This is a genomic window from Streptomyces sp. NPDC001714 (assembly GCF_042892755.1).
Taxonomy (GTDB): domain Bacteria; phylum Actinomycetota; class Actinomycetes; order Streptomycetales; family Streptomycetaceae; genus Streptomyces.
Genome location: NZ_JBIAUL010000001.1, coordinates 741,282 through 798,643 on the forward strand (window position 1 = coordinate 741,282; position 57,362 = coordinate 798,643).

49 protein-coding genes and 1 pseudogene (2 of these 50 cut by a window edge) are annotated in these 57,362 nt (G+C 71.6%); 28 read left to right on the forward strand and 22 right to left on the reverse strand.

Going from position 1 to position 57,362, the window contains the following annotated elements:
• The 3 genes from ACFY0P_RS03480 to ACFY0P_RS03490 all read left to right on the forward strand — a co-directional run.
• Window positions 1–456, forward strand: the end of a protein-coding gene (locus ACFY0P_RS03480; protein WP_388906806.1) for a PhoH family protein. The gene continues 870 nt to the left of window position 1, outside the view; only the last 456 of its 1,326 coding nucleotides appear in the window; the start codon falls outside the window, past its left edge; it ends in the stop codon at window positions 454–456.
• A gap of 425 nt (window positions 457–881) precedes the next feature.
• Window positions 882–1,571, forward strand: coding sequence for a transglycosylase SLT domain-containing protein (locus ACFY0P_RS03485; protein ID WP_388906809.1), 690 nt, complete (start codon window positions 882–884; stop codon window positions 1,569–1,571).
• A 170-nt stretch (window positions 1,572–1,741) separates the two neighbouring features.
• Window positions 1,742–3,235, forward strand: a complete 1,494-nt coding sequence (locus ACFY0P_RS03490) for an AI-2E family transporter (protein WP_388906812.1) — start codon at window positions 1,742–1,744, stop codon at window positions 3,233–3,235.
• 10 nt (window positions 3,236–3,245) lie between these two features.
• On the opposite strand, the pseudogene ACFY0P_RS03495 reads toward ACFY0P_RS03490, so the two are convergent.
• The 4 genes and pseudogenes from ACFY0P_RS03495 to ACFY0P_RS03510 all read right to left on the reverse strand — a co-directional run.
• Window positions 3,246–3,389: pseudogene (locus ACFY0P_RS03495) on the reverse strand (alkyl hydroperoxide reductase); the annotation flags it as partial.
• A gap of 107 nt (window positions 3,390–3,496) precedes the next feature.
• Window positions 3,497–5,845, reverse strand: coding sequence for an ABC transporter permease (locus ACFY0P_RS03500; RefSeq protein WP_388906815.1), 2,349 nt, complete (start codon window positions 5,843–5,845; stop codon window positions 3,497–3,499).
• Window positions 5,842–6,531, reverse strand: a complete 690-nt coding sequence (locus tag ACFY0P_RS03505; protein WP_388906817.1) for an ABC transporter ATP-binding protein — start codon at window positions 6,529–6,531, stop codon at window positions 5,842–5,844. The genes ACFY0P_RS03500 and ACFY0P_RS03505 overlap by 4 nt, the downstream gene beginning before the upstream one ends.
• The gene (locus ACFY0P_RS03510; protein ID WP_388906819.1) at window positions 6,528–7,052 is read right to left on the reverse strand and encodes a PadR family transcriptional regulator; all 525 of its coding nucleotides are present in this window, start codon (window positions 7,050–7,052) and stop codon (window positions 6,528–6,530) included. Before ACFY0P_RS03510 ends, ACFY0P_RS03505 begins: the two co-directional genes overlap by 4 nt.
• A 199-nt stretch (window positions 7,053–7,251) precedes the next feature.
• On the opposite strand from ACFY0P_RS03510, the gene ACFY0P_RS03515 reads away from it, so the two are divergent.
• Window positions 7,252–8,193 (forward strand): NAD-dependent epimerase/dehydratase family protein, encoded by a 942-nt coding sequence (locus ACFY0P_RS03515; RefSeq protein ID WP_388906821.1) that lies wholly within the window; start codon window positions 7,252–7,254, stop codon window positions 8,191–8,193.
• A gap of 27 nt (window positions 8,194–8,220) precedes the next feature.
• Here the strand turns inward: ACFY0P_RS03515 and ACFY0P_RS03520 are convergent, their stop codons facing one another.
• A complete protein-coding gene (locus ACFY0P_RS03520) occupies window positions 8,221–8,469 on the reverse strand; it encodes a hypothetical protein (protein ID WP_388906824.1) in 249 nt (82 codons plus the stop codon).
• A gap of 260 nt (window positions 8,470–8,729) precedes the next feature.
• Here ACFY0P_RS03520 and ACFY0P_RS03525 point away from each other — a divergent pair, with 260 nt between their 5' ends.
• On the forward strand, window positions 8,730–11,174 hold the full coding sequence (locus ACFY0P_RS03525; protein WP_388906826.1) for a transglycosylase domain-containing protein: 2,445 nt from the start codon (window positions 8,730–8,732) through the stop codon (window positions 11,172–11,174).
• A gap of 223 nt (window positions 11,175–11,397) precedes the next feature.
• Here the strand turns inward: ACFY0P_RS03525 and ACFY0P_RS03530 are convergent, their stop codons facing one another.
• The 3 genes from ACFY0P_RS03530 to ACFY0P_RS03540 all read right to left on the reverse strand — a co-directional run bounded on the left by ACFY0P_RS03530 (window position 11,398) and on the right by ACFY0P_RS03540 (window position 15,976).
• Entirely contained in the window at window positions 11,398–13,488 is a 2,091-nt protein-coding gene (locus ACFY0P_RS03530) for a SpoIIE family protein phosphatase (RefSeq protein ID WP_388906829.1), read from the reverse strand.
• A gap of 304 nt (window positions 13,489–13,792) precedes the next feature.
• A complete protein-coding gene (locus tag ACFY0P_RS03535; RefSeq protein WP_388906831.1) occupies window positions 13,793–14,506 on the reverse strand; it encodes a DUF402 domain-containing protein in 714 nt (237 codons plus the stop codon).
• A gap of 84 nt (window positions 14,507–14,590) precedes the next feature.
• Complete coding sequence (locus ACFY0P_RS03540) at window positions 14,591–15,976, reverse strand: class II fumarate hydratase (RefSeq protein ID WP_388906834.1); 1,386 nt, start codon at window positions 15,974–15,976, stop codon at window positions 14,591–14,593.
• Between the two features lie 186 nt (window positions 15,977–16,162).
• Here ACFY0P_RS03540 and ACFY0P_RS03545 point away from each other — a divergent pair, with 186 nt between their 5' ends.
• Window positions 16,163–16,537, forward strand: a complete 375-nt coding sequence (locus ACFY0P_RS03545; protein ID WP_388906836.1) for a hypothetical protein — start codon at window positions 16,163–16,165, stop codon at window positions 16,535–16,537.
• 284 nt (window positions 16,538–16,821) lie between these two features.
• Here ACFY0P_RS03545 and ACFY0P_RS03550 read toward each other — a convergent pair whose 3' ends face one another.
• A complete protein-coding gene (locus ACFY0P_RS03550) occupies window positions 16,822–18,495 on the reverse strand; it encodes a fumarate hydratase (RefSeq protein ID WP_388906839.1) in 1,674 nt (557 codons plus the stop codon).
• A gap of 181 nt (window positions 18,496–18,676) precedes the next feature.
• Between ACFY0P_RS03550 and ACFY0P_RS03555 the strand changes: the two genes are divergently transcribed.
• Window positions 18,677–19,378, forward strand: a complete 702-nt coding sequence (locus ACFY0P_RS03555) for a DUF1707 domain-containing protein (protein ID WP_366355386.1) — start codon at window positions 18,677–18,679, stop codon at window positions 19,376–19,378.
• Between the two features lie 153 nt (window positions 19,379–19,531).
• The gene (locus tag ACFY0P_RS03560; protein ID WP_388906842.1) at window positions 19,532–19,915 is read left to right on the forward strand and encodes a WhiB family transcriptional regulator; all 384 of its coding nucleotides are present in this window, start codon (window positions 19,532–19,534) and stop codon (window positions 19,913–19,915) included.
• A 151-nt stretch (window positions 19,916–20,066) separates the two neighbouring features.
• Here the strand turns inward: ACFY0P_RS03560 and glpX are convergent, their stop codons facing one another.
• Entirely contained in the window at window positions 20,067–21,104 is a 1,038-nt protein-coding gene (gene glpX, locus ACFY0P_RS03565) for a class II fructose-bisphosphatase (protein WP_294011968.1), read from the reverse strand.
• Window positions 21,105–21,230: 126 nt separating this feature from the next.
• Between glpX and ACFY0P_RS03570 the strand changes: the two genes are divergently transcribed.
• Window positions 21,231–21,755, forward strand: coding sequence for a DUF4245 domain-containing protein (locus ACFY0P_RS03570; protein ID WP_388906845.1), 525 nt, complete (start codon window positions 21,231–21,233; stop codon window positions 21,753–21,755).
• Between the two features lie 76 nt (window positions 21,756–21,831).
• On the opposite strand, the gene ACFY0P_RS03575 is transcribed toward ACFY0P_RS03570, so the two are convergent.
• From ACFY0P_RS03575 to xseA, 3 genes are all read right to left on the reverse strand, one after another.
• Complete coding sequence (locus ACFY0P_RS03575; protein WP_388906846.1) at window positions 21,832–22,422, reverse strand: malonic semialdehyde reductase; 591 nt, start codon at window positions 22,420–22,422, stop codon at window positions 21,832–21,834.
• A 147-nt stretch (window positions 22,423–22,569) separates the two neighbouring features.
• Window positions 22,570–22,809 carry an exodeoxyribonuclease VII small subunit gene (locus tag ACFY0P_RS03580; RefSeq protein WP_388906849.1) on the reverse strand — a complete coding sequence of 80 codons (240 nt, stop codon included), beginning with the start codon at window positions 22,807–22,809 and terminating at the stop codon, window positions 22,570–22,572.
• Window positions 22,810–22,845: 36 nt separating this feature from the next.
• Entirely contained in the window at window positions 22,846–24,054 is a 1,209-nt protein-coding gene (xseA, locus tag ACFY0P_RS03585; protein WP_388906851.1) for an exodeoxyribonuclease VII large subunit, read from the reverse strand.
• 482 nt (window positions 24,055–24,536) lie between these two features.
• Between xseA and ACFY0P_RS03590 the strand changes: the two genes are divergently transcribed.
• Complete coding sequence (locus ACFY0P_RS03590) at window positions 24,537–25,550, forward strand: 4-hydroxy-3-methylbut-2-enyl diphosphate reductase (protein ID WP_388906853.1); 1,014 nt, start codon at window positions 24,537–24,539, stop codon at window positions 25,548–25,550.
• Window positions 25,551–25,626: 76 nt separating this feature from the next.
• Window positions 25,627–26,376, forward strand: coding sequence for a polyphosphate--glucose phosphotransferase (ppgK, locus tag ACFY0P_RS03595; protein ID WP_388906855.1), 750 nt, complete (start codon window positions 25,627–25,629; stop codon window positions 26,374–26,376).
• Window positions 26,377–26,458: 82 nt separating this feature from the next.
• Here the strand turns inward: ppgK and ACFY0P_RS03600 are convergent, their stop codons facing one another.
• Window positions 26,459–27,004, reverse strand: a complete 546-nt coding sequence (locus tag ACFY0P_RS03600; RefSeq protein ID WP_388906857.1) for a DUF6542 domain-containing protein — start codon at window positions 27,002–27,004, stop codon at window positions 26,459–26,461.
• A 198-nt stretch (window positions 27,005–27,202) separates the two neighbouring features.
• On the opposite strand from ACFY0P_RS03600, the gene ychF reads away from it, so the two are divergent.
• Window positions 27,203–28,291, forward strand: coding sequence for a redox-regulated ATPase YchF (gene ychF / locus ACFY0P_RS03605; RefSeq protein WP_388906859.1), 1,089 nt, complete (start codon window positions 27,203–27,205; stop codon window positions 28,289–28,291).
• A 42-nt stretch (window positions 28,292–28,333) separates the two neighbouring features.
• On the opposite strand, the gene ACFY0P_RS03610 is transcribed toward ychF, so the two are convergent.
• The 3 genes from ACFY0P_RS03610 to ACFY0P_RS03620 form a co-directional block, all read right to left on the reverse strand.
• On the reverse strand, window positions 28,334–28,879 hold the full coding sequence (locus tag ACFY0P_RS03610) for a hypothetical protein (RefSeq protein ID WP_388906861.1): 546 nt from the start codon (window positions 28,877–28,879) through the stop codon (window positions 28,334–28,336).
• A 65-nt stretch (window positions 28,880–28,944) separates the two neighbouring features.
• Entirely contained in the window at window positions 28,945–29,691 is a 747-nt protein-coding gene (locus ACFY0P_RS03615) for a phosphotransferase family protein (RefSeq protein ID WP_388906864.1), read from the reverse strand.
• 309 nt (window positions 29,692–30,000) lie between these two features.
• Window positions 30,001–30,474, reverse strand: a complete 474-nt coding sequence (locus ACFY0P_RS03620; RefSeq protein WP_388906867.1) for a hypothetical protein — start codon at window positions 30,472–30,474, stop codon at window positions 30,001–30,003.
• A gap of 217 nt (window positions 30,475–30,691) precedes the next feature.
• Between ACFY0P_RS03620 and ACFY0P_RS03625 the strand changes: the two genes are divergently transcribed.
• On the forward strand, window positions 30,692–32,905 hold the full coding sequence (locus ACFY0P_RS03625) for a DEAD/DEAH box helicase (protein WP_388906869.1): 2,214 nt from the start codon (window positions 30,692–30,694) through the stop codon (window positions 32,903–32,905).
• 303 nt (window positions 32,906–33,208) lie between these two features.
• Here ACFY0P_RS03625 and ACFY0P_RS03630 read toward each other — a convergent pair whose 3' ends face one another.
• Window positions 33,209–34,210: a LacI family DNA-binding transcriptional regulator gene (locus ACFY0P_RS03630; RefSeq protein WP_388906871.1), complete on the reverse strand. Its 1,002-nt coding sequence runs from the start codon at window positions 34,208–34,210 to the stop codon at window positions 33,209–33,211.
• A gap of 243 nt (window positions 34,211–34,453) precedes the next feature.
• On the opposite strand from ACFY0P_RS03630, the gene ACFY0P_RS03635 reads away from it, so the two are divergent.
• The 7 genes from ACFY0P_RS03635 to ACFY0P_RS03665 all read left to right on the forward strand — a co-directional run bounded on the left by ACFY0P_RS03635 (window position 34,454) and on the right by ACFY0P_RS03665 (window position 44,881).
• Window positions 34,454–35,788 carry an ABC transporter substrate-binding protein gene (locus tag ACFY0P_RS03635; protein ID WP_388906873.1) on the forward strand — a complete coding sequence of 445 codons (1,335 nt, stop codon included), beginning with the start codon at window positions 34,454–34,456 and terminating at the stop codon, window positions 35,786–35,788.
• A gap of 7 nt (window positions 35,789–35,795) precedes the next feature.
• Window positions 35,796–36,743, forward strand: coding sequence for a carbohydrate ABC transporter permease (locus ACFY0P_RS03640; RefSeq protein ID WP_388906875.1), 948 nt, complete (start codon window positions 35,796–35,798; stop codon window positions 36,741–36,743).
• A 47-nt stretch (window positions 36,744–36,790) separates the two neighbouring features.
• Window positions 36,791–37,597 carry a carbohydrate ABC transporter permease gene (locus tag ACFY0P_RS03645; protein ID WP_388907305.1) on the forward strand — a complete coding sequence of 269 codons (807 nt, stop codon included), beginning with the start codon at window positions 36,791–36,793 and terminating at the stop codon, window positions 37,595–37,597.
• Window positions 37,598–37,626: 29 nt separating this feature from the next.
• The gene (locus tag ACFY0P_RS03650) at window positions 37,627–40,350 is read left to right on the forward strand and encodes an alpha-mannosidase (RefSeq protein ID WP_388906878.1); all 2,724 of its coding nucleotides are present in this window, start codon (window positions 37,627–37,629) and stop codon (window positions 40,348–40,350) included.
• A 38-nt stretch (window positions 40,351–40,388) separates the two neighbouring features.
• Complete coding sequence (locus ACFY0P_RS03655; protein WP_388906880.1) at window positions 40,389–43,367, forward strand: glycoside hydrolase family 2 TIM barrel-domain containing protein; 2,979 nt, start codon at window positions 40,389–40,391, stop codon at window positions 43,365–43,367.
• Window positions 43,368–43,441: 74 nt separating this feature from the next.
• On the forward strand, window positions 43,442–43,963 hold the full coding sequence (locus tag ACFY0P_RS03660) for a response regulator (RefSeq protein ID WP_388906882.1): 522 nt from the start codon (window positions 43,442–43,444) through the stop codon (window positions 43,961–43,963).
• Window positions 43,964–44,053: 90 nt separating this feature from the next.
• Window positions 44,054–44,881: an oxidoreductase gene (locus tag ACFY0P_RS03665; protein ID WP_388906885.1), complete on the forward strand. Its 828-nt coding sequence runs from the start codon at window positions 44,054–44,056 to the stop codon at window positions 44,879–44,881.
• 193 nt (window positions 44,882–45,074) lie between these two features.
• On the opposite strand, the gene ACFY0P_RS03670 is transcribed toward ACFY0P_RS03665, so the two are convergent.
• Complete coding sequence (locus ACFY0P_RS03670) at window positions 45,075–46,247, reverse strand: serpin family protein (protein WP_388906887.1); 1,173 nt, start codon at window positions 46,245–46,247, stop codon at window positions 45,075–45,077.
• Window positions 46,244–46,417, reverse strand: a complete 174-nt coding sequence (locus ACFY0P_RS03675; RefSeq protein WP_388906890.1) for a hypothetical protein — start codon at window positions 46,415–46,417, stop codon at window positions 46,244–46,246. The genes ACFY0P_RS03670 and ACFY0P_RS03675 overlap by 4 nt, the downstream gene beginning before the upstream one ends.
• 100 nt (window positions 46,418–46,517) lie before the next feature.
• On the opposite strand from ACFY0P_RS03675, the gene ACFY0P_RS03680 reads away from it, so the two are divergent.
• The 6 genes from ACFY0P_RS03680 (at window position 46,518) to ACFY0P_RS03705 (ending at window position 53,105) form a co-directional block, all read left to right on the forward strand.
• The gene (locus ACFY0P_RS03680; RefSeq protein WP_388906892.1) at window positions 46,518–47,735 is read left to right on the forward strand and encodes a DUF4190 domain-containing protein; all 1,218 of its coding nucleotides are present in this window, start codon (window positions 46,518–46,520) and stop codon (window positions 47,733–47,735) included.
• Between the two features lie 147 nt (window positions 47,736–47,882).
• Entirely contained in the window at window positions 47,883–48,635 is a 753-nt protein-coding gene (locus ACFY0P_RS03685) for a GntR family transcriptional regulator (protein WP_388906894.1), read from the forward strand.
• A gap of 327 nt (window positions 48,636–48,962) precedes the next feature.
• Window positions 48,963–49,166 carry an SPOR domain-containing protein gene (locus tag ACFY0P_RS03690; RefSeq protein WP_388906896.1) on the forward strand — a complete coding sequence of 68 codons (204 nt, stop codon included), beginning with the start codon at window positions 48,963–48,965 and terminating at the stop codon, window positions 49,164–49,166.
• A gap of 21 nt (window positions 49,167–49,187) precedes the next feature.
• Window positions 49,188–49,607 (forward strand): (deoxy)nucleoside triphosphate pyrophosphohydrolase, encoded by a 420-nt coding sequence (locus tag ACFY0P_RS03695; RefSeq protein ID WP_388906898.1) that lies wholly within the window; start codon window positions 49,188–49,190, stop codon window positions 49,605–49,607.
• 179 nt (window positions 49,608–49,786) lie between these two features.
• Window positions 49,787–50,257 (forward strand): ATP-binding protein, encoded by a 471-nt coding sequence (locus ACFY0P_RS03700; protein ID WP_388906900.1) that lies wholly within the window; start codon window positions 49,787–49,789, stop codon window positions 50,255–50,257.
• A gap of 259 nt (window positions 50,258–50,516) precedes the next feature.
• Window positions 50,517–53,105, forward strand: coding sequence for a SpoIIE family protein phosphatase (locus ACFY0P_RS03705; RefSeq protein ID WP_388906902.1), 2,589 nt, complete (start codon window positions 50,517–50,519; stop codon window positions 53,103–53,105).
• 175 nt (window positions 53,106–53,280) lie between these two features.
• On the opposite strand, the gene ACFY0P_RS03710 is transcribed toward ACFY0P_RS03705, so the two are convergent.
• Window positions 53,281–54,762: a hypothetical protein gene (locus tag ACFY0P_RS03710; RefSeq protein ID WP_388906904.1), complete on the reverse strand. Its 1,482-nt coding sequence runs from the start codon at window positions 54,760–54,762 to the stop codon at window positions 53,281–53,283.
• Window positions 54,763–54,844: 82 nt separating this feature from the next.
• Here ACFY0P_RS03710 and ACFY0P_RS03715 point away from each other — a divergent pair, with 82 nt between their 5' ends.
• Window positions 54,845–56,182 (forward strand): glycosyl hydrolase family 18 protein, encoded by a 1,338-nt coding sequence (locus tag ACFY0P_RS03715; protein ID WP_388906906.1) that lies wholly within the window; start codon window positions 54,845–54,847, stop codon window positions 56,180–56,182.
• On the forward strand, window positions 56,179–57,168 hold the full coding sequence (locus ACFY0P_RS03720) for a phosphotransferase family protein (protein ID WP_388906909.1): 990 nt from the start codon (window positions 56,179–56,181) through the stop codon (window positions 57,166–57,168). Before ACFY0P_RS03715 ends, ACFY0P_RS03720 begins: the two co-directional genes overlap by 4 nt.
• On the opposite strand, the gene ACFY0P_RS03725 is transcribed toward ACFY0P_RS03720, so the two are convergent.
• A protein-coding gene (locus ACFY0P_RS03725; RefSeq protein WP_388906911.1) for a succinate dehydrogenase/fumarate reductase iron-sulfur subunit crosses the window boundary here: on the reverse strand, window positions 57,143–57,362 show its 3' portion. 557 nt of this gene lie beyond the right edge of the window; only the last 220 of its 777 coding nucleotides appear in the window; its start codon lies beyond the right edge, outside the window; it ends in the stop codon at window positions 57,143–57,145. The two genes, ACFY0P_RS03720 and ACFY0P_RS03725, sit on opposite strands and share 26 nt — an antisense overlap.

Genomic DNA, 57,362 nt, shown 5'->3' on the forward strand with positions numbered 1-57,362 from the left:
TACGCGGTCGGCGGGCAGGAGCTGGGCTATCTGCCGGGCTCCGAGGCGGAGAAGATGAGCCCCTGGGCGCAGGCGGTCTTCGACACCCTCTCGGCGGTCACCAGCCGCGAGGTCATCGAGGAGGTCACGGCCCGCGGGATGCTGGAGGTGCTGCCGCTCACCCACATCCGCGGCCGCTCCCTGCACGACGCGTTCGTGATCGTGGACGAGGCCCAGTCGCTGGAACGGAACGTGCTGCTGACCGTTCTGTCCCGGATCGGCGCGAATTCACGGGTCGTTCTGACCCACGATGTGGCGCAAAGGGACAATCTGCGAGTCGGGCGATACGACGGTGTGGTCGCCGTCGTGGAGAAGCTGAAGGGGCATCCGCTGTTCGCGCATGTCACCCTCACCCGGTCCGAGAGGTCCCAGATCGCCGCCCTTGTGACCGAAATGCTGGAGGACGGACACATCTGAACCATCTGATCCCTGTGTCCAACTTGGGCTGATGACCCACCCGTTGGCGCCGTCCGGCAAAGGCCCCGAGCCTAGCCGGGCGGCGCCTTCGCGCGTGACGGTTTCCTGAAATCCCCTGGGAGAAACCGGATGTGAGCTTTCACACGCAACTCTGAATTGCCACCCGGCGTCGGGTTACGGCAGAGTCTCACTCCTGTCAGGCCCCGCATACGACACACCCGTACCCCCAGCGGTACGGAACAACAGAAGCACCATTGCTAATTCCATAGCGACGTCGTATGCCGCCCGAGCACCACGTGGCGCTCCCTTCCGGAGCTGCCCACCGGGCCCGTGTCTCCCGTGACCCAGTAGTGAGGAGACCAGTGTCAGGGGCAAGATTGCGTCCGCCAGGGTCACCGAAGCGGGCGATGCTGGAAGGAAACCGTGTGAGCCGGATCTCGGTCCGGGGATTCGCAGTGGCCTCGGCCACCGCGGTCACCGCCGTCGGAAGCGTCGTAGGTGTTGCCTCGGGCAGCGTCGCCCAGCCCAACAGCGACGCCGAGGCTACGGCAGCCGACACCACGCTCCTCGCCGACCTGCCCGCGGGTCAGCAAGCCCAGGTGCAGACCGCGTCCCTGACGCAGCAGGCCGACGCCGTGGCGATCCAGGCGGACGCGTCCGCCAAGAAGGACGCCGAGCAGGCCGCCAGGGTGGCCGCGGCCAAGTCCGCCGAGGCCAAGAAGGCCGAGGCCGAGAAGGCGGCGAAGGAAGCCAAGGAGCGCGCTCAGGCGAAGGAAGCGGCCAGCCGTTCCTCCGTGTCCAGCTTCCCGGTCCAGAGCTCGTACACCGTGGCGCAGATCCAGGCGATGGCGCAGCAGATGGTGGCCAGCGGCCAGTTCCAGTGCTTCAGCAACATCGTGGACCACGAGTCCAGCTGGAACTACCGGGCGGTCAACGCCTCCTCCGGCGCCTACGGTCTCTTCCAGGCCCTGCCCGGCTCCAAGATGGCCTCCGTCGGCGCCGACTGGCAGACCAACCCGGCCACGCAGATCAAGTGGGGCCTCAACTACATGAACTCCCGGTACGGCAGCCCGTGTGAGGCCTGGTCGTTCTGGCAGGCGAACCACTGGTATTAGGCGTTCCGCCGGGGGTTGCTCGCGCAGTTCCCCCCCAGCGCCCCTAAAAGCTTGCAGCCAGCCTCTCTCTCAACCTTCCGCAGCCCCTCCCCGTCCTAGGGGGAGGGGCTGTTGCCCTGTACGGTCGTTGCGGACGACTCCAGGGGGGAGTGGTGGGGAGAGGGCGGATCATGTCGCGCGTGCCTGAGTGGCTCGGCCGTATCGGGGCTGGACTCACCGAGATGGGCGAGCGGTTGGACGAGCGCCGGGCCGAGGTGGAGCGGGAGCACGCCGAGCCGGAGCCGCCCGCTCCGGCCGTGCCCGTTCCGGCGCCCGCCCCGGCCCCGGACCCACCGGCCCCCGCGCCCGTCCGGAAGCCGGTGCCGCGTCCCGACCCGGTGACGGCCATCCCCTGGGGCGTGCGGGTCGCCGCCGAGGCCGGCTGGCGGCTGCTGGTGCTGGCCGGCGCGGTCTGGATCCTGATGCGGGTCATCAGCTCCGTGCAACTGGTCGTGTTCGCCTTCGTCGTCGCCCTGCTCATCACGGCCCTGCTCCAGCCGACCGTCGCCCGGCTGCGCCGCTACGGCGTACCGCGCGGCCCCGCCACCGCGCTCACCGCCATCTCCGGGTTCGTGGTGATCGGCCTGATGGGCTGGTTCGTGACCTGGCAGGTCATGGAGAACATCGACACGCTCTCCGACCAGATCCAGAACGGCATCGACGATCTGCGCAACTGGCTGCTGAAGAGCCCCTTCCACGTCACCGACAAGCAGATCAACCAGATCGCCAAGAACCTCCGCGAGGCGATCGGCGCCAACACCGACCAGATCACGTCGTTCGGCCTGGAGGGCGTCCAGGTCGTCGTGGAGGCCCTGACCGGCCTGCTGCTGGTCTTCTTCTCCACGCTCTTCCTGCTCTACGACGGCGACCGCATCTGGCAGTGGTTCCTCAAGCTGGTTCCCGCGGCCGCCCGCGAGGGCGTGGCCGGCGCCGGCCCGCGCGCCTGGCGCACGCTCACCGCCTACGTCCGGGGCACGGTCCTGGTCGCCCTCATCGACGCCATCTTCATCGGCATCGGCATCTACTTCCTGGATGTCCCGATGGCCGTGCCGCTGGCCGTCTTCATCTTCCTGTTCTCGTTCATCCCGCTCGTGGGCGCCGTCGCCTCCGGCGCGCTGGCGGTGATCGTGGCGCTGGTCACCCAGGGCGTCTTCACCGCGGTCATGACCCTGGCCGTCGTCCTCGCGGTCCAGCAGATCGAGGGCCACATCCTGCAGCCGTTCATCCTGGGCCGGGCGGTCCGCGTCCACCCCCTGGCCGTGGTCCTCACGGTCACGGCCGGCAGCCTGGTGGCGGGCCTGGGCGGCGCGGTGGTGGCCGTACCGCTGGTGGCGGTGACGAACACGGTGGTCAGCTACCTGCACCAGTACTCGCGCGAGCGATACGCGGCCACCGAGCCCGAAGACGCCGACGGGTCATCCCGGTCAGCCCACCCCGCGCCTGCCGACGCTGATCAGCCACATCCTCCGTCCCACCCCGCGCCTGCCGACGCTGATCAGCCACATCCTTCGTCCCACCCCGCGCCTGACGACGGTGATCAGCCACCCACTTCAGCCTGTCCGGCGTTTGAGGACGAGGCCGTTCAGGCCGAAGGGGGGTCTGGGGGCGCAGCCCCCAGGGGATGAGCGACGGTGCCTACTCCACCTCGGCCGGCACGGCTTCCGCTTCCAGCGCGGAGCCGACCGCCTGGACCACCGAGGCGATCTTGAACGCCTCCTGGAGCACCTCACGGCCGACCCCGGCCTTGCGCAGCACCTGCTCGTGGGAGTCCAGGCACACGCGCCGGGGCAGCGCGCGGCGCCGAGTACCGGGAGCTGGCGGCCGCGTTGCACGAGGCGCTGCGGCCGCTGCCCGTCCGGGTCCTCGGCGCCGATTCCTGACGCCGGCTACTCGGTGCGCAGGCCGTCCGGGCGCATCAGCCGCAGCAGGGGCGGCAGGCTGAGCAGGGTCACCGCCAGGACGACCACCGCGCCGAAGCCGGTCATCGCCAGCACGCCGGGCCAGTCCACGCGCACCGTGGAGCCGACCATCTTCAGCAGCACCGTGCCCAGCGTCAGTCCCACCACGCCGGCCAGCACCAGGCCGAGCCCGACCGGGATCGCCGTCTGCCACAGCACCGACAGGCTCAGTGTGCGGCGCCGGGTGCCGAAGGCGACCAGCGCCGACAGCAGCTTCTTGCGCTCGCGCAGCTGCTCCAGCTGGCCGACCAGCAGGCTCGCGCCGATCAGCGCCAGTACGGCGGCCGCGCCGACGAACAGCCCGGTGCGGATGGACTCGAACTGGCCGTTCCGCTCGATCGAGGTCAGCGTCTCCGCGTGCATCAGCGGGTCGATCCGGACCGCCGTGTTGATCACGTACTCGTGGGCGTCGCGGACCCCGGAGTCGACGGACAGGTAGACCACGCCCTGCACCGCCGTACTGGCGCTCTCCGGCAGTGCGCCCGGGGTGAGCAGGAAACCGCCGCGCTTGTAGCCGGTGGGGTCCTCGCGGGTCTGTGCCTGCTTCAGCCCCGCCGGCACCGTCCAGCGGCTCGGGGAGCCTTCGTCGTCGCCGGAGTAGGAGGGGTCGAGGTACAGCGTCCGGCCGTGCTTCTCACCGGCGGCCAGCAGCTTCGCCGTCTCGGAGTCGCTGTCGGACCCCTTCACCACGAAGGCGTCGCCGTCGTGGCAGGACGGCAGGGCCGCGATCTCCCGCAGCGAGGCGCAACTGCCCACACTCACCTGGCCCGTCCGGTTCGGGTCCTTCTTCCGGTCGCCGACCTCGCCGTCGGCGATCGAGACCACCTTCCGTACGCCCTTGGTCCCGGTCATGGCCTGGGCGACCTCGGGGACCGGGACACCGGTCGGCACCTGGACCGACATCTGCGCGCGGTTCAGGTCGTTGGTGGTCGACTTGGTGTAGTCGGCCTCGACACCGGCGAAGACCATCTGGAGCGCGATCGCACCGGCCACCGCCACCGCGATGCCGTTGACCATGCGGGCCGCCGTACCGCTGCTCAGCTGCAGCCGCCGGACGGCCAGTTGCCAGGCCACCGCGCCCCGGCCGAGCCGGCCGACGACCGTCTCCACGACCCACGGCAGCAGCGCCGTGATGCCGACCAGGAGGAGCAGGACGCCGCCGGTCACCAGGTACTGGTTGAAGTCGCCGTCGCCGCGGCCCTGCCCGATCATCGGGTAGAGCGCCGCCAGACCGGCCACCGGGAGCAGCAGCCGCCACCACAGCCGGCGACGGGTGGGCTTCGCCGTACGCACCACGCCCAGCGGCTCGATGACCACCCCGCGCAGCGTGAACAGGGTCACCAGCACGGCGGCCGCCGGGACGGTGACCGCCACCAGCAGGGCCAGGGCGGGGGAGGGGTTGAGATAGCTCGGGAACACGCTGGTGCCGAACACGTCGACGTTCCCCGCGAGCTGGCGGCCGACGAGGAAGAAGCCGGCGCCGAGGACGAGCCCGAGCAGCGCGCCCGCCATCGCCTCGCCGGCCGCGATCCGCCGTACCATCCGGCCGTCGGAGCCGACCAGCCGCAGCGCGGCCAGCCGTCGGTCGCGGCGCTCGCCGCCGAAGCGGACGGCGGCCGCGACGAACACGGCGACCGGCATCAGCAGGATCACGAAGACCACGAGGACGAGCAGCGTGAGGACCGGGTCGCTCTCCGCGTTCGGCGACCGGGGGCTGCCGAAGTGGTCGATCCGGGCCACGTCCGGCGGGTGGATGTGGGCGGCGAGGTCGGCGGAACCCGCGTAGTACGCGAGGTCCTGCGAGCCGGTCAGCCCGCTCTCCGCGATGGTGGCGGTGATCCGGTACGGCAGCCGGGCCCGCAGCAGCGCCCCGTCGGGGGAGTCGAGCAGCCGCTTCAGCGCGGGCGAGACGGCCATCTCGCCGGGCGCCGGGTAATGGGTGAGACCGGGCGGCACCGGCGCCTTCGCGCCCTCCCGCTGGATCAGCCGGCCGCGTATGTCGTCGCCGCGGTAGGGGGTGTCGATGTCGGCGATGACGAACGTCTTCGCGCCGGGCTTCAGGGGGTGGCCGAAGACGTAGGTGTAGTCCGCCCGTGCCACGTCGCGCTGGTGGCGCACGGCCAGCGCGTTCGGGATGGCCGTGGTGAGCAGCAGCAGCGCCACCCCCAGGCCCACGCCGACCGCCGTCATCGCGGCCCGGAACCAGCCCTCACGGCCGCCCGCGAAGGCGAACCGGACCCCCATGGCCAGATCCCTGCACCACTGCCGGACGTTCATACCGCCCGCTCCATGTCCCGGGACTTCCCGTCCCGTACGACGATCTCGCGGTCGGAGTAGGCGGCCACCCGTGCCTCGTGCGTGACGAGGACGACGGCCGCGTTGGTGGACCGGGCGGCGTCCGTCAGCAGCTCCATCACCCGCTCGCCGTTGAGCGAGTCGAGCGCGCCGGTCGGCTCGTCCGCGAACAGCACCCGGGGACCGGTCACCAGCGAGCGTGCCACCGCGACCCGCTGCCCCTGACCGCCGGAGACCTCACCGGGCCGCTTCTTCGCGAGGTCGTCGACCTCCAGCTTCTCCATCCAGCCCAGCGCGGCCCGTTCGGCCTCCTTGCGGGAGGTGCCGTTCAGCCGCAGCGGCAGCGCGACGTTCTCCACGCAGGTCAGTTCGGGCACCAGCTGCCCGAACTGGAAGACGAACCCGAACTCGCTGCGTCGCAGCGCGCTGCGTTCGGCGTCGTTCATGGTGGCCATCTCCCGGCCGGCGTACATGATCGACCCGGAGTCGGGCGGCACGATCCCGGCGAGGCAGTGCAGCAGGGTCGACTTGCCGGAGCCGGAGGGCCCCATCACGGCGACGACCTCGCCCGGGTGTATGGAGAACTCGGCCCCGTCGAGGGCGACGGTCGGGCCGTACGCCTTGCGGAGCTTCTCGGCCGTGAGCAGCGAACCGGCGGGAGCGTTCACTTGGCCACCTCCGCACGGAGCTTGTCGAGCCGGGCCGCGGTCAGCTCCAGCCAGCGCAGGTCCGCCTCCAGGTGGAACAGGGCGTGGTCGCAGACGAGCTGGTCCGCGAGGTCGCCGTGGCGCTTGCGGTCGGTGAGGATGCGCATGCTGCGCAGGTGCTCGGAGCGCTGGCTGTCGAGGATGTCGCCGGCGTCGCGGTGCGTCAGCAGCGCGAGCACGACCTTGGTGTACAGGGTCGACTGGAGGTACTCCGTCGGCTTCTCGGGCGTCGCCAGCCACTGCTCGACGTCGGTGACCCCGGCGTCGGTGATGGCGTACCGCTTCCGCTCGGGGCCGCCGCCGGCCTCGATGCCGTCGACTTCCACGAGCCCGTTCTTCAGCAGCCGGGACATCGTCGAGTAGACCTGACCGTAGTGCAGCGGCCGGTCGTGACCGAACTTCTCGTCGAAGGCCCGCTTCAGGTCGTAACCGTGGCGCGGGCCGGACTCCAGGAGCCCCAGGAGGGTGTGACCGATGGACATGCAGGGGACTCTACACACGGTGTATACGTCGCGTGTATACGCGTCGTGTGTAGATCATGGCCCGCTGTGCGGACGCGCAGGTGGGGGCCGATTGTCACGGTTCTGCGACAGCGCGGTGTCACTGCGGCGGGGCCTGTCTCGTCTCCGGTCCGAGAGCGGCTTCGCGCATCGGGCCGGAGCGGGTCGGATCAGGAGGGTGATGACCGTGCGGGTGTTCGTGGCAGGGGGCAGCGGGGTCCTGGGACGGCGGCTGGTGCCGCAGCTGGTGGCGCGGGGGCATCAGGTGACGGCCACCACGACCGACGCGGCCCGGCTCGGGCTGCTGACGGAACTGGGCGCGGACGGCGTCGTGATGGACGGCCTGGACGCGCTGTCGGTCGGCCGGGCGGTGGCCGCGGCCCGCCCGGACGTGATCGTCCATCAGCTGACCGCGATCTCCGTGGCGCACGCCGGCAAGCCCGACATCAGGCATCCCGACCGCTGGTTCGCCCTCACCAACCGGCTGCGCATCGAGGGCACCGACCACCTGCTCGCCGCCGCCGAGGCGACCGGCGTGCGGCACGTCGTCGCGCAGAGTCACGCCAGCTGGAACGGCATCCGCGAGGGCGGCTGGGTGAAGACGGAGGAGGACCCGCTGGACCTGATGGAGGGGACTCCCGCGCACGGCGGGATGCTCGCCCTGCGCCACCTGGAGGACGCGGTCCTGCGGGCCGGCGGCGCGGCCCTGCGCTACGGCGCCTTCTACGGCCCCGGTGCCATCGACGACCAGGTGGAGCTGGTCCGCAAACGCCAGTACCCCCTGGTCGGCCGCGCCACCGGGTACAGCAGCTGGATCCACCTCGACGACGCGGCGAGCGCCACCGTGCTGGCCGTCGAGCAGAAGGCGCGGGGCGTGTTCAACATCGTCGACGACGAACCGGCGCCGGCCGCCGCATGGCTGCCGTACCTGGCCGAGTGCGCCGGGGCGAAGCGGCCGCTGCGGGTGCCGGTGTGGCTGGCCCGCCTCGTGGCCGGCGAACAGGCGGTCGTCATCATGACCCAGGGCCGCGGCTTCTCCAACGCCAAGGCCAGGCGGGAGCTGGGCTGGGAGCCGCGCCACCCCTCCTGGCGGCAGGGGTTCAAGGAGGAGCTGGCGCACTGAGGCCCCGTGGGGCGAACGGCCGGTCCTTCACTCCGGGGAGGGCCTGCGGGCGGCGCCCCCGGAAGCCCGGCCGCGGCGCGGCGGAGGACCGGGAGCCGCCGGGGCCTCCGGCAGGCGCCCCGCCTCGGCCAGCGCCCGCCGCAGCAGGAACTCGATCTGCGCGTTGGCCGACCGGAGTTCGTCCCCGGCCCACCGCGCCACCGCCTCGTACACCGCCGGGTCCAGCCGCAGCGGCACCTGCTTGCGCTGCCGCGGCGAGGCATCGGGTGCGGACATGGGTCCCTCCGGGCCGCACAGTCCTGGCTGTCTTCGTCCTATCAGAGTGATATCACTCAACAGTGCCGGGCAACCCTCCGTCTGCTCCGCTCGTCGGTTCCGTTGGGCAGGGGTGCTGATTCTCACGTCCGAAAAAGGGCAGATCGTGCGTCCTCTGTCATAGAGAGCGGTGTTAGTTTTCTGGACTGACCTGAGCCACGTACCTGTGTGACACCCGTACACACGTGTGACAGCCGAGACGAAGCGGAGCAGACGGACTCATGGGACGAGCGGACGAGAGAAGAGCGCGACAGCGTGGCGGCCGCCGCGCCGCGCCCCGGAACCGCACGTCCCCGCAGGCCGAGCCCGAGACGCCGACGACGGCGGAGGGCGGGACCAGGACGGCGGTCCGGTCACCGGCCGCCCCGGCGGCCGCCGAGGGCGCCACCCGCGCGGAACGCCGCCGGGCCGCCGCCAGGAAGCCGGGCAAGTCAGGTCCCCCCGGCAAGCCGGGTGCGGCGGGCAAGCCCGCCAAGGGCCGGATACGCAGGCTGTTCACCTGGAAGAAGATGCTCGGCGCGTTCTTCACCGTCTGCCTGCTGGGCATCGGCGGCTTCATCGCGCTGTACATGATGGTGGGCGTCCCCGGGGGCAACGCGCTCGCCCAGACACAGAGCAACATCTACAAGTACAGCGACGGCTCGGTCCTGGCCCGCAAGGGCACCGTCAACCGCGAGATCGTGGACCTCTCCAAGGTCCCGAAGGACGTCCAGCACACCTTCGTCGCGGCGGAGAACAAGACCTTCTACACCGACAACGGCATCGACCTCAAGGGCATGGCCCGCGGCCTCTACAACACCGCGAGGGGCCGCGGCACCCAGGGCGGGTCGACGATCACCCAGCAGTACGTCAAGAACTACTACCTCGACCAGGACCAGACCGTCACCCGCAAGCTGAAGGAACTGGTCATCTCGCTGAAGGTGGACCGCGAGAAGTCCAAGGACGACATCCTCGCCGGTTACATCAACACCAGCTACTACGGCCGCGGCGCCTACGGCATCCAGGCCGCCGCCCAGGCCTACTACCGCGTCGACGCCGACAAGCTCTCGGTCGAGCAGGGCGCCTACCTGGCCGCGCTGCTGCAGGCGCCGAGCCAGTACGACTGGGCGGTGGCGGGCCCCATCGGCAGGAAGCTGGTGCAGGAACGCTGGAACTACGTCCTGGACAACATGGTCGGCCAGAAGTGGCTCGACAAGACCAAGCGTGACGCCATGAAGTTCCCGATCCCCAAGGAACCGAAGGCCGCCTCCGGCCTGGAGGGCCAGAAGGGCTATCTGGTCGAACTGGCCAACACCCAGCTGGAGAACCAGCTGATGAAGACGCAGGGCCTCACCCGGTCCGAGGCCGAGGCCCAGGTCGTCGACCAGGGCTGGACGATCACCCTGAACATCGACCCGAAGAAGCAGGCGAAGCTGGAGGCGGCCGTCAAGAGCCAGCTCACCAGCAAGCTCGACGGCAAGAAGCGCAAGGTCGACAAGAACGTCCAGGCGGGCGCCGTCTCCGTCGATCCCAAGACCGGCAAGATCCTCGCCCTGTACGGCGGCGTGGACTACTACAAGCACTACACGAGCAACGCCACCCGCGCCGACTACCAGCCGGCGTCCACCTTCAAGCCGATCATCCTCGCCGCCGCACTGGACCAGGACGCCAAGACGCAGAGCGGCAAGGACATCAACGCCAACACGATCTACGACGGCACCAGCGGCCGCGCGGTCAAGGGCAGCGACATCGCCTTCTCGCCGCCGAACGAGGACGACACGGACTACGGCAACATCACCGTGCAGACGGCGATGAACAAGTCCGTCAACTCGGTGTTCGCGCAGATGGGCGTGGACGTCGGCATGAAGAACGTGCTGAAGACCGCCGACGACCTCGGCCTGGACACCACGGATCTGCAGGCGGTGCCCGCGATGACCCTGGGCAGCATGGGCGCGAGCCCGCTGGAGATGGCCTCGGTGTACGCCACCTTCGACAACCACGGCCAGAAGGTCACCCCGACGATCCTCGCGTCGGCGGAGAAGACCGGCCGCAAGGTCGACCTGCCGGACCCGATCGGCGAACAGGTGATCAGCCGTGAGGCGGCCGACCAGGTGACGTCGGTGCTGACCGGTGTGGTCGACGACGGTACGGCCAAGGTGTCGGTGGCCCAGAACCCGCTGCGCAAGGGCCAGCAGGTGGCCGGCAAGACGGGTACCTCCGACAACAACAAGTCGGCCTGGTTCACGGGGTACACGCCCGACCTGGTGACCTCGGTCGGCCTGTTCGGCGAGGACGCCAAGACCCACAACCAGGTCACCCTCACCGGCGCCACCGGCCTGATCCCCGGCACGGGCCGCATCAACGGTGGCGGTTACCCGGCGCAGATCTGGGCGGCGTACACCTTCGGCGTCACGAAGAAGGCCAAGTTCGACCTGAACACCGAGCTGGGCGCGGCCGTCCACCCGACCAAGACGCCTACCCCCAGCTCGCCCCCGTCCGAGACCCCGTCCGAGACCCCGAGCTCGACCCCGACGAAGTCCCCGACCCCGTCGGAGACCCCGTCCGAGACTCCGAGCTCGACCCCGACGAAGTCTCCGTCGCCGACGACCAGCGCACCGTCGACCCCGGTGGACACACCGACAGTGGGCGACACGAACAACCCGCTGGATCCGGGGAACGACCAGTAGCAGAGCCGCTGCCGCACCCCGGTGCTCCGTCGGGTGCGGCAGCGTCGTGGTTGCTCGCGCAGTTCCCCGCGCCCCTGAAGGGGCGCTACGGCCCGGCGCCCCTGAAAGACGCGCGGCGGAGCTTGTGAGGAGCGCTCACGGCAGGGCCCCGTAGGGGCGCGGGGAACTGCGCGACCGGCCCCCACCGGCCCGCAGTTCCCCGACGACCTCAAGCCCTACGGCGCTACCTGTTCAGCTCGAACCAGACGACCTTCCCGGTGCTCAACCGGGTCGCACCCCACCGCCGGGCCAGCCGGTTCACCAGGTACAGCCCCCGGCCGCCCTCGTCCGTCGCCCGGGCCTGCCGCAACCGCGGCAGCTGGGGGACGTCGTCCCCGACCTCGCACCGCAGCACGTCCGTCCGCAGCAACCGCAACGTCACCGGCCGCGACGCGTACCGCACCGCGTTCGTCACGACCTCGCTGACCAGCAGCTCGACGGAGTCGGTCAGTTCCTCGAGCCCCCAGCGGGCCAGCGCCCGCCGGGCGAGCCGCCGAGCCCGCCCCGGCGCCGCGTCCTCCGGCTCCAGGAACCAGTACGCCACATCGCTCGGCGCGATCCCGTCGAACCGGGCCGCGAGCAGCGCGATGTCGTCGTCGCGGTCACCCGGCCCGAGCATGTCGAGCACCTCGTCGCACAGTGCTTCCAGCGGCGGCGGATGATCCGGCCCCGTCAACTGCGCGGTCGCGGCGAGCTTCTCGCGCAGCTGCTCTATGCCGGTCCACACGTCCCGCAGCCGGGACTCCACCAGCCCGTCGGTGTACAGCAGCAGCGTCGCCCCGGCCGGCGCGTCCAGCTCCACCGCCTCGAAGTCGACCCCACCGACGCCGATCGGCGCCCCGGCCGGTACCCGCAGCACCTCGGCGCGGCCGCCCAGGTGCAGCAGCACCGGCGGCGGATGACCGGCGTTGGCGATGGTGATGCGGTGCGAGACCGGGTCGTAGACGGCGTACAGGCAGGTCGCCATCCGGTCGGAGCCGAGCCGCTGGGCCTGCTCGTCCAGGTGGTGCAGGACCTCCTGCGGCGGCAGGTCAAGACCGGCCAGGGTCTGCGCGGTCGTCCGCAGCTGGCCCATGATGGCCGCCGACGTCATCGAGTGACCCATGACGTCGCCGACGACCAGCGCCACCCGGCTCCCGGGCAGCGGGATCGCGTCGTACCAGTCACCGCCCACCCGCGCCGTCTCGGCGGCCGGCAGGTAGCGGGACGCCAGCCGCACGCCCGTGGCGCTCGGCAGGTTCTCCGGCAGCATCGTCCGCTGCAGTTCGTCGGCGATGTACGCCTCCCGGCCGTACAGCACCGCCTTGTCGATGCCGAGCGCGCTGTGCGTGGCCAGCTGGGCGGCGACCAGCAGGTCGTCGGCCTCGAACGCGAGCCGCTCCGGGCGGCGCAGGAACAGGGCCGCGCCGATCACCCGGCGCCGGCCGCGCAGCGGGGCGAGGATCGCGTGCTGGGCGCCGGGGACGAGCGACTCGTTGCCCTCGCCCAGGAGTTCGGGGAGCGCGGCGCGCGCCGCGGGAGCGTCGGCGAAGACCGGCCGTACGCCCCGCAGCACCTCGTTCAGCGCACCGCCCGGCCGTACCTCGCACAGCTCCGCGGTGAGCGCGGCCAGACCGATGTCGGCCGGCTCCGGCTCCGGGACCGGCAGCGGCGGGAAGCCCTCGCCGTCCCGCTCCTCCGGGATCCGGTCGGTGCGGCGCAGCCGCAGCACCACCGGGCCGACGGGCCGCTCGTCACCGACCGGCAGCGGGTCGCGCAGATAGACCAGGATCGCGTCCGAGAAGGTCGGCACGGTCGCCCGGCACAGCCCCATCACGATCTCGTCCAGGTCGATGCCCCGGGCGATCCGCCGGGTCGCGGCGCCCACGAAGCGCAGCCGGTCGCCGTCCCGCCGCATCGGCATCGGCCGGCCCGGCGGCAGCCCGCGTCCGCTACGGCGCTCCTGCGTGCCCGCCGCCCGCTCCGGCTCGGTTCCGGGCTGCGGCGGGATGCCCTCCGGGGTCGGGCGCGGCCGGTGCGGATCGGGCTCAGCGCTGGTGGGCTGGGCGTGCTCGGGGCCGTTGACGGAGTGCTCCTTGGACGTGCTGGTACCGGGACCGGAGGGCGTCTCGCCGGCGCGGGCCTGTGCGGGTAAGGCGGTGCCGCCGCGCGGACAGGGCTGGGGTTGTCCCTGGGTCTGCAGCTGCGGCTGCGGGGTACGCAGGAGCGCCCCGCGGGCCTCCGCGGGGTCGGCGCCCGGCTGTGGGCGCTCGTAGGAGGTGGGGTGCTCCGTCACGCGTGTCGAATCCGTCCGTCCGGGGCTGCGCGCCGGGCGCGCAGGTGGTCCCGCCGAAGTGCCGATACCCGGATTACGTGTCCCAGGAACGGAATTTCGGCGTGGCTGGAGGCTGTTCCTGTGCCACCGGCGAACGGTCTGCGGCTCGCGCACCGCTCGCCGGTGTTGCCCTCGTACCCCTCGCTCACGTCCTGCCGCCCCTCGGTGACGTTCGGTCAAGCCCGGAGCATGGTCCGGGAGTTGTGCTCACGCTTCCTTGCGGAGGACGATCCTACGGTTGTGGGCCGGGGGCGCATCAAGGGTCTCATGAGGACACGTGCGCGGGCGTACGGTCCCAGTCCTCCGGCAGTGACGGTACCGCCCAGGACGGGTCCGGGCGCCAGTGCTGCCAGCCGTCCGAGAACGGCGCCTCCCAGGCCTCGACGGCGGCCACCGCGGTCAGGCCCGCCGTCCGCACCGCCGCGGCCGTCTCCGCGTCCATCAGCCCGTCCCGCTGGGCCTGCGCGAACTCGTCCTCGTCGAGCCACCGCCAACTGCGGTCCGGGTGCACGGAGATGTCCAGAAAGTAGTCCTCAGAGTCCACTCCACCGCCCCAGCGGACCAGCGGCTGCTCAAGGTTGACGTACCAGTTCTTGAACTGCCAGCCGGGCTCCCAGAACAGCCACACCGACCAGGGCTGACCGGGCCGGGCCAGCTTCAGCACGCCGGTGCCGCGCCAGTGGCCGTGGCTGACGGACCGGGGCTTGGTGTAGCGGGACTCCAGTGGCTCTGCACCGACCGACGAGCCGTCGGCGAGCACCGGCCTGACGCACTCGGTGCCGGGCGCCAGCCAGACGGCGAGCAGTTCCTCGTCGTCGCGGACGACGGTGACGGGACGTGCGATGTGGAAGCCGTGCCCGGCGTTCTCCCGGTACCGCCACAGGATCTGGCTCCCGGGTGTCCAGAAACCGGTCCCGTCGCCGGTCGCACCGCCCGTTTCCCCGCGCATCACGCGTCTCACCGCTCCACCGTCTGCCATGCACAGATATTAGGTGCCGTAGGCATACGACGCTGCGGCGGACGTCACGGTTCTGGCCGGGCGGCGCGAATCGTTCGCACGCGGTTACGGCCGTGTCATCCGCAGGACATCCAGCGCCTCGTCCAGCTGCTCGACGGTCAGGTCACCCCGCTCGACGTACCCGCCCTCGAGCACCACCTGCCGGATCGTCCTACGTTCCGAGAGCGCCTTCTTGGCCACCTTGGCGGCCTCCTCGTACCCGATGTACTTGTTGAGCGGGGTGACCACGGACGGCGACGACTCGGCGTACTCCCGCGCCCGCTCCCGGTTCGCCGTGATCCCGTCCACGGTCCGGTCGGCGAGCAGCCGCGAGACGTTGGCGAGCAGCCGGACGGACTCCAGCACGTTCTTCCCGATGACCGGCAGCATCACGTTGAGCTCGAAGTTCCCGGCGGCGCCGGCCACGGCGATGGTCTGGTCGTTCCCGATGACCTGGGCGGCCACCATCAACACGGCCTCGGGAACGACCGGGTTGACCTTCCCCGGCATGATCGAGGACCCCGGCTGCAGATCCGGCAGCGCGATCTCGGCGAGCCCGGTCCGCGGTCCCGAGGACATCCACCGCAGGTCGTTGGCGATCTTCGTCAGCCCGACCGCGACGGTCCGCAGCTGCCCGCTGGTCTCCACGATCCCGTCCCGCGCGCCCTGCGCCTCGAAGTGGTTCCGCGCCTCCGTGAACGGCAGCCCGGTGACCCGGGCGACCTCCGCGATCACGGCGGCGGAGAAGCCGGGCGGCGTGTTGATCCCGGTGCCCACCGCCGTCCCGCCGAGCGGCAGCTCCGCGAGCCGGGGCAGCGAGGCCCGCAGCCGCTCGACGCCGTACCGCACCTGCGCCGCGTACCCCCCGAACTCCTGCCCCAGCGTCACCGGCGTCGCATCCATCAAATGGGTCCGCCCGGACTTCACCACGTCGGCGAACTCCTCGGACTTCCGGGCGAGGGCGTCGGCGAGGTGTTCGAGCGCCGGAATCAGGTCCCGGGTGACGGCGGCGGTGGCGGCGATGTGGATGGACGACGGGAACACGTCGTTGGAGGACTGCGAGGCGTTCACGTGGTCGTTGGGATGGACGTCCCGCCCCAGCCGCTCGGTCGCCAGCGTCGCGAGGACCTCGTTGGTGTTCATGTTCGACGACGTCCCCGACCCCGTCTGGAACACGTCCACCGGGAAGTGCTCGTCCCACTTCCCCTCGGCCACCTCCCCGGCCGCCTCCTGGATCGCCTGCGCGATGTCCTTGTCGACCACCCCCAGCTCGGCGTTCACCTTGGCCGCCGCGCCCTTGATCCGGGCCAGCGCCTCGATGTGCGCGCGCTCGATCCGCTGCCCGGAGACGGGGAAGTTCTCGACGGCCCGTTGCGTCTGGGCCCGCCACTTGGCGTGCGAGGGGACCCGGACCTCGCCCATGGAGTCGTGTTCGATGCGGTAGTCGCTCATGCCGTTGTCAGCGATCGGAGCGCGGTGGTTGTTCCGGGCGCCTGCTGCATTGGCACCACCGACGTCACCGGGTCGGGGGACTGCTCCTCCTACCGACGGGCGGAACATCACAGACAAATGTGACTATCACCCCAAGGCGGCAGGGCGACTCCCTGCCGTCACCCCGGCTGGCAGGAGGGCCAATCGATGAACTTCACTCCAAAGGGTCTGCTCGGCGCCATGGCGGCGGTGTCCATAGGCGCGGCGACCCTGCTGGGCGCGGGAGCCAGCACCGCCGGTGCCGCCGGCGGTGCCCACCGGGCCCACTGCGACCACGCCGAACGCCCCGTCTGGAGCGGCGACCCCAGCCGCAACATGACCAGCCACGGCTGCACCCTGCCGTCCAGCGAACGCCCCTGGTACCGCGTAGCGATCGACGACCTGGCGCAGCCCCACCACACGACGGACTACGCGAACGCCCCGGTCGACCACACCGAGAAGCTGCACGACGAAACCGTCAGGTGCATGGGCTACACCAAGGACGGCGACACGGTGAACTGGTTCGGCTGCATCCCCGACTGACACCTGTGACGAGAGCCGGCCCGCACCCCGTCGGGCCGTCCGGCGTTTGAGGCCGACGACCGGCCCGCGCCCCCACTCTCCAGCCCGTCCGGCGTTTGAGGACGAGGACCGGCCCGCGCCCCCACTCTCCAGCCCGTCCGGCGTTTGAGGACGAGGCCGTTCAGGCCGATGCGGGGGTGCGGGGGCGGCAGCCCCCGGAACGGGCGGTCGAAGGGGGGCCACCCCCTGGAGGACGGGACGGGTAGGGGCGGCGGGGGCGACAACCCCCCGCCGCACCGGACGGGCTACGCCAGCCCGGGCCCCCGCACCGGGATGCTGGTGAACGTCGGCTGAGAGAGTTGCTGCGGGCTGAAGAAGTCGTTGCCCTTGTCGTCCACGACGACGAACGCCGGGAAGTCCTCGACCTCGATCTTCCAGACGGCCTCCATGCCGAGCTCCTCGTACTCGACGACCTCGACCTTCTTGATGCAGTCCTGGGCGAGCCGCGCGGCCGGACCGCCGATGGAACCGAGGTAGAAGCCGCCGTGCGCCTCGCACGCGTCGGTGACCTGCTTGCTGCGGTTGCCCTTGGCGAGCATCACCTTGGAGCCGCCCGCGGCCTGGAACTGCTCGACGTAGGAGTCCATGCGGCCGGCGGTCGTCGGCCCGAAGGATCCGGAGGCGTAGCCCTCGGGGGTCTTCGCCGGGCCCGCGTAGTACACCGGGTGGTCCTTCAGGTACTGCGGCATCTCCTCGCCGGCGTCGAGCCGCTCCTTGATCTTGGCGTGCGCGATGTCGCGCGCCACGACCAGCGGCCCGGTGAGCGAGAGCCGCGTCTTGACCGGGTACTTGGTCAGCTCGGCGAGGATCGTGTCCATCGGCTGGTTGAGGTCGATCCTCACCACGTCCGAGGACTCGTCCAGGTGCTCGTCCGTCGTCTCCGGCAGGAACCGCGCCGGGTCCGTCTCCAGCTGCTCCAGGAAGACCCCCTCGGCGGTGATCTTCGCGACGGCCTGGCGGTCCGCGGAGCAGGAGACGGCGATGGCGACCGGGCAGGACGCGCCGTGCCGCGGCAGCCGGACCACGCGCACGTCGTGGCAGAAGTACTTGCCGCCGAACTGCGCGCCGATGCCGATCTTCTGCGTCAGCTCGAAGACCTTCTGCTCCAGGTCCTTGTCCCGGAAGCCGTGCCCGAGCTCCGAGCCCTCGGCCGGGATCTCGTCCAGGTAGTGCGCGGAGGCGTACTTGGCGGTCTTCAGCGCGTACTCGGCGCTCGTGCCGCCCACCACGATCGCCAGGTGGTACGGCGGGCACGCGGCCGTCCCGAGCGAACGGATCTTCTGCTCCAGGAACTTCATCATGGAGGCCTCGTTGAGGACGGCCTTCGTCTCCTGGTAGAGGAACGACTTGTTGGCCGAGCCGCCGCCCTTCGCCATGAAGAGGAACTTGTAGGCGCCGCCGTCGGTGGCGTACAGCTCGATCTGGGCCGGCAGGTTCGACCCGGTGTTCTTCTCGTCCCACATGGTCAGCGGGGCCATCTGCGAGTAGCGCAGGTTCAGCCGGGTGTAGGCGTCGTAGATGCCCCGGGAGAGAGCCGCCTCGTCGCCGCCCTCGGTCAGCACGTTCTGTCCGCGCTTGCCCATGACGATCGCCGTGCCGGTGTCCTGGCACATGGGCAGCACGCCGGCCGCCGCGATGTTCGCGTTCTTCAGCAGGTCGAGGGCGACGAACTTGTCGTTGCCCGACGCCTCCGGGTCGTCGATGATCCGGCGGAGCTGGGCGAGGTGGGCCGGGCGCAGGTAGTGCTGGATGTCGTGGATCGCCTCCTCGGCGAGCTTGCGCAGCGCCTCCGGCTCCACCTTGAGGAACGTCCGCCCGTCCGGTCCCTCGACGGTGGACACACCCTCCGAGGTCACCAGCCGGTACGGGGTGGTGTCCTCGCCCTGGGGGAGCAGATCGGTATACGCGAACTCAGGCATCTCAGCCCATTCCTCACTCTGACGGACGGCCGCCCGCCGACGCTGGCGGGCGCTGTCCAGCGTAGAACCTGCCGCTGACGGGGAGTCTGTGAGGTAAGGCTCAGTTCGGGAACCATACGGGTTTTCCACAGCTCCCGACGAGGGGTAGTCGCGATCTATCGCGTTTCGGTACTCTGCTGCCGTGGACCTTCAGAAGCAGACCCCTCAGGAGCGCGCCGGAGCGCCGGTGGCCGAGCTGCGCGCCTCGGACGCCGACCGCGACCGTATCGCCGACATCCTGCGGGAGGCCCTCGCCGAGGGGCGCCTGACCGCCGACGAGCACGCCGAGCGCGTGGAGGGGGTGCTGAACGCCAAGACGGTGGGTGAGCTGGAGGTCTTCATACGGGACCTGCCCGCGGCCCACGCCCGCCCGGCCGCCCCGGCCTACACGCCGGTGCCGCCGCGGCCGACGCCCGGCGCGATCCCCGTCGAGGCGGACAGCAACGTGGTGGCCGTCTTCAGCAGCGCTCGCCGCCGCGGCCGCTGGCGGGCCGGCCGCCGGCTGCACGCCTACGCGGTCTTCGGCTCCATCGAGCTGGACCTCACCGAGGCGATCTTCGAATACCAGCAGGTCGTCATCAAGGCGGTCTCGGTCTTCGGCGACATCCAGATCCGGGTCCCGGAGAACGTGTCGCTGCGCGGCACCGGCGGCGGTGTGCTCGGCAACTTCGAGGCGGACACACTGGATTCGGTCGACTCCGACGCGCCGGTCGTCTACGTCGACGGCTGGGCCGTCCTCGGCAACGTGGAGGCGCGGCCGAAGCGCGGAAAGCTCATCGCGGACATCCTGGACCGGGTCCAGGACAAGGTCGACAGGAAGTTGCGCAAACACCTGGACCGTTGACGGTCGCGAATCACTCCTTGCCCGGCGGCCTCAGGGGTCGTGAACAAGCCGCCGGAGTACGGCTGTTGAGAACGCTGTGCATAGGCCCGCGCACAGCGGGTAGGCCTTGCTGCATCGTCTCTCGCTCGCGAAGCCGTCGTCAGGAGTAGACCCGTGCTGCAACCGCCGCATTCGTCCCTGCAGGTAGCTGCCGTTCCGGCCCAGCGGGTGCCAGTGCGGGACAGGGACCAAGACGCACCCTGGCACACCGAGGCGGTGTGCCGGCGCGACGAGGCAGGCCTGTTCTTCGCACCCTCCAAGGAACCCACCGCCGCCCGGCTGTCCCGGGAGGAGGCGGCCAAGCGGGTCTGTGCCCGCTGCCCGGTGATGGTCGAGTGCCGGGAACACGCCCTGCTCCAGCCCGAGCCCTACGGCGTCTGGGGCGGTCTCACGGCCGCGGAACGCCGCGTGGTCCTGGCGAGGCGCAGGCGCCGCGAGATGGAACTCAAGAAGGCGGCACGAGCGACGGCAGCGAACCGCATAGCGCAGGCAGGCTGACAAAAAGGCGCCCTCTCCGCACAGAGGGCGCCTTCTCGCTTGCCGAGGGGGCATCGCCCCTGTCTTTCAGGGGCGCTGGGGGAGGAACTGCGCGACCAGCCACGACGCGCCCGCACTCGCCGGCGCACCGCAGCCCCCTGCCCCGACCGCGTCACTTCGGGCGGTCGAAATCAACCGTGCTGTACGCCCGCAGCTTGCGCAGCCGGTGCTCGGAGTCGATCCGCCGCACCGTCCCCGACTTCGACCGCATCACGATGGACTCGGTCAGCGCGGTCTCCGACCGGTACCGCACACCCCGCAGCAACTCGCCGTCGGTGATCCCGGTCGCGACGAAGAACACGTTCTCTCCGGTCACCAGGTCCTCGGTGGTCAGCACCCGGTCCAGGTCGTGCCCGGCGTCGATCGCCCGCTGCCGCTCCTCGTCGTCCTTGGGCCACAGCTTGCCCTGGATGGTCCCGCCCAGGCACTTCACCGCGCACGCCGAGATGATGCCCTCGGGCGTGCCGCCGATCCCGAGCAGCATGTCGACGCCCGTGCCCTCGCGCAGCGCGTAGATCGACCCGGCGACGTCACCGTCGGAGATCAGCTTGATGCGCGCGCCGGCCTCCCGGATCTCCTTGATGATCCCTTCGTGCCGCGGCCGGTCCAGGATGACGACGGTCACGTCCTCCGGGGTGGCCCGCTTCGCCTTGGCGACCCGCCGGATGTTGACCGCGACGGGCGCGTCGATGTCGACGAAGTCCGCCGCCTCCGGGCCCGTGACCAGCTTGTCCATGTAGAACACGGCGGACGGGTCGAACATGGCCCCGCGCTCGGCCGCGGCGAGCACGGCGATCGCGTTGGGCATGCCCTTCGCGGTCAGGGTCGTCCCGTCGATCGGGTCGACGGCGATGTCGACCTCGGGTCCGGTGCCGTCGCCGATGCGCTCCCCGTTGAAGAGCATCGGGGCCTCGTCCTTCTCGCCCTCGCCGATGACGACCACGCCGTTCATCGACACGGTGGAGACGAGGGTCCGCATCGCGCGCACCGCGGCGCCGTCGGCGCCGTTCTTGTCGCCGCGGCCGACCCAGCGTCCCGCGGCCATCGCGGCGGCCTCGGTGACCCGGACGAGCTCCAGGGCGAGGTTGCGGTCGGGGGCCTCGGAGGGAACATCGAGTTCGGACGGCAGATGATGATGATTCTCGGTCATCGGAGCGCACCTTTCTGATACGACGACGGCCGGATGAGGGTTTCCCGTCGACTCTATCGCCAGACTGACAAAATGAGCAGGGGACCCCACGGATGAGCGCACGGGGCACCTGCGACGATAGGGGACGTGGCAGGCACGAACGGCAAGCAGAAGACGGTCCGGGACATGATTCTCTCCCTGGCCCTGATCGGCCTCGCGGCGGGCTTCATCTACCTGCTCGTCCCGCACGACGATCACGCTCCCGACATCCAGCGGGTCGACTACCGGGTCGAGCTGCTGACGGCACGGCGCGCGGCGAGCTACCCGGTCGCCGCGCCTCAGGGCCTGCCCAGCACCTGGAAGGCCACCTCGGTCCGCTTCCAGGGCGAGGTCGGGGACCGCTGGCATCTCGGCTACCAGACCCCCGACGGTCAGTACGTCCAGATCGAGCAGTCGACTCAGAAGCGCGCGGACTTCATCACCGACGCCAGCCAGGGCGCGTCGGCCACGAAGACGACCGAGAAGATCGGTGACCGCACGTGGACGCACTACACCGGCGGCCGCTACGACGCGCTGGTGCTGGACGGCACCACCGGCTCCACCACGGTGGTGGCGGGCACCGCCTCCTTCGCCCAGCTGACGAAGATGGCGGCGGCCCTGAAGATGTCCTGACGCGGGCGTCGTGACACGAACGCGAGAGGCCCCCGGCGCCGTTGCCGGGGGCCTCTTCCGCGTCTGCGGGGGTGGCTCAGACGGTCGTGACGACGTCTTCGTAGGCCAGGCGCGGGGAGCGCGGGAACCAGGCGTCCGGGCCCGGCTTGCCGATGTTGACGACCACGAACGGGGTGTGGTCGTCGTCCAGGAACTCCTTCTGGATGCCCGCGAAGTCGACGCCGGTCATCGGGCCGGCGGCGAGGCCGGCGGCGCGGACGCCGATGATGAAGTACGCGGCCTGGAGGGCGGCGTTCAGGGCCGCGCTGCCCTCGCGCACCGCGCGGTCGCCGAAGAAGGCGTCCTTGGCCTGCGGGAAGTGCGGGAAGAGCTCCGGCAGCTCCTCGTGGAACTCGTTGTCCGCGGCGAGGATCGCGACCAGCGGCGCGGTGGCGGTCTTCTTCTGGTTGCCCTCGGCCATGTGCTGCACCAAGCGCTCGCGGGCCTCGGGGGAACGGACCAGGACCACGCGCAGCGGCGACTGGTTCATGGACGTCGGGCCGTACTTGACCAGGTCGTAGATCGCCTGCACCTGCTCGTCGGTCACCGGCTCGTCGGTGAAGGTGTTGGCGGTGCGGGCCTCGCGGAACAGCAGGTCCTGGGCGGCGGGGTCGAGAACGAGAGACATTGGACTTCCTGGGGGGTCGCATCGCGTTCAATCCGGACCGTGGTCCGGATAGGCTGACGGCATGACCATACGGGAGTGAAGGTTCAAGGTTCAACAAAAACCGGCCCGTGGTGATCCGCCTCACACCGACAACGCCGGCAGCCCCGCTCAGTCCCCCTCTCCGGCCTCTTCCCCCTCTTCCTCTTCCTCGGCGAGCGCCGCGTCCAGCCGGGCCCGCGCCCCCTCCAGCCACCGCCGGCAGACCTTGGCCAGCTCCTCGCCCCGCTCCCAGAGCGCCAGTGACTCCTCCAGGCTCGTCCCGCCGGCCTCCAGCCGCCGCACGGTCTCGATCAGCTCGTCCCGCGCCTGCTCGTAGGAGAGGGCGGCCTCTTCCGTCCTGCTGCTCATGCACTTACCTCTCTCATCGACTCGTACGGCACGGCGTCAGCCGTCCACCCGCACCGTGAACTCACCCTCGGCGACCCGCGCCCGCAGCGCCTCGCCCGGCTCCACCTCCGCGCCGTCGCGCACCACATGGTCGTCGCCCTTCTGCAGCACGGCGTAACCGCGCTTCAGCGTGGCGGCGGGGGAGAGGGCCACCACGCGCGCGTGCGTGTGCGTCAGCTCGGAGTCGGCGCGGTCGAGCAGGTGCCCGAGAGTGCGCCGGGAACGGTCCACCAGCGAGGCGACGTGATCGGCCCGTTCGTCGACCATCCGGTGCGGATCCTCCATGGCCGGCCGCGCGAGCGCGTTGGCCAGCCCCCGCTCCTCCCGCGCCACCAGCGCGTCGACACACCGCCGCCCCCGGTCCCGCAGCATCCGCACCCGCTCCAGCTCCTCCCCGACGTCCGGTACGACCTTCTTGGCGGCGTCGGTGGGGGTGGAGGCACGCAGGTCGGCGACGAAGTCGAGCAACGGATTGTCGGGCTCGTGCCCGATGGCGGAGACGACCGGCGTACGGCACTCGGCGACGGCCCGCACCAGCTGCTCGTCGGAGAACGGCAGCAGATCCTCCACACTGCCGCCCCCGCGCGCGACGATGATCACATCCACCTCCTCGATCGCGTCGAGCTCCTTCACGGCCTGCACGACCTGCGGCACGGCGTGCACGCCCTGCACCGGCACGTTCCGCACCTCGAACCGCACCGCGGGCCACCGGTGCCGGGCGTTCTCCAGCACGTCCCGCTCGGCGGCCGAGGCCCGCCCGCACACCAGCCCGATCAACTGCGGCAGGAACGGCAACGGCTTCTTCCGCTCGGCGGCGAACAGCCCCTCCGCGGTCAGCGCCTTCTTGAGCATCTCCAGCCGCGCCAGCAGCTCCCCGACCCCCACCGGCCTTATCTCGGCAGCCCGCAGCGAGAGCTGCCCGCGCGGTGCGTACCACTCGGGCTTCGCGTGCACGACGACCCGGGCCCCCTCGCCGACCACATCGGCCACCGCGTCGAACACCTGCCGGAAACAGGTCACACCGATCGAGATGTCGTACGACGGATCCCGCAACGTCAGAAACACGACCCCCGCCCCCGGCCGCCGCGACAACTGGGTGATCTGCCCCTCGACCCAGACGGCCCCGAGCCGGTCGATCCACCCCCCGATCAGCCGGGAGATCTCACCGACGGGCACGGGAGCTTCAGCGGACGTGTTCAAAGCCATGCGCCGAGAGTAACGGCGCACACCGACAGCCCGGCCGGCACCACAACCCGGCCAGCCCGGCGTCTGAGGCGGACGGCTGCCCGGTACCGCATCTCGGTCTGTCTGGCTGTTTGAGGCGGACGACCGGCCGGTACCGCATCTCAGGCTGTCCGGTGCCTGAGGCCGAGGGACCGGCCCGCGCCGGCACTCTCCAGTCTGTTCGGTGTTTGAGGCGGACGGCTGCCCGGTACCGCATCTCAGTCTGTCTGGCTGTTTGAGGCGGACGACCGGCCGGTACCGCATCTCAGGCTGTCCGGTGCCTGAGGCCGACGGCCGGCCCGCGCCCGCACTCTCCAGCCCGTCCGGCGTTTGAGGACGAGGCCGTTCAGGCCGATGCGGGGGTGCGGGGGCGGCAGCCCCCGGAACGGGCGGTCGAAGGGGGCTCACCCCCTGGATGACGGGACGGGTGAGGGCGGCGGGGGCGAACCCAACGCGGCCTTACGATGGGTGCCATGACTGCTTCGCCTGGCCGCCGTGTCCTGCTCGCCGCCCCCCGTGGCTACTGCGCGGGTGTGGACCGCGCCGTGATCGCCGTCGAGAAGGCCCTGGAGCAGTACGGGGCCCCGATCTATGTCCGGCACGAGATCGTCCACAACAAGTACGTCGTGCAGACCCTGGAGAAGAAGGGCGCGGTCTTCGTCGAGCGGACCGAGGAGGTCCCGCCGGGGAACATCGTGATGTTCTCCGCGCACGGCGTCGCCCCCGTCGTCCACGAGGAGGCCGAAAGTGGCCGCCTCGCCACCATCGACGCGACCTGCCCGCTGGTCACCAAGGTCCACAAGGAAGCCGTCCGGTTCGCCAACGAGGACTACGACATCCTCCTGATCGGCCACGAGGGCCACGAGGAGGTCATCGGCACCTCCGGCGAGGCCCCCGACCACATCCAGCTGGTCGACGGCCCTGCGGACGTGGCCAAGGTCGAGGTCCGCGACGAGTCCAAGGTCGTCTGGCTCTCCCAGACCACCCTCTCCGTCGACGAGACGATGGAGACCGTCGACGCCCTCAAGGAGAAGTTCCCGCAGCTCATCTCGCCGCCCAGCGACGACATCTGCTACGCCACGCAGAACCGTCAGCTCGCCGTGAAGCAGATGGGCGCCGAGGCCGAGCTGGTCATCGTGGTCGGCTCCCGCAACTCCTCCAACTCCAAGCGCCTGGTGGAGGTCGCCAAGCTGGCCGGCTCCCGCGCCGCGTACCTGGTCGACTTCGCGAGTGAGATCGACGAGGCGTGGCTGGAGGGCGTGACGACCGTCGGCGTCACCTCCGGTGCCTCCGTACCCGAGGTGCTGGTCGAGCAGGTCCTGGAGTGGCTCGCCGAGCGCGGCTACGGCGACGTCGAGATCGTCAAGGCGGCCGAGGAGTCCATCACCTTCTCACTCCCCAAGGAACTCCGCCGTGACCTGCGCGAAGAGGCGGCCACCCTGGTCGCCGAGCGCGGTGGCACCGGCGCCGGCGCGTGAGCACCGTCCGTACGACTGTGTGACCGCGGGCTCGTCCGACGTCGTGACTGTCAGTCGTACCACGTAACGTGGAGCCATGCAGATCTTCGGCGTGGACATCGGTGGTTCCGGGATCAAGGGCGCTCCCGTGGACCTGGACAAGGGCGACCTGGCCCAGGAGCGGTGCAAGGTGCTCACCCCGCACCCGGCGACGCCCGACGGCGTCGCCGACGGGGTCAAGCAGGTCGTCGACCACTTCGGGTGGACCGGCCCGGTAGGGCTCACCTTCCCCGGGGTGATCACCGACGGCACTCACATCCGTACGGCGGCGAACGTCGACAAGAGCTGGATCGACACCGACGCGCGCACGCTGTTCAGCGAGCGGCTCGGCGGTCTTCCGGTGACCGTGGTCAACGACGCGGACGCGGCGGGCGTGGCCGAGATGGAGTTCGGGGCCGGCCGGGGCCGCAAGGGCGTCGTCATCCTGCTCACCTTCGGCACCGGCATCGGCAGCGCCCTGTTCACCGACGGCGAGCTGGTCCCCAACACCGAGCTGGGCCACCTGGAGCTGGACGGCCACGACGCGGAGAAGAAGGCCTCCAGCAAGGCCAAGGAGGACCACGACCTCAGCTGGGAGCAGTGGGGGCAGCGGGTCAACAAGTACCTCGCGCACGTCGAGATGCTCTTCACCCCGAGCCTGTTCATCATCGGCGGCGGGGTGAGCCGCAAGGCCGACAAGTTCCTGCCGTACATCAACGGCATCAAGGCCGAGATCGTCCCGGCCCAGCTGCAGAACAACGCGGGAATCGTGGGCGCGGCCATGCGCGCGGCGCACCACGCCAAATAGTTGGCACCCAGGCACCCAGGCACCCAGGCACCCAGGCACCCAGGCACCCAGGCACCCCCTGACCCCGGCCCGCCGGCCGGGGTCAGGCTCGGCGGCGGTACCGGACCGTCCGGATCAGCCGGATCCGGCGGACGATGACGATCACCCCGGCGATCAGCGTCCCGCCGTAGAGCCAGCCGGCCTGCGTGGACAGGGCCGTCACCAGGCCCATCACCACGCCCAGGAAACCACCGCCGCCGTCGTCGGCGACGGTCGGCAGGCCGACGGCGAAGGCGATCGGGATGACGACGGGGGCGGTCAGCAGATCGCCCCCGCGCACCCACAGCGCGGTCAGCGCGGACACCGGCAGGGCCAGTACGCCGTACACGGTCAGGGACGCCCCGAGGAGCAGGTCGTCCAGGAAGCCGGCCAAGACCATCGCGGCCATGCAGAAGAGACCGCAGCCGAGCCCCGTGAGCCGTGGGCTCGGCAGCCGCGAGGGCCCCGCCACCGGTGCCGGACGCGACCTTCCAGGAACGGGCCGGCGTCCGGCCGTCCCCGGCCGCCGTCTCGCCTGCGGCGGCAGCGGCGGACGGGGGCCGCCTCGACGCGGTCCGGGCTGTCGGGGTCGGGTCCTGTGATGCTCCACCGGACCAACCTAGGTCTGTTTATGTGCCCAGTCGCAGCCCAGACACGCCGAAACCAAGCCGAAGAGCGGCCCTTGGCCAGGTGTTCGACGCGGCCGCCGGCAGGGTGCCCCGAACCCCGTAAACTGGTGGATCGGCCGGCCCGCCGGCACTGGCAGCCCCCCCGGCTCACTCACCCACTCACTACGGGAAGTCGCAACGTGTCGCTCACGATCGGAATCGTCGGCCTGCCGAATGTCGGCAAGTCGACCCTGTTCAACGCCCTGACCAAGAACGACGTGCTCGCGGCCAACTACCCGTTCGCCACGATCGAGCCCAACGTGGGTGTCGTCGGCGTCCCCGACGCCCGCCTGGCCAAGCTGGCGTCGATCTTCAAGTCGGAGCGCATCCTTCCGGCCACGGTCGACTTCGTGGACATCGCGGGCATCGTGCGCGGCGCCTCCGAGGGCGAGGGCCTGGGCAACAAGTTCCTCGCGAACATCCGTGAGTCCGACGCGATCTGCCAGGTCATCCGGGCCTTCAAGGACGAGAACGTCGTGCACGTCGACGGCAAGGTCTCGCCGAAGGACGACATCGAGACGATCAACACCGAGCTGATCCTCGCCGACCTCCAGACCATCGAGAAGGTCCTGCCGCGTCTCCAGAAGGAGTCGCGCATCAAGAAGGACGTGGCCCCCAAGGTCAAGGCGGTGGAGGAGGCCAAGGAGATCCTGGAGAAGGGCGACACGCTCTTCGCCCACGGCATCGTCCAGGGCACCGAGCGCAACGAGCTCCTGCACGACCTGCACCTCCTCACCACCAAGCCGTTCCTCTACGTCTTCAACGTCGACGAGGACGAACTGCTCGACGAGGACTTCAAGACCGAGCAGCGCGCCCTGGTCGCCCCGGCCGAGGCGATCTTCCTCAACGCCAAGCTGGAGCAGGACCTCGCCGAGCTCGACGAGGAGGACGCCCTGGAGCTCCTGGAGTCGGTGGGCGCCGAGGAGCCCGGCCTGGCCACCCTCGCCCGCGTCGGCTTCGACACCCTCGGCCTGCAGACCTACCTCACGGCCGGCCCCAAGGAATCCCGCGCCTGGACCATCAAGAAGGGCGCCACGGCCCCCGAGGCGGCCGGCGTGATCCACACCGACTTCCAGAAGGGCTTCATCAAGGCCGAGGTCATCTCCTTCGCCGACCTGGTCGACACCGGCTCGGTCGCGGAGGCCCGCGCCAAGGGCAAGGCGCGGATGGAGGGCAAGGACTACGTCATGCAGGACGGGGACGTGGTGGAGTTCCGCTTCAACGTCTAGCGGTGACCTGGCACCACGTCGCTGATCTGGCGAACATGCAGGTCAAATGGGGTCTGACTCTTCGGGGTCAGGCCCCTGTGCCATAGCGTGCACCGTGTCCGGGTCCTGGCCGTTGAGCCCGCCGAGGAGGACGACTCGATCGGCTTGGACGTCGAAGCCGAGCACAGGACGGCCGTAGTCGCCCTCCGGGTCCACCAGCACCGGCTTGCCCAACCGCCGACCGATCTCACGAAGGAAGCCGCAGAACACGTCGAGTCGCTCCTGGCCCTGCAACTCCCGCAGGTCGACGTCGAAGTCGACTTCGTCGGCGGCCTGAAAACGGAAGATCGCCAGCACATCGGCCGTCGGCCAGACCCGTAGCTCCGGGTACTCGCCACCCGCCGGTCGGGAAAGCACACTCTCCGCCCGGGGCACCGGACGCACCGTCTCTCCCTCGGAGTACCGGCACGTCCAGCCCCGCTCCGCGACAAGGTCGAGAACCGCCTGCCAGTCCTCCACCGAGGTGTCCGGGACACATACGTCCGGCAGGTAGTTCACCAGGTCCGGGTCGAAGAAACAGCTCACGTCATCCCACAGCAGATCAGCCACACCGCCATGCTGCCCGGCGCCCGGACCCGACGCACGCGCGTTTACGCAGTCGGGCCAGCGCAGCGTCACATCCGGGATCTCAGCACGTCGACCTCACAGCCCGGCTCGAACGGGTCGAAGCCGTGCTCGATCAGCCAGCGAACCACCAGCAGGCTTCGCAACGACCACCACGCGTGGATCACGTCGACGTCGACATCGGTGCCGTAGCCGGCGATGACGTCGTCGAGGTGCTCCTCGTGCCCGAGCGTGAAGGTGGCGAGGTCGTACAGGGCATCACCCTGGCCCGCCTCGGACCAGTCGATGATGCCGGTGACCTCGCCGCCGTCGACGAAGACGTGCGCGATCTGCAGGTCGCCGTGTGTGAACGCCGGAGTCCACGGCCGGAGCGCGGCCTCGGCGACCCGCCGGTTGCGGGTGACCAGGTCGGCGGGCAGGACACCGTTCGCCACGAGCACCTCGCACTCGGCGTCGAGTTCCGCCGTCAGCGCGAGGATGCTCCGCCCGGCCCGGCCCGGCAGGGGCGGCAGCGGCGCGTCGTGCAGCTTCCGGATGGCGGCGCCCGCCGCGGCCCACGCCGCCGGCGACCCGGTCGACGGCCCGCCGAGGCGCCCGAGCGTCGTCCCCGGGAGCGCGGCGAGCGCGAGCACCGGCGGTTTGCGCCACAGGACCTTTGGGGTCGGGACCGGCGCGAGGGACATCGCCTCGACCTCGACGTCGATGCGTGATTGATCGGCGTCCACCTTCAAGAACACGTCACCGACGCGCAGAGTCGCGCGCTCGGAGTGGGCGACGACGACTTCGACCTCATCCATGGGCGACCAGTATCCCGGGGATGATCGCCGACGTCGCCGGGTTTGTCCGGCCGTCTTTTCGCTGCGCCCGGGCCGGGCACCGGAGCTCGGCGGACGTCGACGTAGTCGGTGACCCGCGCGCTTCTGAGGTAGTGGTTTCCGGTCTCTCGGCTGAGCGCGAGGCCCCAGGTGCCGTGCTGAAGCGGCCGTCGGCTGCGGTGGTCGCGGTCACCCGGCCGCGCCCGGTCTCGATGTCGACGGGTACGTCGGCGGCGGGGGTGGGGGTTTCGGGGTGGCGGGGATCCTCGGCGAGCACGGTTCCGTTGACGTCTACGTTCTGGTGGAGGTAGTCCGGCACGCTGGGCGTCGCGGCGAGGTCGGGGATGGAGAGGATGGTCCGGTACTGCAGGAGGTCGGGGGAGAGGAGCCGGTGACGGTGGCGCCGGAGGCGTCCTGGAGGTCGACGGTCCCCCGGTAGTCACCGAGGTCCGCCAGGTGGACCGGCGCCCGCCAGGTACCGGACGTCGCGTCCTGTCCGGAGTACTGGGTGAAGTCCTCGGTCGATCCTGCCTCTTGGGCTCCCTCCGGTGCGTCCAGCGGATAGAAGTGAGCCGTGATGCGGGTGATCGGGGTGTCGGAGTGCGCCGTCACGAAGACCAGGCCCGGCTCGTTCCAGCCGCCGTTGGCGTCGACCAGGACGGGGCCGCCGGTGGTGCCGTCCGCCCGGGCCGGGGCGAGGCCCGTGAACAGGGAGGCGGACAGCGCGGTCGCCGTGGCCGCCGCCAAGAAGGTGCCGCGCCTCATGAAGGTCCCCCAGGAGAATCGGTCGAGTGCAGGTGAGAGAGCCGGAACCGCACAGCAGGGTCGTGCCGGTCCGGAACCCGCGGGTCCCCTCCCGGATCCCCACCCCCGTGGTCGGTGATCGAGAACTCTGGCGACGCGCTCTGACGGGCCGGTAGGTAGGCGGACTCACTCAGGGCGCCGATCGTTCCGCGACGGCCGCCCGGGCCGGTGCGCGGGGATGGGAGGATGCGGGGACGACGAGGGAGGGGCGGGGCGCGTGGGGCGGGCTGAGCGGGACGTGGTCGCGCAGGGAGCGCGGCTGCACGAGGCGGCCCGGAACCTGGCCGATGATCACGGCCGGGCGGTCGAGGCGGTACGGGCGGCGCTCACGCCGATCCACGACGCGGCGGTCCGGCGGGAGCTCGACGCCATCCCGGTCGCGCGGCTCCAGGACGTCACCGAGGGGCGGCTGCGGCTGGGCGGCGTCGAGCAGAGCGGGCTGCGGACGGTGGGCGCCGTACTCGAAGCGGGCCCCTACCGGCTGCGGCAGATACCCGGTGTCGGGCAGCGCACCGTCGACCAGATGCTCGCCGCGGCCCGCCGACTCTCCGACGCCGTGCACGAGACCGTGGCCGTCCACATCGACGTGGACCGGCCGGAGCCGGGGATCACCGCGCTCGTCATGGCCCTGCAGGTGCTGGTGGAGGCAGGGCCCCAGGCACGGCGCGCCGTCGACCGGGCCGGTGCCCTGGCGCAGCGGCTGGAGCCGCTCCTTGCCGACGCCAGGCCCGCCGCCGGACGGCTCCGGATGCTCCTGGCCGGCCGGGAGCGGAAGGCCCGCGCGCTGGCGGCGGTGAGCGAACTCCGTCCGCTGGTGGCCGAGGCGGACCGGGGGCGGCTGCCCGAACTGTTCGCTCAGGCCTCGGTCGACCTGCTGCGCGGGCCGTCGTCCGAGCTCGCCGCCTGGGCGGACTTCGAACTCCGCTCCGCCGAGTACTACAGCCTGCTGGCCGAGATCTCCGGCGCGGCGCCCGACGCGGCCGCCGCCGAGGGCTTCCTGCCGGACGAGATCGCCGAGCGGGTCCGGGCCCAGCAGCTCGACGACTCGCACCGGCGGGTCTCCCTGCGTGGCTACCAGGCGTTCGGCGCGCGGTTCGCCCTCGCGCAGCGCAACGTGATCCTCGGCGACGAGATGGGTCTCGGGAAGACCATCCAGGCGATCGCCGTGCTGGCCCACCTGGCCGCCGAGGGGCAGAGCCACTTCATGGTGGTGTGCCCGGCGAGCGTCCTCGTGAACTGGACGCGGGAGATCGAGGCCCGCAGCGCCCTGCGCGTGACGCTGCTGCACGGGCCCGACCGGCACGACGCGTTCGCCGACTGGAAGGGGCGGGGCGGGGTCGGGGTGACCACGTTCGACGCCCTGCGCGGGTTTCCCGCACCCGGTGGCGGCGAGGTCGGCCTGTTCGTGGTCGACGAGGCGCACTCGGTGAAGAACCCGAAGGCCAAGCGGTCCCAGGCGGTCGCCCAGTGGGCGGAGCGCTGCGAGCGCACCCTCTTCATGACCGGCACCCCGATGGAGAACCGGGTCGCGGAGTTCCGCAACCTGGTCGGGATGCTCGACCGCGGGGTCGCGGAATCCCTGGACGACGGGGACGCCCTGGCCGGATCGGTCGCGTTCCGCAAGGCCGTCGCCCCCGTCTACCTGCGGCGCAACCAGCAGGACGTGCTGACCGAACTGCCCAGCCTCCAGCACACCGACGAGTGGGAGGAGCTGAGCGCGTCGGACGAGGAGGCGTACCGCGACGCCGTACGCGCCGGCAACTTCATGGCGATGCGCAGGGCGGCCTACCTGCGCCCCGAGAAGTCGGCCAAGCTGGGGCGGCTCCGGGAGATCGTCGAGGAGGCCGGCGAGAACGGGCAGAAGACGGTGGTCTTCTCCAACTTCAAGGACGTCCTGCGCGTGGTCGCAGCGGCACTCGCCGACGGCACCACGGTCTTCGGCCCGCTCACCGGCGGTGTCCCGGCCGCGCGTCGGCAACAGCTCGTCGACGACTTCGCCGCCGCCCCGGGCGCCGCGGTGCTCCTCGCGCAGATCCAGGCGGCGGGCGTCGGCCTCAACATGCAGGCCGCCTCCGTCGTCGTCATCTGCGAACCCCAGATCAAGCCGACCATCGAACACCAGGCGGTGGCCCGGGCGCACCGCATGGGCCAGGTCAGACCGGTCCGGGTGCACCGCCTGCTCGCCACCGGGGGAGTGGACGAACGCCTGGTGAAGATGCTGGAGAAGAAGACCCGACTGTTCGACGCCTACGCCCGCCGCAGCGCGGTGGCCGAAGCCACCCCGGACGCGGTCGACGTGTCGGACATCGAACTGGCCCGCCGGATCGTCGAGGAGGAACAGGCGCGTCTGGGCATGGCGGACGGGAACCACTTCGAGCGAGCGGACGCTTGACACGCGGTCGGGTGGGCGAACGCTTGATTCGCCCTCGGCGGGCGGACGCTGATTCGCGGTCGAGCGGGCGGACGCTTGATTCGCGGTCGGGTGGGCGAACGCTTGATTCGCCCTCGGGCGGGCCGACGCTTGAATCGCGGTCGGGCGGGCGGACTCCTGACGCGCGGTCGAGCGGGCGGACGCCTGACACGCGGTCGAGAGAACGACGAGCGCACGTGGTGCTCCGGCTCCGGCTCCGGCTCCGGCTCCGGCTCCGGCTCCGGCTCCGGCTCCGTCGGGCCCTGAGCCCGACCCCCCACCCCCCTACGCCGACTCGCGCACCCGCAGCACCGCCCCCACCGTCAGCTGGTCGGCGGGCAGTGGGTCGCTGCCGGTCAGCAGCCGGGCCGCCTGTTCGACGGTGAGCGCGCCGAGCCGGCGGGTGTCCAGAGCCACGGTGGTCAACTGCGGCTCGACCAGCGTGCCGAGCCGCAGGCCGTCGAACCCGACCAGGGCGAGGTCCCGGGGGACCTGCCGGCCGAGCCGGCGCGCGGCGCGCAGCGCCCCTATGGCGATGATGTCGTTGAACGTGAACACGGCGGTCAGGTCCGGGTACCCGGCGAGGAGTTCCTGGAGCGCGCTCTCCCCGCCCTCGACGCTCTGGTCGGCGCGGGCCACGGAGCTCGCGTCCAGTCCGCACGCGGACATCGCGGCGTCGAACCACCGGTGCCGGATGCTCGGTTCGGACCGTTCGGCGTGGTCGAGCATGCCGATGTGCCGGTGTCCCGCGTCGGTCAGATGCCTGATCGCCGCGTGGACGCCGCTCTCGCCGTCGATCCGGATCGAGCTGAACCGCTGGGTGCGGTGCTCGCGGTCGATGAGCACCACGGGGAGTCCACGGGTCAGCTTGTCGATCTCGTCCTCGGGCAGGCTGAGATAGCCCACGACGGCGTCGACCTGGGAGGCGATCACCTCCAGCGTGCCCCGCTCCTCCTCGGTCCGGTCGCCGGTGTCGTACACGACGACGTGCCAGCCACGGTCCCGGGCCGCCTCCAGCGCGGCCGCGGCGACCTCGGTGAAGAACGGGTTGAGCAGGTCGGGGATCACGAGGCCGACACTTATGGTGTCCTGCCGGACGAGCCCCCGGGCGAACCGGCTCGGGCGGTAGCCGAGCGCCTGCGCGGTGTCGAGAACGCGCTGTTTGGTGGAGACGCCGATCTCGCCCTTGTCGTTGAGCGCCCGCGACACGGTCTGCCGGGACACGCCCGCGGCCAGGGCCACATCGTCGATCGTGACCCTACGGGGTCCGGTCCCCGACGACGCCATCACTCACCTCCGCGTAATTGCCGACGCGCCAGCGTCGCAGGGACACCGAGTATGCCCCGATGCGTAGAAACCTTGACACTCCGGCGTTCGGAAGCCCACACTCCCAATCACTCCCGTTACCGCTCCCGTGAGCGCTCACGGTACCGCTCACGGAACCCAATTCCAACCAGAAGGCATCCGCCTCCAGGTGTCAACGTCGACCCGCCTGGGCCCCGTCGCCAGGCGTTCTCTGGAACGGAAGACATGAGAAGCACAGCCACGCGCACCCGCCTCGCCACAGCAGCCGCGACCGCGGGCATCGTCGTACTCGCCGGGTGCTCCTCGTCCGGTTCGTCGGACAAGGCCTCCGCATCCTCCTGCGAGCCCGCGAAGGGCAAGGTCACCCTCCAGTACTGGAACACCGTTCCGGGCATGGACAAGGTCGTCGCCCTGTGGAACAAGCAGCATCCGAACATCCAGGTCGAGACGAAGAACATCTCCAACGACCAGTACGGCACCCTCGGCAACGCCCTCAAGGCGGACAAGGCCCCGGACCTGGCCCAGGTCGGCTACGACGAACTGCCCAACCTGCGCACCCAGAGCGCCTTCGTGGACGCCTCCGCCTGCAAGGCGGCCACCGCGGCCAAGTCGAAGTTCGTGCCGTGGACCTGGTCGCAGACCAGCTTCGGTGACACCGGCGTCTTCGCGATCCCGCAGGACACCGGCCCGATGGCGCTCTACGTCCGCAGCGACCTCTTCAAGAAGTACAACGTTGCCATCCCCGCCACCTGGGACGAGTACCAGACGGCCGCCGAGAAGCTGCACAAGGCGGACCCGAACCTCGACATCACGTTCTTCGACCCGAACAACGCCGAGTGGTTCAACGGGCTCCTCTGGCAGAACGACGCCAAGATGTACGGCTACTCCGGCGACAAGTGGCAGGTCTCCGTCGACTCGGCGCAGAGCAAGCAGGTCGCGGACTACTGGCAGAAGCTGATCTCCGAGAAGGTCGTGCGCACCGACCTCGCCCACGGCTCGACGCAGATGTACGCGGCGTACCAGAAGGACCAGCTCGCCACCTACGTCGGTGCCGCCTGGGGCTACAGCATGTTCCGCGACAACCTCCCCAAGCAGGCCGGGAAGTGGACGATCGTCCCGATGCCGACGTGGGGCGCGAACGGCTCCTCCGGCGACTGGGGCGGCTCGACCGTCGCGTTCATGAAGGGCGGCAAGCACCTCTACGAGTCGGTGGAGTTCAACACCTGGCTGAACACCGACCCGGACGCCCTGGCCATGGAGAACAAGCTGGGCGGCCTCTACCCGGCCGCCACCGCAGGACTGGACCTGCCGGCGCTGAAGCAGGGCGTGCCGTACTACGGCAACGAGAAGATCTTCGACGTCTTCGCCGACGCCTCCAAGAAGATCGACACCAGCTTCGCCTGGGGCCCCACGCAGAAGACCGTGAACCTGGCCCTCCAGGACGCGATGGCCAAGGCCGCGGCCGGCAGCGGCACCCTCGACGACGCGCTCGCGACCGCCCAGGCGGCCGCGCTGAAGTCGATGAAGGACCAGGCGATCCCGGCGACGGCGGGCAAGTGACCGCGGTATGACCGACCTCGCAACCCGTCCGGCCGCGGGGCGGACCACGTCCGGGAGCCGCCGTCACCCGAACGGCGGCGGCCCCCGGGCGGGCACCGTCGCCGCCTTCGTGACCCCGTTCTTCCTGCCGTTCCTGCTGTTCTACCTGGTGCCGGTCGGCTACGCCCTGTGGCAGAGCTTCCGCGTCGTGCGCCGCTCCGGCGGCCAGTACGGGACCTCGTACACGACCTTCGGCGGCTTCGAGCAGTACGGGCAGGTGCTCCAGAACACCGAGTTCTGGTCCAGCATCGGCCGCATCGGGCTGTTCGGCGTCGTGCAGGTGCCGGTCATGCTGTTCGTGGCCCTGATCATCGCGCTGCTCCTCGACACGCCCCTGCTGCGGGCCAAGGGGTTCTTCCGCATCGTCGCGTTCATGCCGTACGCGGTGCCCGGCGTGATCGCCGCGATCATGTGGTCGTACCTCTACTCGCCCCAGCTCAGCCCGGTCGTCGACCTGCTGAACGGCATCGGGCTGCACCCCGACTTCCTCGGCCCGGGCGCCGTGCTCTGGTCGGCCGCGAACGTCTCCACCTGGCTGTGGACCGGCTACAACATGCTGATCATGTTCTCGGCGCTGCAGTCGATCCCGCAGGAGCTCTACGAGGCCGCGAAGCTCGACGGCGCCTCCGACTGGACCATCGCCTGGCGGGTCAAGGTGCCCATCATCGCCCCGTCGATCGTCCTGACCACCGTCTTCTCGATCATCGGCACGCTCCAGCTGTACGCCGAGCCGGCCGTGCTGCGGCAGATCTCCTCGAACATCTCCAGCACGTTCACGCCGAACATGCTCGCCTACACGGTGGCCTCCGGGAACAACTACCAGCAGGCCGCGGCCATCTCCGTGGTCATCGCCGTCATCACCTTCGTCTTGAGCTTCGGGTTCATGCGACTGACCTCGAAGAAGGCCGGACTGTGAGCAACTCGACCATCGACCGCGAAAGCCGGGTCAGCCGTACGGCCGCCATGGGGCTGATGCTGCTGCTGGCCGTCTACTTCCTGCTGCCGGTGTACTTCCTGGTCGTCGCGGCCACCAAGCCACAGGGCGACCTCGCCGCCACCAACGGGCTGGCGTTCTCGCACTTCAACCTGTTCGACAACCTGCACACCCTGTTCACCCGCAGCGACGGGATCTTCGGCCGCTGGGCCCTCAACACCGTCCTCTACGCGGTGCTGGGCGCGGCCGTGGGCACCCTGATCTCCGCGCTGTGCGGCTACGCCCTCGCCAAGTTCACCTTCCGCGGCCGGGAGTTCCTGTTCTCCGTCATCCTCGGCGGCGTCCTGGTGCCCACCACCGCGCTCGCCCTGCCGCTGTTCCTGCTGTTCTCGGCGACCGGTCTCGTCAACACCTACCTCGCGGTGTTCCTGCCCAGCATCGTCAGCCCGTTCGGCGTCTACCTCGCGCGGATCTTCGCAGGCGCCTCCGTGCCGCAGGAGCTGATCGAGTCGGCCCGGCTGGACGGCGCCGGCGAGTTCCGCACGTTCTTCTCGGTGGCGTTCCGGCTGATGACCCCGGCCCTGGTGACCATCTTCCTGTTCCAGTTCGTGGCCATCTGGAACAACTTCTTCCTGCCGATGGTGATGCTCCAGAAGGAGTCCCTCTTCCCGATCACCCTCGGCCTGTACGAGTGGAACGGCCAGACCGCCCGCTCCCCGCTGCTCCAGGAGTCCATCATCACCGGCTCGCTGGTGTCGATCCTGCCGGTGATCGTCGTCTTCATCCTCCTCCAGCGGTTCTGGCGCACCGGCCTCGCCGCCGGCTCGCTCAAGTGAGCCCCCACGCACAGAAGGTGTTCCCCGCCATGCCCAACCCGGCTGTCTTCGTGCCCCACTTCCACTGGGACCGGGAGTGGTACGAGCCGTTCCAGGTGTTCCGGCACCGGCTCGTCACCGCCCTGGACACCGTGCTGGAGACGGCCGAGGCCGACCCGGACTTCCGGTTCACCGTCGACGGGCAGATGGCCGCCGTCGAGGACTACCTGGAGATGCGGCCCGAGAACCGCGACCGGGTCGCCGCCCTGGTCCGCGAGGGCCGGCTGGCCGTCGGGCCGTGGCTGATCCTGCTCGACGAGTTCCTCTGCTCCGGCGAGACCATCGTCCGCAACCTCCAGATGGGGTGGGCGGCCGCCGAGCGGCTCGGCGGTGCGATGCCGATCGGCTATCTGCCGGACATGTTCGGCCACGTCGCGCAGATGCCGCAGATCCTGGCCCGCGCCGGTATCGAGCACGCGGCGCTGTGGCGCGGGGTGCCCGGCACGGTCGACGGGCACGCCTTCCGCTGGCGGGCGCCCGACGGCTCCGAGGTGCGCACCGAGTTCCTCTTCGACGGGTACGACAACGGCCTCGACGTCCTGCTGGTACCGGACCGGATCCGCCGCGCGCTCGGCGAGTACGCCGAGATGACGGCCGGTCGGTGGGGCGGCGACCCGGTCCTCGCCATGGCCGGCACCGACCACAACGCGCCCGACCCGCGGCTCGCGGAGTGGCTGCGGAAGGCCTCCGCCGAGGAACGGCCGATCACCGTGGCCACGCTCGACGAGTACATCCGCAAGCACGTACGGGACGAGGTGACCGCCGTCGTCACCGGTGAGCTGCGCAGCCACGTACGGGGCAACATCCTCCCGGGTGTGCTGTCGGTCCGGCTCGGGCTCAAGCAGCGGATGGCCGCCGCCGAGCGGACGGTCGACCACGCCGAGCGGATGAACGCCCTGTGGTCCGGCCGCGACGACTCCGCCTTCCTCGCCCTCGCCTGGCACAAGATCATCGAGTCGACCGCGCACGACTCCGTGGTCGGCTCCGGCACCGACGAGACCTGCGACCAGGTCGCGGCCCGGCTCGCCGAGGCCGCGCAGGCCGCCCGCGCGGTCCGGGACGCGGCCCTCGCCGAGCCCGCCGCCGGGGTGCCCGGCGACGCCCACCTGGTCGCCAACCCGCTGCCGTCGCCGCGTACCGCACTGGTCGAGGTGGACGTCGTGGCCGCCCCGGAGGGAAGCACCCTGGTCGCGACCACCGCCGACGGCACGGCGCACCCCGTACAGCTGGTCTCCCAGGCCCCCACCGTCCTCAGCGACGAGCGGCTCGACGCCTCCCGGCTGGAACGCGTGCTGCGCCGCATCCACCGCCGCGAGCTGTTTGGCCTGCTCATCAACGGCTACGAACTCACCCCGAACTCCCTCGTCTTCCACCTCGCCGAGGTCCCGGAAGGCCCCTTCGACCTGATGACCCTGCGCGGCGAGGTCGCCGCCGCGGCCGTCGCGCACCCGGGGGAGTGGCGGGTACGGACCCTCGCCCAGGCCCGGGCCACCGCGCTGGTGGCCGTACCCGTCCCCGCCGCCGGACTGGCCGCCTTCCGGGTCGGGGCGGGCGACCTGCCCGCAGCCCCCGTGCCGCGGCCCGCGACCGCGACGGCGGACACCCTCTCCAACGGCCTGGTCGAGGTCGCCGTGGCCGCCGACGGCACCCTGGACGTGACCGGCGTCGACGGCACCGTCCTGTCGGGCGTCGGCCGCCTGGTGGACGGCGGCGACCGCGGCGACAGCTACAACTACGCCCCTCCGGCCCACGACGTACTCGTCTCCGAGCCGGTCCGGGTCGGTGTCGAACTCCTCGAAAGCGGCCCGCTGCGGGCCCGGTTGCGCGTCACCCGCGGCTACGAGTGGCCGGAGGCGCTCGCCGACGGCGACCGGGACCGGCGCGGCGGCCGTACCGTCCCGACCCCCGTGGACATGCTGGTGGAAGTCCGCGCGGGCGAGCCTTTCGTCCGTATCTCCACGTCGTTCCTGAACCGGTCCGCCGACCACCGGCTGCGCCTGCACGTCCCGCTGCCCCTGCCCGTCACCGGCTCCGCGTCGGCCGGGCAGTTCGCCGTCACCGAGCGCGGCCTGACCGCCGAGGGCGGCTGGGGCGAGTACCCCCTCCCGACCTTCCCCGCGAGCACCTTTGTGTCGGCGGGCCCGGCCACCGTCCTGCTCGACCACTCGGCCGAGTACGAACTCGTCGACGACGGTTCCGTCCTCGCCCTCACCCTGCTGCGCGCCATCGGCTCCATCAGCGTCAACATCCACCCCCTGCGCGACGAACCCGCCGCGAGCGAGATCCCCGCGCCGGGCGCCCAGGACCTCGGCATGCGCATCGAGAACCGGTTCGCCGTGCTGCCCTGGGCGGCCGGCCGGCAGGGCGCCAACGCGGTCGCCCTCGCCGAGGAGTTCCGGAGCGACGCCCTCGTCACCCGCGGCACCGCGCCCGGCGGCGGCCCGCTGCCCCCGGACGCGGCCGGCCTGCAGGTCGACGGCCGGGACGTGCACGTGTCGAGCATCCGCCGGATCACCGACCCCGAGCACGGGCCCGGTACCGAGGTCCGGCTGGCCGCGATGCGGGACTCCGCGACGGCCGTGCGCGTGACCGGCGCCTTCACCGAGGCGACCACCGTCGACCTGCTCGGCCGGCCGATCGCCCCCGAACCGGTCCGGGACGGCCTCGACCTCGTCCTCGGCCCCTGGGAGATCCGCACGGTCGTCCTCCGTTAGCCGACAACACCCCCCATGAAGAAGAAGGTTGTGACGTCTTGCCCTCCGAGCTCACCGCGTACCTTTCGGACCCCGCCCCCTGGCACGGCGCCCTGCGCCCGGCCCGCTCCTGGCTGCACTCCGACGCCCCCGCCCTCTCCCTGAACGGCCCGTGGAGCTTCCGGCTCTCGCCCACGGCGGCCGTGCCCGAGGAGTTCACGGCCGAGGACTTCGACGACCAGGGCTGGGACAGCATCCCGGTGCCCGCGCACTGGGTGCTGGAGGGCGACGGCGCCCACGGCCGGCCGGCCTACACGAACATCCAGTTCCCGTTCCCGATCGACCCGCCGCACGTCCCCGACGAGAACCCCACCGGCGACTACCGCCGCCACTTCGACCTGCCCGCCGGCTGGCCGGACGCCGAGCGGGTCCTGCTGCGCTTCGACGGCGTCGAGTCGCTGTTCAAGGTGTGGGTGAACGGCGTCGAGATCGGCAGCGCGAGCAGCAGCCGGCTGGCCCACGAGTTCGACGTGACCTCCGCGGTGCGCCCCGGTGACAACGTCGTCGCCGTCCGCGTGCACCAGTGGTCGGCGGCCAGCTACCTGGAGGACCAGGACCAGTGGTGGCTGCCGGGCATCTTCCGGGACGTCACCCTGCTCGCCCGCCCGGCCGGGGGCATCGAGGACGTCTGGCTGCGCACCGGGTACGACAACGGGCGCGGGCGCGTCGAGACGGAGGTCACCGCCGACCCGGCGGCCTTCCCGGTCACCCTGCGCATCCCCGAACTGGGCGTGGAGCGGGTCTGGGAGACGGCGGCCGACGTGGCGCCCGTCGACCTCCCGGAGGTGCAGCCGTGGTCGGCCGAGCGGCCCCGGCTGTACGAGGCGACCGTCTCCTCGGCCGCCGAGAGCATCACCCTGCGGGTCGGCTTCCGCACGGTCGAGATCCGCGGCGACCAGTTCCTGGTCAACGGCCGCAAGGTCGTCTTCCACGGCATGAACCGGCACGAGGCCCACCCCGAGCGCGGCCGGGTCTTCGACGAGGCGCACGCCCGCGCGGACCTGGCCCGGATGAAGCGGTTCAACGTGAACGCCATCCGCACCAGCCACTACCCGCCGCACCCCCGGCTGCTCGACCTCGCCGACGAACTCGGCTTCTGGGTCGTCCTCGAGTGCGACCTGGAGACCCACGGCTTCGAAAAGGCCGGCTGGGCCGGCAACCCGACCGACGACCCGGCCTGGCGCGCGGCCTGCCTGGACCGCATCGAGCGCACCGTCGAGCGGGACAAGAACCACCCCGGCGTCGTGATCTGGTCGCTCGGCAACGAGGCCGGCACCGGAGCCAACCTCGCCGCCATGTCCGCCTGGGTGCACGCCCGCGACCCCGAGCGTCCCGTGCACTACGAGGGCGACTACACGGGCGACTACACCGACGTCTACTCCCGCATGTACGCGACCGTGCCGGAGACCGAGCAGATCGGCACCGACGGCTCCACCGCCCCGCTGCTCGGCTGCACCCCCGCCCAGGGCGCCCGGCAGCGCACCAAGCCGTTCCTGCTCTGCGAGTACGCCCACGCGATGGGCAACGGGCCGGGCGCCCTCGACCAGTACGAGGAACTGGTCCACCGTCACCCGCGGCTGCACGGCGGCTTCGTCTGGGAGTGGCGCGACCACGGCATCCTGGCCACCGCCCCCGACGGCACGCCGTACTACGCCTACGGCGGCGACTTCGGGGAGGTCGTGCACGACGGCAACTTCGTGATGGACGGCATGGTGCTCAGCGACGACGTGCCGACGCCCGGCCTCCACGAGTTCAAGGCGGTCGTCCAGCCGATCCGGTTCGCCTTCGACGGCGACAAGCTCGCCATCACCAACCTGCGGCACTCGGCCGACACCTCCGACCTGCGGTTCCGCTGGCGCGCGGAAGTCGACGGCATCCCCGTCGAGGCAGGGGAGCTGGAGACGCCCCTCCTCGCGGCGGGCGAGTCCGGACGGGTGCCGCTGCCCGAGATCGCGGTGGCCGCCGACGCCGAGACCTGGCTGAGCGTCGAGGCGGTGCTGGCGACGGAGACGGCCTGGGCCCCCGCGGGCCACGAGGTCGCCACCGCCCAGCTGGACTGCTCGCCGCGGCGGCCGGTGCCCGCCGTCCGGCCCCGGTCCGGCTGGCGGCCGGGCGAGGGGACACGCACGCTCGGCATCGCCGAGTTCACCGGCGGATCCCTCACCCGGCTCGCCGGACGGGCCGTGACCGGGCCGCGGCTGGAGCTGTTCCGCGCCCCGACCGACAACGACGAGGGGACGGCCGACCGGCTGGAGGGCAGCGACGCCAGTGCCTCCGGGGTGTCCAGCGCCGAACTGTGGCGCCGGGACGGACTCGACCGCCTCACCACCCGGCGGATCAGCGTGGAACACGCCACGGACGCCCTGCGCACCGTCGACCGGGTCTCCGCCGCGGACTCCGTGCTCTCCGTGATGGTGGAGTCGGTCTGGTCGGTCGAGGACGGCGAGCTGGAACTGCGCGTGGAGATCGAGCCCGCGCGCGGCTGGGCGACGGTGTGGCCGCGGATCGGGGTCCGCTTCGAACTGCCCGACGGGGCGGCCCCCGTGGACGGCGCCGAGTGGTTCGGCCTGGGCCCGCTGGAGTCCTACCCCGACAGCCTCCGCGCGGCCCGCACCGGCCGCTTCTCGGCCACCGTCCGGGACCTCTCGGTGGACTACGCGCGCCCCCAGGAGACCGGCCACCGCTCCCGGCTGCGCCGGCTCACGCTGACCAGCGGCGACACCGAGGCGCTGCGCATCGAGGCGCTCCCCGACACCCGAGGCCGGCGCCCCGGCTTCACCCTCGCCCGCCACACCCCGCAGCAACTCGCCCGGGCCGCCCACCCCTTCGAACTCCCGGAGTCCACCACCAGCCACCTCATCATCGACGCGGCCCAGCACGGCCTCGGCTCCCGCGCCTGCGGGCCGGACGTGTGGCCCGAGTTCGCACTGCGCCCCGAAGCCCGCACGATCAGGCTGCGGTTCACGCACGGCGCCTGAGCGACAGGACCCGACAGCTCTTTCACAGTCCGCACCCACGCGTCTCACGGCCCGGAGGTGGACGGTCACCGGCCATGAACTCGTCCACCGGTACCCCACGGATCCTGGTCGTGGACGACGGGAAGGACCTGACCGACCTGCTGGTGACGGTACTGCGGGCCGAGGGCTGGCGGACCGAGCCGGCGCCGGACGGCACGACCGCGATGCGGGCGGCTCGCGGCTTCCGGCCCGACGCGGTGGTCCTGGACCGCGGGCTGCCCGACCTGGAGGGCCTGGAGGTGCTACGGCGGCTCCGGGCCTGCCGGCCGGACCTCCCCGTGCTCTTCCTGACCGCCGGGGAGAGCGTCGAGGACCGGGTGGCCGGCCTGTGGGTTCGGGGTCCCCGCGGGCACCATCGGGTACGGCGGGGCCCGCTCCCTGGAACGGGTGCCGGAGACCGACTTCGGCACCGAGACCGGCCGGCTTGCCGAAGCCGTCAACCGCCTGCTCGGCCACTCGAGAACGCCCTCGCCGACCGCTACGCCACCGAACTGCGCATGCGCGACTTCCGTTCACCGTACGGTCGCCGCTGTGCCCTGCGTACGCCGGTGAGGTGAACCCGCCCCGGAAACCCGTTGGACGTGAACTCCCTTACGGGTGAGGGTGGTCGGCTGTACCGACAGCGGAGAGCAGCAGGGAGACGGGACATGACCAGGATCTGGCTCATCACCGGCGCGAGCAGCGGCTTCGGCCGGGCGCTCACCGAGGCCGCGCTCGCCGCGGGCGACACGGTCGTCGGGGCGGCCCGGCACCCCGAGGCACTGGCGGAGCTTGCCGCCGCCCACCCGGGCCGGGTGGACCCGGTCCGCCTGGACGTCACGGACACGGCGGCGATCGAGCCCGCCGTACGGGACGTGATCGCCCGGCACGGCCGGATCGACGTGCTCGTCAACAACGCGGGCCGCACGCATGTCGGCGCCTTCGAGGAGACCACCGACGCCGAACTGCGCGACCTGTTCGACCTGCATGTCTTCGGCCCGGCCGCGCTGGTCCGGGCGGTCCTGCCGCACCTGCGCAGGCAGCGCTCGGGAGCCGTCGTCCAGATGAGCAGCATGGGCGGCCAGATGTCCTTCGCGGGCTTCTCGGCCTACAGCGGCACCAAGTTCGCGCTGGAGGGCATGTCCGAGGGGCTCGCCGACGAGGTGCGGGAGTTCGGGATCAAGGTGCTGATCGTGGAGCCGGGCGCCTTCCGCACCGCCCTCTTCGACACCGGCCGGGCCGGGGTCAGCGACGACACCGGCGTCTACGCCAAGGTCGCCGAGACCCGCGCCGGCGTCGAGGGCGGCGACGGCAGTCAGCCCGGCGACCCGGCCAAGGCCGCCGCCCTGATCCTGGCCGCCCTGGACGCCGAGGAGACCCCGCTGCACCTGCCCCTGGGCGACGACGCGGTGACCGCCGTACTGACGCAACTGGACGTCGTACGACGGGACATCGCCGCCTGGGAGAAGCGCACGCGGGCTACGGACTTCGACTAGGCGCTCCGCTGGATGGGCCGCGCTACGCCGTCGTTCGTCTGCGGCGCCGTCGTGGCTTGTCGCGCAGTTCCCCGCGCCCCTTGAAAGCAGGGGGTTGCACGAGCGCCCCTTCAGGGGCGCGGGGAACTGCGCGATCGGCTCCCAGGCACCCGCAGACGAACGACGGCGCATCGCGGCACCGCCGGCGGAGCGCTCAGCTCACCGCCGCAGGCTCCGTCACCCACCCCGCCGCCAGCACCAGCCGGCTCGCCCGGTGCACCGCGAGAAAGCCGAACGGCCGGTCGAAGGCGGCCCGCACCACCGTGGACTCGTGCCGATACCGCGGCGGCCCGCCGCCCGGCGCCGCCACCACCGCGGTGACCGCGGCGGCCCGGAAGCCCAGCGGCCCGAACTCCGCGACCGCGGACTGCCCGGCCGCCCCGATGGCGAGCGGCGTGGCACTGATCCCGGGGAAGTGCCCCTCACGGGCGTCCGCGGCGGTGGAGAGCCCGAACAGCCCGTGCAGCTGCAGGAGGTCGTGGTCGGCGCGGACCGTGAAGCCCGGGGTGGTCACGTCGAGCCGGATCGGGTCCGGGGCGACCGACGGCTGCCTCTCCACGACCACACCCGGCCCGGCGGGCCCGTAGGGGAGCTGTCCGCCGGTCGTCACCGGCAGGGCCCGCTCCAGGACGCCGATGCCCGTGTGCAGCACCTCCCCCGGGGCCATGCCCTCCGCGCCGAGCACGAGGTGCACGTCGAGGCCGTTGTCGCCGAGGACCTTCAGCGTGGTGACGTGCCCGTGAGGACCGGCGGTCACCCCGATCCGGTCGGGCCGGACGCTGCTGCGGTGCAGACCGGCCAGGTCCCGTCCCTGCCAGGGCCCGGAGCCGGGCCGCAGCACCGTCTCCCGGAACGGGTGCTGCCAGTCCGTGTGCAGGGCCAGCGCGGTCGCCAGCACCATCCGGGCGCCCTCGGTCAACTGGACCGGCAGCCGCTCGACCAGCCCCCCGGTGCGCTTCGCCGCCCACGCGTCCAGCGCCTCCCGACAGGCCGCGAGGTCGGGGCCGAGTACCCCGTGCGCGTCGGCGGGCAGCCCCGCCGCCCACTGCTCGCGCAGCTCCAGCGCCCGGTCGGTCCACAGCCCCAGGGCCGACCCGACACCCGGCATCGAGTCGAGCCCCGTGAGTAACTCCCGCGCACCGGCGGCAGCCTGGTCCGCTTGCATGCCGACGGCCCGGCTCAGTTCGTCCCGGGCCGGGCCGGCGGCGCCGTCGGCGAGGAAGGCGAGCAGCGGCCAGACACCGGCGGCCGAGAAGACCGTGCCCTGTCTGGTCTGCCTGGCCCAGCGTGCGGTGAGCGCGTTGACGGCGCCGACGGTGTCGTTCATTCGTCGTCCTTCCAGGGGTACTCGGGGCAGGGCAGGGGGTCCGTGACCCGGGCCGCCGCGAGGACGAGCCGGGCGTGCCGGTGCGGCGCGGGGAAGCCGAAGGGGCGGTCGTCCGCCAGGGGCCCGGCGCGTGCGCCGGCCCGCCGCACGGCCGCCTTCCCCACCCTCATTCCGCCCCCGTTCACGGCGCGCTTACGATGCGCGCAGTCGTACGTCAGTTCAGCCGTGCGTTTCCACGCGGCCCGACGCCCCCTCAGGAGCACGGTACCGGTGTCCATACCTCCGCCCCCCGGCCCCCACCAGCCACAAGGGCCCTACCAACCGCCCCAGTCGGGCCAGCCGCAGTATCCGCAGTACCCGCAGGCACCGTACGGGCAGCAGCCGCCGTACCCGGGGCCGTACCAGCCCTGGGGCCAGGGCTACGGCCCCTACGCCCCCCAGCCGCCCGTCAACGGGCTCGCCATCGCCTCCCTCGTGCTCGGGCTGCTGTGCTGTCTGCCGGGGGTGGGGCTGGTGCTGGGGCTGGTCGGGCTGGGTCAGATCCGCAGGCGCGGGGAGCGCGGCAAGGCGATGGCGGTCACCGGGTCGGTGTTCTCCGGGCTCGGACTGGCCCTGTGGGTGCTGCTGCTGGCCACCGGCGGGGCGGCGGAGTTCTGGGAGGGCGTCAAGGAGGGCGCGAACGACAGCTCCAGCCTCTCCCTGTCCACCGGCGACTGCTTCGACACCCCCGACGGCACGCTCACCGGCGACCTGGTCTCCGACGTCGACGTCGTGGACTGCGCGAAGGCGCACGACGGCGAGGTCTTCGCCACCTACAAGCTCAAGGGCTCGTCCTACCCCGGCGACGACAGCGTCGGCGACTCCGCCGACCGGCGCTGCTACGCCCTGGAGGACGGCTACGCGATGGACGGCTGGGCGATCCCCGGCGACGTCGACGTGTACTACTTCACGCCCAGCGCGGACAGTTGGGAGTACGGCGACCGGGAGGTCGCCTGCGTCTTCGGCAACACCACCGAGGGCCGCACCCTGTCCGGCTCGCTGCGCAACGACGAGAGCGTGCTCGACGCCGACCAGGTCGCCTACCTCGACGCCGCGCACGTCCTCAACACCGCTCTCGCCGGTGTCCCCGAGGACGAGTACGTCGAGGACGACCTGCCCGGCTACCGGCAGTGGGCGGACCGGGTGACCACGGCCCTCGGCAAGCAGACCGCGATGCTGCGCGCGCACGGCTGGGGCCCGGACGGAAAGAAGCCGGTGAACGACCTGATCGCGGACCTGGACAAGGCGAAGGCCGAGTGGGCGAAGGCCGCGAAGGCCACGGACGTGGACACGTACTACGCCCATTACGACAAGGGTTCGGCGCTGCTCGACCCGAAGCGGACCGTCACCGCCCGCAAGGCTCTGGGCCTTGCCACGACCCCGCCCTCGTACGACGACGGGGGCGGCGGCTCCGGCAGCGGAGGAAGTGGCTCCGGCCTGGAGGTGTGATCGCGGCTATAACGGGGAGAAAGTGCCTGCGTAAAGCCTCCCCGGGTCACATGTCATCACATCGAGTGATTCTCTGGCCTTCGCTTGCACCGCTCAACCCACGGTTGCCACGCTGTTGCTGTCTGTACAACCTGATGGGAGCGGCCAGTGACTTTCGGTGAGCAGCCGGCGTATCTGCGTGTCGCGGGTGATCTCCGCAAGAAGATCGTCGACGGTTCGCTGCCGCCCCACACCCGGCTGCCCTCCCAGGCCCGCATCCGCGAAGAGTACGGCGTCTCGGACACGGTCGCCCTGGAGGCCCGCAAGGTGCTGATGGCCGAAGGGCTGGTCGAGGGCCGGTCCGGCTCCGGGACCTATGTGCGCGAGCGGCCCGTGCCCCGGCCGGTGGCCCGCTCCGGGTACCGCCCGGCCGGCGGCGCCACCCCGTTCCGCCAGGAGCAGTCGGACGCGGCGGCGCGCGGCACCTGGGAGTCCAGCAGCGAGCAGACCGGGGCCGGCGCCGCGATCGCCGACCGCCTCGGCATCCGCGTCGGCGACCGCGTGATGTGCACCCGGTACCTGTTCCGGGACGCGGGCGAGCCGATGATGCTCTCCACCTCCTGGGAGCCCCTGGCCGTCACCGGCCGCACCCCCGTGATGCTGCCCGAGGAGGGCCCGCTCGGCGGGATGGGCGTGGTCGAGCGGATGCGGGCCATCGACGTCGTCGTGGACAACGTCACCGAGGAGGTCGGCGCCCGCCCCGGCCTGGCCGAGGAACTGCTCACGCTGGGCGGGGTCCCCGGCCATGTCGTCCTGGTGATCCAGCGGACGTACTACGCCTCCGGCCGCCCGGTGGAGACCGCGGACGTCGTCATCCCGGCCGACCGCTACCGGGCCTCCTACCACCTGCCGGTGAGGTAGCGGGCGTACCACCTCTTCGTGAAGTAGCGCACACCCTTGCGATGGTTGACGCCTTCACGACCTGGGTCCGGACCTGCGCCCTCCGCTGGAATCCAGCCGTTCTCCCAGGTGACCCGGGTACGCTCGGCATGCCCGCGACCCGAAGGACGAGGCGCGCGAACGGCGCATTCGTAGTCGCGCGCCCCCACCGTTCTGGCTGGTTGCGTACCTCTTTGTGAAAAGGCGTATTCGCTGCGTAAAGGTTAGGCGTACGCTCGGGCATATGCGGAGTGCGGTTTCCTTAGCGGGGCGGGGATGGGCGGGAGCCGGGAGATGCGGAGGGGCGCGATGACGGAAGGCACGGTCTCTCTCCCCTGGATCGTCATACGGCAGGACGACAGCGGCAATCGCTACCGCGTCGGCCGGTACGCGACCAGGGCCGAGGCGCAGAAGATCGCCGACAGTCTCGACGACCGCGGACACAAGCAGCTCTACTGGGTCGAGCGCATCGGCCACAGCAACGGCAACGGGGACGGCGGTACCCGTAACTGAGCCTCCCGTAGGCTCCGGCCCATGAGCGAACGGATCGTGGTGGTCGGAGCCGCCCTGCTCGGCGCCGGCCGCCTCCTCGCGGCCCGCCGCAGCGCACCCCCCGAGCTGGCCGGCCGCTGGGAGCTGCCCGGCGGCAAGGTCGAGCCCGGCGAGACCCCCGAGCACGCCCTGGAGCGCGAACTGCGCGAGGAGTTGGGCGTCGAGTCGGAGACGCTGACCCGGGTGCCGGGAGAGTGGCCGCTCCGCGAGCCGTACGTCCTCCAGGTGTGGACCGCCCGCCTCCACCCCGGCTCCCCGGACCCCAAGCCCCTCCAGGACCACGACGAGCTGCGCTGGCTGACCCCGGCCGAGATCTGGGACGTGAACTGGCTGGACCAGGACGTGCCGGCGGTGCGTGAGGTGGCCGCCGTCTTGAGTCCCGGGCGCAGCCCCGACGAATAGGGGCGCTGGGGGGACCCCCGGCCGAAGGCTGGGGGAGGAACTGCGCGCCAAGCCCCGACGGCGCCGCACCCGCCCCACACCCGCGCCCCCCGAGCTCCTGGGCGCTTCGGCCCCCGGCGTAAGCCGTTCGCACCACAGTGCGCCCTCTCTCGCGGTACTGCCCCCAGGTAACCGGGTATGTGCCCATTAACCCCACGAAACCGGACAGTGCCGGGCTCGCAGCCAGGGGAAGCGACTGGGAAGTGATCGGTGTGATCGACACCGAAGGTGACACCGCCGAGTGGACCTTTCCCGCGGAACCGGGCGCCGTGCGCACCGCCCGGACCGCGGTCCGAGACCAACTGCGCGGCTGGGGCCTGGACGGCCTCGCCGACCTGGCCGCCCTGCTCGTCAGCGAGCTGGTCACCAACGCGCTGCGGCACGCCACCGGCCCCATCGGCGTACGCCTCGTCCGCCCCCCGGAGCTCCGCGACATCCTGCGTGTCGAGGTCTCCGACCCGCTCCCGGACCTGCCGCACGAGCGCGCGGCCAGCCCCGACGACGAGAGCGGCCGCGGCCTCCAGCTCGTCGCGGGCTCCTCGCGCAGCTGGGGTACCCGTCCGGGAGTCAACGGCAAGACGGTCTGGTTCGAGCTGGCCGTACCAGGGTGAACGATGTGAACGGGGTGTACACGCAGTGCTACGTCGTCCACCCGCGAGAGTGGCTGATCAACACGTGCCGGAGTGCGTGATTCGACGGCGTGTTCCCTGGTTAGAAGACTGGAAGTGTTGTCACGGTCCGGTCCGGAAATCGTCGGGACCGTGCTGTGATCGTGAACACCGTGTCAGGCGGCACCGTAGTGCTGGATACTGCGGGCAGCCGCACCCGGTGACCGGTGCCGGACGCGGTGAGCTGGAGGGGACGGTTCGCGTGAGCGAGATACCAGCTAAGGCCACGGAGTCCGAGGACCCGTCGGACGGCGCGAGGGCGGGGACTGCGGAGACAGCCGCGGCCCCTGGCGACGCCATGTGGCAGAGCAGCCCTCCCGGCTCGATCTACGACTACATCAAGGTCGCCTCGTTCTCCATCGGCGCCGGCGGCCTGGTCGACCAGTGGAGCCTGCGCGCGGAGCAGATCTTCGGCATCCCCGCCGAGCGCGCCGTCGGCATGGACCCCATAGAGGCGTTCGTCGACCCGGACCTGCGCGAGCGCGGCCAGCGGAAGATGGCCGAGATCCTGGACGGCCGGGAGTGGACCGGCGTGGTCCCGTTCCGGATGCCCGACACGGCGGACGGCGAGCGTGGCGAGGAGGGCATCGCCGAGGTCTACGTCATGCCCACCCGCACCGCCGAGGGCGAGAACGCGGCCGTGTGCATCGTGGTCGACGTCCGCACCCTGCGCAGCATCGAGACCGACCTCGCCGCCTCGCAGTCGATATTCGGTCAATCTCCGTTCGGCTTCCTGCTGATCGACACCGACCTGCGGATCCGCCGCGCCAACGTACGGTTCTCCTCCATCTTCGGCGGCAGCCCCGACGACCACCGCGGCAAGGGCGTCCACGACTACCTGCCGCGCTCCGAGGCCGAGCGGGTCGCGGCCACCCTGCGCCGGGTCCTGGAGACCGGCAACTCCATCACGGACATGCACGTCACGGGCTTCGTACCGGGCTCCGAGGAGCGCCGGCACTGGTCCATCAACCTCTACCGGGTGCACAGCGGCAGCGGCCGCCCCATCGGCATCGCCTGGCTCGGCCTCGACATCACCGCCCGCCGCGCCGCCGCCCGCGAGGCCGCCGCGGCCCGGCGCAACCTCGCCCTCCTCAACGAGGCCGGCGCCCGCATCGGCAACTCCCTCGACCTGGAGACCACCGCCCGGGAACTCCTCGACGTGGTCGTCCCCGGCTTCTGCGACCTCGCCACCGTCGACCTCTACCAGGGTCTGCTGGCCGGCGACGAGACCCCGCCCGGACTCGCCGACGGCAGCGCCGAGCTGCGCCGGGTCGCCTTCGCCAGCGCGGTCTCCGACGCCCCCTTCGTGGGCGGCGGCGTCCCGGTCGCCGTCGGCGCGGTCCACCACTACCCCTTCAACTCCCCGTGCGCGGACGCCCTGCGCACGGCCCGCCCGCAGCACGTGCCGGCGGCGGAGGGCGGACTCGTGCAGTCCACGCTGGCCGTGCCCATGGTCGCCCACGACACGGTCGTCGGCCTCGCCCAGTTCGCCCGCACCAAGGGCAGCGAGCCGTTCGGCGACCGCGACCGCGACCTCGCCGTCGAGCTGGCCGCCCGCGCCGCCGTCTGCATCGACAACGCCCGCCTCTACCGGCGCGAGCACGAACGTGCGTTGATACTGCAGCGGTCCCTGCTCCCGCCCGGCGACCCGGAGGCCTCAGGGCTGGACATCGCCTGCCGCTACCTGCCCGGCAACGCGGCCACCGAGGTCGGCGGCGACTGGTTCGACGTCATAGAGCTCCCCGGCCACCGCACGGCGCTGGTGGTGGGGGACGTGATGGGCCGGGGTCTACGCGCGGCGGTCGCGATGGGTGAACTCCGCACCGCGGTCCGTACGCTGGCCCTCCTCGACCTCGAACCGGCCGAGGTCCTCTCCGCGCTGGACGAGATCGCCCGTGGCCTCGGCACCCCCGGCGGGGTCCAGCAGGCCACCCGCACGGCCCGCCAGCCCCGCGACGCCGACCTCTCCGAGGTCTACCTCGCCACGTGTGTGTACGCCGTCTACGACTCCGTCACCAGGCGCTGTACGTTCGCCAACGCCGGCCATCTGCCTCCCGTCCTCGTGGAACCGGGCGAGGCCGCCCTGATGCTCGACGTGCCGCCCGGCATGCCGCTCGGCGTCGGCGGCGAGCCCTTCGAGGAGGTCGAGGTCGAACTCCCCGAGGGCGCGTTGCTGGCGCTGTACACCGACGGCCTGGTCGAATCCCGCGACCACCCCCTGGACGAGGGCCTCCAGGCCTTCGTGGGCGCCCTCACGGACCCCTCCCAACCCCTTGAGGACGTCTGCGACCACGTCCTCAACACCCTCGACACGCACCACGGCGAGGACGACATCGCGTTGCTGATGGCACGTGTACAGGGGCTGCCGGCCGACTCGGTCGGCGACTGGACGCTCCCGCGCGAGCCCCGCAGCGTCGGCCGCGCCCGCGAGTACGCGCGCGGCCAGCTGCTCACCTGGGACCTGGAGCCGCTGGTCGACACGACGGAACTCCTGGTCAGCGAACTCGTCACCAACGCGTTGCGGTACGGCGAGGGCGAGATAAGGCTCCGCCTGCTCCTCGACCGGACCCTGGTCTGCGAGGTCTGGGACTCCGGCCTGGTGCAGCCGAGGCGCCGCAGGGCGCGGGACACCGACGAGGGCGGCCGCGGCCTCCAGCTGGTCGGCCTCCTGAGCGCGGCGTGGGGCTCACGCCGGACGCCGCGCGGGAAGACGGTGTGGTTCGAACTGCCGCTGCCGGACGGCGAGACGGGGCTGACGGACCCTGCGGAGGCTCTCCTCAGCCTGTTCTGAGGAGGGGCCTTCCGGCCGGTGGTTCGGCGGGGCGCCGTGGGGGCTTGTCGCGCAGTTCCCCGCGCCCCTTACGGGGCGCCAGCGACAGCGCCCCGTAAGGGGCGCGGGGAACTGCGCGATCAACCCCCACTCACCCGCAGCCGCCCGACGACCCCCCGCGGCACCCCCTGACGCGCTACCCCAGCCTCCCCCTGCTCTCCGGCCCCCCGAAGGCCACCACCGGCCCCCCGTCCCCCTCCTCACCCAGCAGGACACCCCCGAGCACCGCCCCCGCCACCCCACTCCCATGGGCGGCCTCCCCGGTGAACGGGTTCCCGTGTGCCCGAACGTCCCGCTCCGCCAACTCCCGTGCCCTCCGCGCCAGCCTGTCGGCGTCCGCGGGCGCGGCCCGCCCCGCCGCCGCCAGCAACGCGCGCGCCTCCGCCCCCACCGCCGCCCGATGGGTCCCCACGAAGTCGTCCGCCGCCCCCAGCGCACTGCGTGTCACCAGCCCCGCCCCCGCCGCGACGACCCCGGTCCGCCCGCCCCCCGTCCCCTCCACCGCCCGCACGACCCGGCGCAGGGCGTCCAACGGGTCGTACGGCCCGCCGGTCACCTCCCCCCGTACGCCGGCCAGCATGGCGTCGGCATGCGCCAGCCGCGGCGGCAACGCCGTCCCCCGCAGACCCACCAGCTCCGCCTCCGCGCCCGTGAGGACGGCCGGCAGCAGCCCCGCCGCCGTCCGCAGCTCTTCCGCCAGCCGTTCCACCCCGCCCAGCAGTACCCCGGCCTGCGCCACGGCCCCCTCGGCGGCCCGCACCCCCCGCCGGAACCCGTCGCCGTCGCCGGAATCGGCGGCCTGGCGGGCCTGGTTGAGCCGTGAGGTCGCGAACACCAGCCGGTCCTTGGCCTGTTCGACGTATCCGACGACGGAGGCGACCGCGGCCGCCCCGTACCGCTCACCCGCTCCGGCCAGCGCCGCCGCCACCCCGCCGGTCCGCCCCGCCAGCCGCCGGAACCGGCCCTCGGCCTCCGCCAGCGCATCCCCCGCGTCCCACGCGGCGTCGAACCCCGCCGCCTCCGCGTCCAGTTGCCGCCCGGCCTCCGCGCACCGCCCGACCACCCCCACCAGCGCCTGACGCCGGCCCGTGTCGTCCTCCGGTATCCCCTCCTCGTACCGCCGCCATATCGCGAACGCGGCCGCCAGCTCGGTCTCGGCCGCCCGCAGGGCCCGCACGGCGGACGCGGCCCCTTCCACGTACCCGAGGGCCTCCCGGCTGGTGCGGACGCAGTCGTCGGCGAGGACCAGGGAGGCCCGGGCCTGCCGCTCGACGTCGACGGGCGACGGAACCGGCGGGGCGGGGGAGAGGATCCCCGGCGTGGTGCGCGAGCGGGCCCGCCGTACCCGGCGTACGTATCCGTAGCCGCCCAGCGCGCCGGCCGCCGCCACGGCGACGAGCGGCAGGACGTAGTCGGTCGCCGAAGCCCCGTCCGCCGCCTGGGCCGCGGAGACCGTACCGCCGTCCGCCACGGGAACCGGATCTTGAGTGACGCTCGTCATCACCGGCAACACGAGCCAGACCACCCCGGCCACCCCGCCCAGCACCGCATGCCCCACCCGCACGGCTATGTGCCCCGTGGCATGCCTCGGCCGCCCCCGGATCAAGGATGACGTCACATTTCGGAGCGTATGGGCAGCCCGTCGGCTTCGCGACCGGGGCGGAGACAGCCGGGGGACGACGAGAAAAGGGGGACAGCGCATGAAACGGAGCCCGAACCAGGAGAACGACCCGAACCCGGCCACCGCCCCGAACCCCGGGCCCCGACCACCCGCGCCCGCCGGCGAACCGAAACCCGCCCGGCTTTCCCCACCGTCCACCGACGACCCGGACCCGGCCCAGGCCCCGCCCCCGGCCGCCGACGCGCCACCCCTCCCACCGACTCCACCCACCCCCGCCGACGCCCCGGCCGCCGCGCAGCCGCCACCCGCCCCCGCCGGCGGCCCGAACCCCCCGCCCGTCTCACCCGCAGTCGCCGACGCCCCCGGACCCGCACCGGGACCGGCCGCACCCGACGACGAGAGCCGCACGGGCCGGGTGGGTGGCAAGAGGAAAATCGGCAGATGGACGCTGCGCGTCCTCCTCGTCCTGCTGCTCCCCCTCCTCATCGCCGAGACCGCCCTCCGCATCAACTACGCCGGCGACCCGAAGGCCGGTACGTACAGCCGGAACCGGGACGCCCTCTGGCTCGGTCACGCGTGGGTCGACGGTCGTAGGACCGACGCCGACGTCACCGCCCTCGCCGCCCGGCTCGCGGACACCGGCATGCGCGACCTCTACGTCCATGCCGGACCACTGGAACACAACGGCACGCTGCCCAAATCGGCCTATCCCAAGGCCCGTTGGCTGATAACAGCCGTGCATCGAAAGCTCCCCGGCGTCCGGGTGCAGGCCTGGCTCGGCGACGAGGTCGCGCCCGAGAAGCCGTACGCCATGCATCTGGAGAAGAAGGAGACGCGGGACGCCGTCGTCGCGTCCGCGCGGCAGGTCGTCGCTGCCGGGTTCGACGGGGTCCACTTCGACCTGGAGCCCCTGCACTCCGGCGACCGGAACTACCTCGCCCTCCTGGACGCCCTGCGCCCCGCGACCCCGCTGCTGTCCGTCGCCGCACACCAGATCGATCCGCTCCCGGCCTTTCACTCCTTCTGGGGTACCGTCACCGGTCATCCGAAATGGTGGTCACAGGAGTATTTCGGGCAAGTCGCCCGTCGGGTGGATCAGATCGCGGTGATGTCGTACGACACCATGCAGCCGCTGCAGAGCCTGTACGGCGGGTACGTCGCGCAGCAGACCAGCCTTGCGCTGGAGGTCACACCGGCGGACACCGATCTCCTCATGGGGCTGCCCTTCTACCACGAGAACCGGTTCGGGCACTGGGCGCACGCCGAGACCGTGCCGGCGGCCGTACGCGGGGTTCGGCTGGGACTGTCACGGACGGACCCGGATCGCGCTACCTTCGGCGTCGCGCTGTACGTCGACTTCGCCGCCACCGAGGATGACTGGACCTCCTATCGGAAGGACTGGGTTCGTACGTCATGACAACCGCTCGTGCCCACCTCACCCGTGACGACCTCGCGTCGCTCTCCCGCGAGGCCCTCGGCCGTGTTCCCGCGGCCGTCACCCGGCTGCGCGGAGGGAGCAAGAAAGGCGTGTACCGGCTCGCCCTCGACAACGGCCGGAGCGCGATCGCGTACGTCTGGTCCCCCGAGGAGGACTACTGGGGGCCCGTCGACGCCGACATCCGGGATCCCTTCGCGCACGCCTCCGGTCTCGGCCTCTTCCTGTCCGCCCACGACCTGCTGACCGAACTCGGCGTGCGCACCCCGCGCCTGCTGTTCGCCGACGAGGACGCCGTACACCTGCCCGCCTACGCCGCGGTCGTCGAGGACGTCCGCGGCGGCAGCCTGGAACTGCTGCTGCGCAGCGACCCGGGCGCCGCACGGGTACCGCTGGCCCGGCTGGCGGGCACGCTCGCCGTGCTCCGTGAGCACGTCTCCGCCGGGTACGGGAAGGCCGCCCTGGTGGAGGAGGGCGGCAAACCGCTCGGCAACTCCTGCGAACAGGTCGTCGCGGACCGCGCGATGCGCGACATCGCGGAGGTGGCCGAGCGGGATCCCCGGCTGCGCGAGGTGCGGCAGGCGCTGACCGAGCGCCTGCACGAGCTCTACGACGCGGTCGAACCACGCGACCACGCCTCCCTCGTGCACGGCGAACTCGGCCCGGACCACGTCCTGGTGACCGAGGAGGGCGATCCCGCGCTCATCGACATCGAAGGCCTGATGTACTTCGACGCCGAGTGGGAGCACGTCTTCCTCCACCTCCGCTTCGGGCCCGCCTACGACGTGCTGCGCACCGCCGACCTCGACGAGGACCGGATGGCGCTGTACCGCCTCGCGATGCACCTCAACCTCGTCGCCGGGCCGCTCCGGCTGCTGGACGGCGACTTCCCGGAGCGCGAACCGATGCGGGACATCGCCGAGTCCAACCTCCGGCAGGTGCTCAGCCTCCTGCGGGGCGCCTCCTGATCTTCGAGCCGAGCCACACCAGCGGGTCGTACTTGCGGTCGACGGCCCGCTCCTTCAGGGGGATCAGGGCGTTGTCGGTGATGTGGATGCCCTCCGGGCACACCTCCGTGCAGCACTTGGTGATGTTGCAGTAGCCGAGGCCGTGTTCGTCCTGGGCCGTGCGCTTGCGGTCCAGGCCGGAGGCCTCCGCCGCG

Coding starts and splice junctions, on each gene's coding strand:
- ACFY0P_RS03500 (WP_388906815.1), bottom strand. CDS start 5,845: ATGAACGTCCGGCAGTGGTGCAGGGATCTGGCCATGGGGGTCCGGTTC.
- ACFY0P_RS03660 (WP_388906882.1), top strand. CDS start 43,442: ATGAACTCGTCCACCGGTACCCCACGGATCCTGGTCGTGGACGACGGG.
- xseA (WP_388906851.1), bottom strand. CDS start 24,054: ATGGCTTTGAACACGTCCGCTGAAGCTCCCGTGCCCGTCGGTGAGATC.
- ACFY0P_RS03490 (WP_388906812.1), top strand. CDS start 1,742: ATGTCGCGCGTGCCTGAGTGGCTCGGCCGTATCGGGGCTGGACTCACC.
- ACFY0P_RS03690 (WP_388906896.1), top strand. CDS start 48,963: ATGACGGAAGGCACGGTCTCTCTCCCCTGGATCGTCATACGGCAGGAC.
- ACFY0P_RS03630 (WP_388906871.1), bottom strand. CDS start 34,210: ATGGCGTCGTCGGGGACCGGACCCCGTAGGGTCACGATCGACGATGTG.
- ACFY0P_RS03640 (WP_388906875.1), top strand. CDS start 35,796: ATGACCGACCTCGCAACCCGTCCGGCCGCGGGGCGGACCACGTCCGGG.
- ACFY0P_RS03615 (WP_388906864.1), bottom strand. CDS start 29,691: ATGGATGAGGTCGAAGTCGTCGTCGCCCACTCCGAGCGCGCGACTCTG.
- ACFY0P_RS03670 (WP_388906887.1), bottom strand. CDS start 46,247: ATGAACGACACCGTCGGCGCCGTCAACGCGCTCACCGCACGCTGGGCC.
- ACFY0P_RS03515 (WP_388906821.1), top strand. CDS start 7,252: ATGACCGTGCGGGTGTTCGTGGCAGGGGGCAGCGGGGTCCTGGGACGG.
- ACFY0P_RS03510 (WP_388906819.1), bottom strand. CDS start 7,052: ATGTCCATCGGTCACACCCTCCTGGGGCTCCTGGAGTCCGGCCCGCGC.
- ACFY0P_RS03675 (WP_388906890.1), bottom strand. CDS start 46,417: ATGAGGGTGGGGAAGGCGGCCGTGCGGCGGGCCGGCGCACGCGCCGGG.
- ACFY0P_RS03540 (WP_388906834.1), bottom strand. CDS start 15,976: ATGAGCGACTACCGCATCGAACACGACTCCATGGGCGAGGTCCGGGTC.
- ACFY0P_RS03520 (WP_388906824.1), bottom strand. CDS start 8,469: ATGTCCGCACCCGATGCCTCGCCGCGGCAGCGCAAGCAGGTGCCGCTG.
- ACFY0P_RS03625 (WP_388906869.1), top strand. CDS start 30,692: ATGGGAGGATGCGGGGACGACGAGGGAGGGGCGGGGCGCGTGGGGCGG.
- ACFY0P_RS03590 (WP_388906853.1), top strand. CDS start 24,537: ATGGGTGCCATGACTGCTTCGCCTGGCCGCCGTGTCCTGCTCGCCGCC.
- ACFY0P_RS03650 (WP_388906878.1), top strand. CDS start 37,627: ATGCCCAACCCGGCTGTCTTCGTGCCCCACTTCCACTGGGACCGGGAG.
- ACFY0P_RS03645 (WP_388907305.1), top strand. CDS start 36,791: ATGGGGCTGATGCTGCTGCTGGCCGTCTACTTCCTGCTGCCGGTGTAC.
- ACFY0P_RS03665 (WP_388906885.1), top strand. CDS start 44,054: ATGACCAGGATCTGGCTCATCACCGGCGCGAGCAGCGGCTTCGGCCGG.
- ACFY0P_RS03545 (WP_388906836.1), top strand. CDS start 16,163: ATGAACTTCACTCCAAAGGGTCTGCTCGGCGCCATGGCGGCGGTGTCC.
- ACFY0P_RS03535 (WP_388906831.1), bottom strand. CDS start 14,506: ATGGCAGACGGTGGAGCGGTGAGACGCGTGATGCGCGGGGAAACGGGC.
- ACFY0P_RS03620 (WP_388906867.1), bottom strand. CDS start 30,474: ATGAGGCGCGGCACCTTCTTGGCGGCGGCCACGGCGACCGCGCTGTCC.
- ACFY0P_RS03575 (WP_388906846.1), bottom strand. CDS start 22,422: ATGTCTCTCGTTCTCGACCCCGCCGCCCAGGACCTGCTGTTCCGCGAG.
- ACFY0P_RS03525 (WP_388906826.1), top strand. CDS start 8,730: ATGGGACGAGCGGACGAGAGAAGAGCGCGACAGCGTGGCGGCCGCCGC.
- ppgK (WP_388906855.1), top strand. CDS start 25,627: ATGCAGATCTTCGGCGTGGACATCGGTGGTTCCGGGATCAAGGGCGCT.
- ACFY0P_RS03550 (WP_388906839.1), bottom strand. CDS start 18,495: ATGCCTGAGTTCGCGTATACCGATCTGCTCCCCCAGGGCGAGGACACC.
- ACFY0P_RS03580 (WP_388906849.1), bottom strand. CDS start 22,809: ATGAGCAGCAGGACGGAAGAGGCCGCCCTCTCCTACGAGCAGGCGCGG.
- ACFY0P_RS03695 (WP_388906898.1), top strand. CDS start 49,188: ATGAGCGAACGGATCGTGGTGGTCGGAGCCGCCCTGCTCGGCGCCGGC.
- ACFY0P_RS03715 (WP_388906906.1), top strand. CDS start 54,845: ATGAAACGGAGCCCGAACCAGGAGAACGACCCGAACCCGGCCACCGCC.
- ACFY0P_RS03635 (WP_388906873.1), top strand. CDS start 34,454: ATGAGAAGCACAGCCACGCGCACCCGCCTCGCCACAGCAGCCGCGACC.
- ACFY0P_RS03720 (WP_388906909.1), top strand. CDS start 56,179: ATGACAACCGCTCGTGCCCACCTCACCCGTGACGACCTCGCGTCGCTC.
- glpX (WP_294011968.1), bottom strand. CDS start 21,104: ATGACCGAGAATCATCATCATCTGCCGTCCGAACTCGATGTTCCCTCC.